Source organism: Corynebacterium hiratae (assembly GCF_009708045.1).
GTDB lineage: Bacteria > Actinomycetota > Actinomycetes > Mycobacteriales > Mycobacteriaceae > Corynebacterium > Corynebacterium hiratae.
This window is the reverse complement of record NZ_VIOG01000004.1, coordinates 167,651-224,550: the sequence shown is the minus strand read 5'-3', so window position 1 is coordinate 224,550 and position 56,900 is coordinate 167,651. Positions and strand designations below refer to the sequence as shown.

The following is a 56,900-nucleotide window of genomic DNA, read 5'->3' as shown; positions in this document are numbered from 1 at the left end:
GCGATCTACCTGAACGGCCATGTCGACGATCGAGTCGAGTTGGCGCTGGATCTGATCAGTCAGCTCGGAATAGGACTTTGGTGTGGTGGGCATGTGCAGGAGCCTGAATTCTTAGGACTCTGCAGTTAGACGCCGCACGGCCTCGCGGATGACCTCGGGGCGCTTGCAGAAGGCGAAGCGCACCTTGTGCTTCCATGGCTCGGGGTTGTCCGTGAAGGCGGCCAGCGGGATGGCGGCTACGCCCTTTGTTTCGGGCAGCTGCATGCAGAAATCGATGCCGTTTAAACCGGTAGAGGAGATATCGGCAACCACGTAGTAGGTGCCGCCGGTGTCATGCACGTGGAAGCCAAGCTGCTTGAGGCCTTCTACAAGGATGCTGCGGCACTCTGCAAGCTCAGACACCATGCCGTCCAGCCATTCCTGTTCATAGCGCAGTGCATGGGCCACGGCCGGCTGGAAGGGCGTGGTGGAGACGAAGGTGGTGAATTGCTTGGCTTTGATGACGCCGTCGAGAAGCTTTGGCTCCGCAATGGCCCAGCCGGTCTTCCACCCGGTGCAGTTGAAAGACTTGGCGGCAGATGACACCGTGACGGTGCGCTCAGCCATTCCCGGCAGGGAGGCGATGCTGACGTGGTCGGTGCCGAAGGTGAGGTTTTCGTAGACCTCGTCAGCTAATACGAGGAGGTCCTCCTCCACGCAGAGCTCGGCGAGCTCGGTGAGTGCTTCGCGGGAGAAGACCGAGCCGGTCGGGTTGTGCGGGGTGTTGATGATGACCATGGCGGTCTTATCCGTCACGGCCGCTCGAACCGCATCGACATTGATGTCCCAGCTGTTCCCGGATTCTTTCAATGGGACGGGGACGCGGGTGGCGTCGGCAAGCGCGATGGCGGCGATGTAGGCGTCGTAGTAAGGCTCGAGGACAATGACTTCGTGGCTGGGCTCCACTAGGCCAAGCACCGTGGCGGTGATGGCCTCGGTGGCACCGGCGGTGACTACGACGTGATCCTGCGGCACAGAGTAGGTCTCCGCGACGGCGCTGAGCAGCTCTGGGACCCGCGCAGGGGAGCGTACTGGTTGTTGCCGCCGGCGATGTTCTCCTGGGCAATTTCCAGCATGCGCTGCGGGCCATCGCTATCAGGAAAACCCTGTCCCAGATTTACCGCGTCATTCTCCGCGGCGAGCGCGGTCATGGTGGCGAAGATGGTTTCGCCAAATTCTTGTAGTCTCTCAACAGTCATTTAGAGCACCAGTAGATCGTATTTTGTAGCCTTCACATCGGTCAGACGCTTGCGTGCGCGCTCGAGGCGCTGCCACTGATCCTCCGGAATGGACTTGCGGGCAATCGTCACGGTTTCCGCATCCGGGGTGCCCCAGGCAATCGGCATGGGAGTGATCTGCTGCCAGTGGTCTTTATCGCTTGAGCTGCGCTGGCCGGAGACCGCGGCCACCGGGACCTTGGTGCCCACGGTGCGCTTGATACCCGGGATACTGGTGACCGTGCGCAAGCACGCGCCCCACCGCGGCGGTGCCTTCGGGTCAACATTGGTATTTACCAAAGCCATGAGGACCATGTCGCGCTCGTTGACCTCCGCGACGACCGCGGGGGCTAGCGGATAGGAGTCGTAGAGCTTCTGGGCAGAGCCAACCTTGCTCGAAGCCAAGACACCGATGACGGCGCAAAAGATGCCGAAGAGCGCCATACCGACCGCCAGCGTGATGCGCCAGACGGGGTCGATTCCAAAATAGATGGCAATCGCGCCGATAATAAGCACGAGGCCCATGACGAGGCCAGAGTTGCGCAGGCGCGAGGAATCGCGGAGGAGCTCGTTGTTCTTCTTGGCAAAGTCTTCGTTGACTTCAAACTTGAAAATCTTCATCAGCTCACAAGTCTACTTCGTCGACTAGGCGGTAGGCATAACCTTGCTCGGCCAAAAAGCGCTGGCGGTGCATGGCGTATTCCGCGTCGATCGATTCGCGCGCCACCAGAGTGTAGAAGGTGGCCTCCTGCCCGTCCTTCTTCGGGCGCAGCAGGCGGCCCAAGCGCTGCGCCTCTTCCTGGCGGGAACCAAAGGTGCCGGAGACCTGGATGGCCAGGGCAGCCTCGGGAAGGTCGATGGAAAAGTTCGCCACCTTGGACACCACGAGGGTGGGAAGCTCGCCCTCGCGGAATTGCTGGAAGAGCTTTTCGCGCTTGGCGGTGGAGGTCTTGCCGTCGATTACCGGTGCGTTGAGGTGCTCACCGAGCTCCTCCAGCTGGTCCACGTAGGCGCCGATGATCAGTGCCTGCTGGCCTGCATGTTTCTTCAGCAGCTTGTCGACGGCCCGCAGCTTCGCGCCTGCCGATGCCGCAATCCGATAGCGCTCCCGAGCTTGTGCGGTGGCATAGAGCAGGCGTTCCTCCTGCGTCATGTCCACGCGCACCTCGACGCAGTCCGCGGTGGCGATATATCCGGCGGATTCCAGTTCTTTCCACGGCGCGTCATAACGCTTGGGGCCGATGAGCGAAAAGACATCGCCCTCGCGGCCGTCCTCGCGGATGAGCGTGGCGGTCAGCCCCAAGCGGCGGCGCGATTGCAAGTCGGAGGTCATGCGGAATACGGGGGCGGGCAAGAGGTGGACTTCGTCGTAGATGATAAGGCCCCAGTCATGGGAATCGAAGAGCTCGAGTGCGCGGTATTCGCCCTTGGTCTTGCGCGTGACCACTTGGTAGGTGGCGATGGTGATGGGTTTGATCTCCTTCTTCTCACCCGAGTACTCGCCAATTTCCTCCGGCGTGAGGCTGGTGCGGCGCAGTAGTTCATCGCGCCATTGGCGCCCGGCCACGGTGTTGGTCACCAGGATGAGCGTGGTGGCCTGTGCTTTGGCCATGGCGGCAGCACCCACGATGGTTTTGCCCGCGCCACAGGGCAGGACCACGATGCCGGAGCCACCGGACCAGAAGGATTCGGCGGCATACTGCTGATAATCCCGAAGCTCCCAGTCCACCTCCTCCGTGCTCAGCGCGATGGGGTGGGATTCGCCGTCGACGTAGCCGGCGCGGTCATCGGCGGGCCAGCTGGCCTTGAGCAGCTCTTGTTTCAGCCGCCCGCGTGCGGATGGCGGTACGGCGATGGTGTTGTCGTCAATGCGCGGGCCCAGAAGCTCGCTGACTTTCTTGGTGCCCGTGAGCTCCTCCAGGATGACGGGCTCGTCCGATTCGAGGATGAGACCGTGGGCTGGGTGGGCCAGCAGGCGCACGCGGCCGTAGCGCGACATGGTCTCGGCGACGTCGATCAGCAGCGCCTGCGGCACCGGGAAGCGGGAGTAGTTCTCCAGAACGTCGACGACTTGCTCGGCATCGTGCCCGGCGGCGCGGGCATTCCACAGGGCTAGTGGGGTGATGCGGTAGGTGTGAATGTGCTCGGGCGCGCGCTCCAGCTCGGCAAAAGGCGCGAGGGCTGCGCGTGCCTCACTGGCCTGCGGGTGATCCACCTCGAGGAGGACGGTCTTGTCCGATTGGACGATGAGTGGTCCGGGCATGATGAGGCCTTTCTACTCTGGGCGTCAGGGAAAGATTTAATCCCTGTCGGCGAAGCGGACGGAGGAAATGCGGTGAACCGGGAAGCGCACGGGTTTGCCCGCTGAGCCTAGGGCATCAATGTAGCCGCCTTCCACCGACAATGGTTTCACGGTCACGGTGCGGAGATCGCCGCTTTTATCGGCATAGGAGATCACGATATCGGCGTGGAAGCGCGCGGCGGCGCGGGCGAGCGTGAGGGGATCCGGTTCTTCTTCCTTCTTTGCGCTTGGGTTCTGCGTTGATGTCCGCAGGGTCTGCACGGCGTCATCCACCGAGGCGGGCTCGCGCTTGCCGGGCTTCGTGCGGGGCGTGGGCAAAAGGTAAGGCTCGGGGGCGACGGTAAGTGAAGCGCCGGATTCATCCTCCGGGGTGGGGGATAGGCCCTTCGCTCGCAGCTTCTCCAGCAGCTCGCCCACGCGCAGCTGGGATACCGCCACGGTGGGCGCGAGCAGGCGCAGGCCGGGGACTGAGGCAACGGCGAGCTCCAAGAGTGCTGGGTCTTCGCTGCGCAGATAGGAGAGCGCAGGACCACTGCGGAGGGTGCCATGGCGCTTGGCGACGTCCCCGATGGCAAACTCCAACGCCTGCGGCACGCCCGTCGGGGAATGCTTTTCCAAGAAGTCGGTCATTTCCTGGGCGGTGAGGCCCTGGTCCATGCCGCGGCGGATGGTGGACTCACTGATGCGGTACACGCTGGCTAGGCCCGGGGATTCGAGGTCTGCTAAGGATGCGAGGGTGCGGTGTGTGTCTGGCTCAAGGGGGCCGGGCACGAGGACGGTGAGGTCCTGCTGGATAATGAACTCGCTGACCGTCTCAGGAACGAGGCTGGTGGCCGCAGCGGAATCTCCCAGCACGCGGGTGGCCTTGCCCAGTGCCACCGCGCCGATCCATTCGGCTTCGGCGCGCAGCTTCTCGATGGTCAGCGTGCGCGTGTGGCTGGCAAAAAGTGGGGAGCGAAAGCGCAGGTCTTCCCAGAACTCCTCGTCGTCCAGCGCGACTGCGGAGTGTGCATAGACGCCGAGGACGAAGACACGAAAGCGCGGCAGGCGGCGCACAATACTGTCGTCTGCGAGCACCCGGGTCTCAGCCCAACTGGCCCAAGGGGAGGTGCGCCAGGCGTCGAGAAGAATGCGCCACTTCTCCCCGAGATCGGCCTCGAGCCAGTCTTGGGACCCGGTGGTCGGGGCGAGGAAGTGTCCTTCCAGGCCATCCGGCTCGCCACGGTGGAGAAGCCTAGCGTGGTGGCCCAAACAGATGAGTCGCGCGACCTCCTCCTTCTCCAGAGCGAGATCCTTGGCCAGCTGGTTGAGGGGACGAACGCCGACCGAAGAATCCTTGAGCAGCGCTACCGGATGGCTTCCAAGCAACTCGATAAGCCGCTCCATGCCGCGCACGGCTTCCAGGCCAGCTGCGGCACCGGCGTCATCCGCCTTGGTATCCGGCTCCGGGGTTCCGGCGCGCCCCGAGGGGGTGGTGGGAATGGGCGGGGTGGTATCACCAGCCAGCAGGCGGGCAAGCGAGTGCGGCAGGCGCACCGAGTGAGCGTTGATACGCTCCAAGAAGCCCTTGGCCAGCAGGCGCTTGGCAGGATCCTCGGAGTTGATGTCTGGCTCGGTGTCGGTGGTATAGCCCATGCCGTCGCTAGTGCTTAAGGCATCGAGGACTCGGCGCTCTTCGGGAGCAAGCGTGGCTAGGTCCTTTTCATCGAACTCGACTTGGTTGCGCAGCGACCAGCCGGTGGGAAGCGAGCTCATGACGGCGGTGACGATGCGCACCTGCGGGGCATCGCCGAAGACGAGGCCGCGCTCCTTGAGCTGCCGTGTAATTTCAGGGTTGGTGTCCTCCACCATGTCGACCTCGCCGCCGCGGTGGGCGATGTCCTCCAAGGCAGCTAGCTGCTCGGCGTTACTTGCTGCCAAGGCATCCGCGACGTGCATCGGAAGTGTCAGGCGCGAGGCCAGCGCGTCGAAGTCCTTCGGTGCGGGGGAGAGAACATCGCTGCGGTTGCTCAGTAGGGCGCGCAAGTCCTCATCGGGTAAGCGGCTGAGCCAATCGCGGTAGCTCTCGGTGACGCGGGCGCGGTTGGAGGGGGTGGTCATAATGGCGATCAAGCTTAGTAGTTAGTAGGCGGGGGAGGCGTGGGGCCCTCGTTGGGTGAATAAGTTACTTTTTGCCGCGGGGTTTGGAATAATAAGGAGCATGTCGAACGAGAACAAAGGCTTCGTATCCCCGGCTTGGCCGAAGAACAGCCCCCGCGAGCACGCTATTACTGAACTTACTGCACCTTTTGCTGGTGCTTCCAGCCCGTACGGTGACGACCTGATTCTGCCGATGCCGGCAGAAAAGCTCAACTACGTTCACCCGTACACCCGCATCAACCGCTAAGTAGGCGCGCAGAAAACTGCGCTTCACTTAGCGGATGCGTTGAGCCCGACCGGCTTGCTTTCAGCCCCTCCGAGAATGTTCTCCTCGGTGGGGCTATACGTGTTTGTGCTGAATGCTTTTGTCCCGGCGTTAGTCGGCACGGGCTTGGGCTTTAAAGCCGTCGAGCAGGGTATCGATGAGTCGGGTTTGAATTTCTGAAAGACGCTCGATGTTTGCCAGTGCTCCGGGCGCCGGGCGGGTGATGAGACCGATATCGATGTGGAGTTCGAGCGGGGTGAGGGAATCGGGGCAGAGGCCCGCTTGTCGCGCGGGTTCGATAATCGGTTGGTAGATCGACTTCAGTTCAGCTGTGCGTTGAGCGGCGACCTTCTGCACGTCATTGTCTGAGAATGAGGCAGTATTCACCTCGGCTGCCGCTGCTTGAACAACCGCGGCGAAGTTAAGGCCGGCGATGCGATGAATGATATCGCGCCAGGTGCCTTCGGGATCCTCGTCGAAACCTTGTAGGTGGCTGTCCACCTCTTCTTTGATGTGTGCTACCTCCGCGCCGGTGACGGCATCGATGAGGGAGAGCCGTTCGGGGAAGTGGCGTGAGACCGTGGCAACGCCCACGCCGGCCTTCTTGGCGATGGAGCGCATGGACGCGCCCGGTCCCTCGCTGATGAGCAGCTGCCTGGCTGCTGCGACGATGGCCTGCTTGTTTTCTGCTGCATCTTGTCTCACAGCTTGCATCATATCAAACGGAACACTATGCTCCACTTTGTAAGTGAAACACCCTGTTCCGTTTGGAGGTTAGAAGTGTCAGCGGTGAAAAGTCAGGAAGGAAAGCAGCCATCGGTTGCTGTGAAATCGATAGTTGCCATTGTGGGGATCCCCGTCGTCATCGGCCTTATGCTGTGGGCGTTTTTGGCGCCCACCTTTGCGTCGGGTCCGGCTGGCGTTCCGGTTGCCATTTCGGCGCCGGAGCCCATGCTCGAAGGCATCTCGCAGAAGATTGAGAGTGCGGCGGGGGATGAGGCCCCGGAGATCGTCGTGAAGCACAGCGAGGCCGAGGTGCGCGACGCGGTGTTGCAGCGTGAAGCTGTTGGTGGACTGGTCATCTCCCCGCAGGGCGCGAGTGCGTTCACCGCTGCGGGAAATGGTGCTCCCTACGTGACGATGATTGATGGCCTCGCTGGCCAGCTTGAAGCACAAGGAATGTTCGTGGAGAAGCAGGAGCTTGCGCCGACGACGAAGGAGGACCCGCAGGCGAGCGGAATCACTCTACTTGGCCTGCCGCTGGCTTTTGGTGGCATTATTTCCGCTGTCATTGCCACCTTTGCATTCCGCGGAAAGAAGTGGGCCAAGCTAGGGGTGCTTGTCGGCATTGCGCTACTAGGCGCGCTCGTTGCCACGTGGATGCTGCACTCCGTCTATGGAACCCTCGGTGGCAGCTTCGCTGCCGAGTGGATGGCTATCGCGGCGGGCATTCTGGCAACGTCGGTGGTGACCGCTGGTCTCGCGGGTCTGATGGGTGCGGCTGGTATCGGAATCGGCGCTGTGCTGACTATCTTCTTGGCGAACCCGCTGTCGGGGCTGGCAACCGGACCGTGGCTGCTGCCTGCCGGGTGGTCGACGCTGGGGCAGTGGATGCCCATCGGTGCGACGGGGCATCTGGTCCGTTCGCTGTCCTTCTTCGACGGGCAGGGTGTAAGGAGTGCATGGTGGGCACTCGGTTTGTGGATCGTTGTCGGCCTAGCGTTGCTGGCCTGTGATCGGTCGGGCGCCAAGGAAGGCGTTGCCGTTGAGGAAAAGGCTTAGTCAAAACTAAAAGAGGCTGGATGGAGAAAACCATCCAGCCTTTTTCTATGTAGTTAAAGCTTTCCTCGATGTGCCGTGCTTGCACGGCACGGCGCGATTCTTAGCGTGCAGCCAGAACCTGTGCCACCGGGTCGATGACGTGGCGGTTAGCGGAGTAGAAGGCGTTGAAGTCGTGGCGGTTGGCCTTGTACTGCTCGGTGAAGGAAGCCGGGACGGTCAGGCCGTACTGGGTGGCGGTGTCCTCGATGAGGGTGTAGAGAGCGTCAACAGCCAGCTCGTCGGTGGGCTCCTCGGCAGCTTCCTGGACAGCCTTCGGTGCCTCAGCCGGTGCCTGCGGCGCGGTCTCTTCCTTTACCTGAGTAGCGGCCGGTGCCGGGGTAGCGTTCACGTTGCGCGGAGTCGGTGCGGAGTTCAGGCCCAGGCTAGCGGAGCAAGCCGGCCATGCGCCCCAGCCCTGCTGTGCCAGGGTGCGCTCAGCAACAGCGATCTGCTGCTCGCGGGTAGCCAGGTTAGCGGTCGGAGCGAACTCGCCGCCGCCGAAGGCCTGCCAGGTCTGAGCGCTGAACTGCAGGCCGCCGTGGTAGCCGTTGCCGGTGTTGATGGCCCAGTTGCCGCCGGACTCGCACTGTGCGAGGCGGTCCCAATCGGAATCCGGTGCAGCGGCAGCGTTCGGAGCCATGATGGCTGCGGCAGCGCCCACGGCAACGGTGGAAGCGGCAAACTTGGTGGCGATGGACTTGTTCTTAGCGGAGTGGCGTCCCATTAAAGTATTCCTTCTCTAGGTTGTTCTTGCTTTCTCGCGCCCAGATGATGCCCAGTCCGGCATGTAGTTTTGCAATTGATGTTCACGTTCATGCACATCATGTGTGGCCGCCGTGTGGAAGCCCGGACTGTGTCTGGGGCGAGACTTCCACGACCGGCGGCCGAAGTGCCTGTGGGAAAGAGTAGCGGTTTATAACGAATCAGTCACGTTAAATGGCTCAAAACGGTAACAGAAGCGGGAATTCCCCTACGTTTCCCCTGTTCGTGACGTGAATGTTAGCTATGTCACACTTGTAACGGGTGTGCTGGTTGAGGCGATACCTATTCTTGGTTTCTTTGGCGGGGTGCGTGGAGGTTAAGATGTATCTCTTTATAAGTTCCACGGATAGTTCCTCCGCGCGGCAGCTTAAGTCACAACCACGCTTCGCCGCGCTTCCTCACCCCGGATTGCCGGAGCCTATCGGCAAGCAGGTGATACGGCCTAAGCTTTGGTAGAGGAGAGACGGAAAGAAAGTGAGTGAAGAACCATGCCTATCGGCAAAGTGAAGTGGTATGACGCGGACAAGGGCTTCGGCTTTGTTAGCAACCCCGGCGATGAAGATGTCTATGTTGGCCGTAACGTGCTGCCCAAGGGCGTCGACGAATTGTTCCCCGGCCAGCGCATCGACTTCGACTTCGCAGCCGGCCGTCGCGGTCCGCAGGCTCTGCGCGTGAAGGTACTGGATGCCCCGCGCCGCCGCACCCCGGCCCGCAAGCCGGAGGAGCTATCGAGCATGCTTTCCGACGTCATGACGCTCCTCGAAACCCAAGTGCAGCCGGTGCTCAGCCAGGGTCGCTACCCGGAGCGCAAGACTGGTCGCCAGGTGGCGGAGATTCTGCGTGCTATTGCAAAGGATCTGGATAGCTAGGGGCCTACATTCTTAGGCCCATGACTGAAAAGTGCCCGACCTGCCAAACTTACGGCTGATCATTGAAGAATCAGCTGTACTTTTGGCAGGTCGGGCACTTTTTTGATTGTGGAGGCGCGCGCGCGGCGCGGCTACTTGTCCTCAGGAGCCTCTGCTGGAGCTTCGGCGTCACCGGTGGCCTTGGATTCCTTGAGCTCTTCGTCGGTCATGGTGGATAGTGACCACACCGTGTGCATCGGGGTCTCTTCACCATTGGCATCGTGGCCAATCATGAGGGTGGAGATTTCCACCACCATTAGCTGCGGACGCTCGCCGGTGGAAGCCTCAATCGGCGCGACGGAGCCGGGGATTTCCAGCGAGGTGGTTTCGTTGGCGCCGTGCGCAGTGCTGTCGTTGGCGGCCGGGTCATCGTAAATAGAGAGCACCGACCACTCGTGGTTATAGATGGCTTCGGGGATCTCCAGCTTCAGGGTGTCATCGGGCCCCACCGTGAGGTTGGGAACCTCGCCCTCCTCGCAGTCGGCGCCTGGCTCGCAGACGCTATAGGGCGCAACCTCCATCATTTCATCACCCACCGTGGCCGTGATGGTGACGTCCTGCGGGTCGGGGCCCGGGCGGTCATTCCACCACTTCTGAAACATCACCACCGCCACGACGATCACCGCCACGGCGATAATGAGCGCCAGAAACTGCAGCAGTGACTTCTTCCTTGCTTGCTTCACGGTAGCCATGGCTGAAAATCCTACTCGAAGCGCACCCTGTACAGCTCATCCCAGAGCTTGCCGGTGATCCAGAACTCGTCGGTGCCCGGGATATGGGCAATGCCGTTGAGGACCGCATTGGGATCTGCAGAGGGAACGTGGTTGAGGTTCGCGGTGTCGATCACCCCGGTGACCACGCCGGTTGCGGGGTCGATGTGCAGGATGTCCTCGCTCATCCACACGTTGGCATAGACTGCGCCATCGACGCACTCTAGTTCGTTGAGGTTATCCACCGGCGAACCGTTGAGAGTGACCTCGGTGCGCGGGCCGAGCTCCTCAAAAGTCTGTGGGTCCAGGTGGCGCAGTGTGGCGGAGCCATCGGACATGATGAGCTCAGAGCCAGCGTTGCACAGGCCCCAGCCCTCGCCGTCATAGGTTGCGCGGTCGAGTTCGTTGAAGGTCTCGGCATCTCGCAGGAAGGCCGTGCCGGACTTCCACGTCAGCTGCCAGATGCCGGCCTCGGTCTGGGTGATGCCCTCGCCGAAGAGCAAGTCTTCGAGCGCGACCTCTTTCAGCGGGGCTAGCTCGCCCGGCTGGACGCGCATAAGGCGCGATTCGCCCTTCAGCCCGGTGCCGATGAGCAGGTGTCCGTCAGCGTCGACCTCGAGGCCCTGGGTAAAGGTGTCCGGTGGCAGGGGTGCGGTGTCCAGGACGGTGACGCCGAGACGCTCTGGGGAGCGTGTGCTTGGCGACGTCCCATCGCTACCCGCCGCTGTCGCCGTCGATGAGGATGCGCGCTCGTCTACAGCTTGGGAGGAACAGGAGGACAGCGGTACGAGCAGTACAGCGGCAGATAAAGCCGTGGCGAGCGCGCGGGCGGCGCGGGGGAAGTGTGGGAAGGCCATGACAGTCATTGTGCACGATGCTCGTGCGTGTGATTAATAATGGGAGGGTGACTCGCAAGAAAAAGATGCATTCCCCGCTTCTCGATTCGACGGCTGTCGACTTGGCGCGCCGGGCCGTGGAGGAGGTAGGTGAGGGGGACGTCGGTAAGCACCGCGGCGTTGCCGGTGTGGGCCGCAACGTGGCCACCCACCGTTTTGAGGCCCACGTTCCGGGATACCCGGGGTGGGAGTGGCATGCCGTCGTCGCCTGTGCTGAAGGTTCGCGCACGCCGACCGTGAACGAGGTTGCGCTCGTCCCCGGCGGCCAGGCTCTCCAAGCCCCGGAGTGGGTGCCTTATTCCGAGCGCCTGCGCCCGGGTGACTTGGGGCCAGGTGACCTCATGCCGCCGGCGCCTGACGACGACAGACTGGACGGCGGGAAGCTCTCCGAGGCTGGTCTCAAGGAGGCCAAGGAGCGCTGGCGCAAGAAGTATGGGCCTAATACGGAGATGGCGGCGCAGGCCCAACTGCAGTGCAAAACCTGTGCTTTTTACCTCCAGCTGCTGCCCAATTTCGGCGTCTGTGCCAATGAATACTCGGCGGATGGAAAAGTGGTGCACGCCACCTACGGGTGCGGTGCACATTCCGGTACGACCGTCCGTGAAGAGGGATCGGAGCAGGAGAGGCCCTTCGATGACGAGAGACCGATCTATTAAAGAGTGTGGTTTTCTCCCCGCGCGCAGCAGCGATGTCGCGTGCGGGTTTTGCGTTTTAGTGCCCCGATGGAGCACCCTTAGCAGGTAAAACTTCATTTCTCTAGATAGAAGGGGCGCTCTCTCACGATGAACGCAGCTATCGATCGCTATTTCAAGATTTCCGAACGCGGATCCACCATTGGAACCGAAGTCCGCGCCGGCGTGGTCTCGTTCTTCGCGATGGCCTACATTATCCTCCTCAACCCTCTCATCCTGGGTACCTCCGCTGACTCGGCCGGAACCACCCTCGGAATCCCACAAGTCGCCGCCGCCACCGCACTGGTGGCCGGCGTCATGACCATCGCCTTCGGCATGATCGCCCGCTACCCATTCGCCATGGCTGCGGGCCTGGGTATGAACACCTTCGTCGCCGTGACGATGGTTTCCCTCAACGGCCTGGAATGGCGCGAGGCTATGGGCCTTGTTGTCATCGAAGGCTTCATCATTGTTCTGCTGGCCATCTCCGGTTTCCGCCAGGCCGTCTTCGATGCCATCCCCGCCTCCATGAAGGCCGCGATGGGCGTCGGTATCGGCATGTTCATCGCGCTCATCGGTTTCGTGGACGGGCACTTCGTCACCCGCGTGCCGGATGCCGCGATGACCACCGTCCCGGTGAGCCTGGGCGTGAACGGCTCGATTGCGACCTGGCCGGCCTTCGTCTTCGTCGTGGGCCTGATTCTGTGCAGCTTCTTCGTCATCCGCCAGGTGCGTGGCGGCCTGTTCATCGGCATCGTTATCACCACCATCATCGCCATGATCATTCAGGCCTTTACCGGTTCCGAGGACTGGGGCATGGCCACCCCGGAGGTACCCAGCTCCCTGGGCGGGCTGCCGGACCTGTCGATTGTGGGCCAGGTCGATCCGATTAGTGCCTTCACCAAGCTGGGCGTGGTCTCTACCGTGCTGCTCATCTTCACGCTGCTGCTCACCAACTTCTTCGATGCCATGGGCACCATGAACGGCCTGGGCAAGCAGGCCAACCTCGTGGATGAGAAGGGCAATCTGCCGGACATGAAGACCGCCCTAGTCGTCGAAGGCTTCGGTGCAGTTGCTGGTGGTGCGGGTTCGGTATCCTCCAACACCGTGTTCGCGGACTCGGCGGCTGGTATCGGCGACGGTGCCCGCACCGGCCTGGCCAACGTTGTGACCGGCGTGATCTTCTTGCTGGCCATGTTCCTCACCCCGCTCTACGAGATCGTGCCGATTGAGGCGGCAGCCCCCGTCCTCGTCATCGTGGGTGTGATGATGGCAGCCCAGCTCAAGGACATCGAGTGGAACCGCATGGAGGAGGCCATCCCGGCCTTCCTCACCATCGTGGTCATGCCTTTCACCTACTCCATCGCCAACGGTATTGGTGTGGGCTTCATCGCTTATGCACTGATGGCCACCTTCGCCGGCAAGGCCAAGAAGGTGCACTGGATCATGTGGCTCGTGGCCGCTCTCTTCGTGGTCTACTTTGCTATGGAGCCGATCAGCTCGCTGTTGGCATAGCCCGCCTAAGGGGAGCAGCTGGCCCTACGCCTAGACTAGGGCCCATGCGTTTTGTCATCGATGACCCCACAGACCCTCGCCTGGACGATATCCGCGATCTCAAGCACGCGGATAAGTCCGGCGAGGGTTTCGTCTTTGGTGAGGGCCCACTGTGCGTGGAGCGCCTGCTCGCCTCTCGCTTCCCGGTGCGCTGCATCATTGGTTTTGAGGGGAAGTTGGATACGTTCCTGGAACACCACGATGTTGGCGATATCCCCGTTTACCAAGTAACCCGCCAGACTCTGGGGGAAGTAACAGGCTTTGATATGCACCGTGGGCTGGTTGCCGCAGCCGACCGCGCGGAAGCCTGGACCGTGGACGAGGTCGTTGAGGGCGCGCGCACCCTGGCCATCATGGAAGGCGTAGGCGACCACGAAAATATCGGATCGCTCTTCCGCAATGCCGCTGGTATGGATGTCGACGGCATCTTGCTCGGCTCAGGTGCGGCGGATCCGCTCTACCGCCGCTCGGTGCGTGTGTCCATGGGGCACGTTCTGCGCTTGCCCTGGGCGCGCTTCGACGGTGGTTTTACCACCTGGCAGCGCGGGTTGGAGAAGCTGCGCGAGCAAGGCTTCCGGCTGGTGTCGCTGACCCCGCATCCGGATGCCGTGCACATTGCTGATGCGTTAGAGGGCGCGGACAAGGTAGCGCTGCTGGTCGGTGCGGAAGGGCCGGGCCTGACTGAGCACGCTATGCGGGCGACCGACGTGCGCGCCCGCATCCCCATGGCGGAGGGCACGGATTCCCTTAATGTGGCGACGTCGGCGGCCATCGCCTTCTACGAGCGCCAGCGCTCCCACAGGTTCCGCGAGGTCGATACTGCGTAGCGCCGCACCAAGCCGCCGAGGTGCTTGGCCGTGCGGATGATTTCTTCACCGGTGGATTCCGGCTCGAGGTCGTACTCTTCGTAGTCGTCATAGTCATTGAGCCCCAGCTTCGACACTGAGGTGGTGGCTACCTCGGCCACGCTGCGGCGCGGCGGGGGAGTGTCGACCTTGGGCTCGGGGCGCCCGTCGGTGGCATAGCCTACGACGTCCACGTCGGGGCCCTCCGCGCCGACCTCGATGCCCAACCAGAATTCCTGGGCAGCCTCGGTGATATTGAGCGGCTCAAAGGGAAGGGAAATCCCACCCACCGGCTCATCCATCTCCCCGGCCCAGAAAGGGGCCTCGAAGGTTTCGGGCAGACCATGGTCCTCGTAGAGGTTAAAACGCGTCCCGCACAGCGACCGGCGCAGGCGGCTGCCCGTCCAGTGGGCGAACCCGGCATAGCCGGTCTCCGGATTGGAGGCGAAGGCGTAGATTTCCGTGGCGGGCACGGCCTCGCGCAAGGTCCGGGACAGCTGAGAGAGAGTCAGCTGATCGTCGTGGATGATGGTTTGCACCACGGTCACACCGGGATAGCCGCCCACATAGAACTCGCTCGCGCCGGGCTCGGCGGAACGGTTGAGGGGGAATTGCCCAATGGGAGTCACCGGCAGTGCGGGATTGAGTTGAGCGAGGAACTTGCGGCCGAAGCCGCGGTCGGCCTTAGGCTCACCGCGGAGGACCTCGGCGGGGTCGGCGGCGGTGACGTACCAGAGAGTGAGAACGGCGCTTTGTGTATCCACGGCAGACTACTCGCGGGGGCGCTTAGTGGAGGAACGAACGCCGAGCAACACATCCTCCCAGTGCGGGGTGACGGCCTTGCGGCGGCGCTTGGTGGGCTTAGGTTCCGGATCCGGGTTCTGGAGGAAGTCCTCGTCAACCCCGGTGTCCTTCTCATCCGTCTGCTGTGTGGCCTCCTCGTTAGAAGAGGCAGTGTCCGCATCGGCTGCGCCCTCAGCGGGGTGCTCCCCACCGTGCGGGGAGGGAAGGACGGAAGGCTCGGCGTATGCACCGCCGTCTGCCTCGTTAGCGGCGTCATCGCCGCCGGTGTAGGAGGACAGCTCCGTCACGCCAGGGGTACCGGCGCGTGCGGCTTCGTTGACCTCGCGGCCCTCGGCATACTCCCGCCCGTCGATGGCTTCGTCGTAGCGCTCGCCGCGGCCCACGGAGGTCAGCGACCGCACCGGCTGCACGAAGTCTGGGTCGGTGAGGTCTGCGGCCACAGAGTTGCGTGCCTCCACCGTGGCCGGGGAGGACATCGTCTGCTTAAAGGTCCACTCCGCCTCGTTGGCGGACAGCCCAGTCTTCCACGTGATGCGCAGGATCCACGGCTCGCCTTGGTGACGGTAGGCATCCCACGTCGCCTCCGACAGGGAGTGTCCGCGCGCGGCAAAGGCGGTGGCCAGGATCTCCCACAGCGTGAGCTTGGCTGGGCCATCTTCGCGGATGGGGTGGGCCTGCTTGGCGACGTCCGCGATGCGCGCCCGCTCCAGCAGCACCGGGTGCGCGAAAGGTTCGATGCGGGATTCTGGAACCTCGAGCTCCTCGGCGATCTCCGCAGCGGAAGCACCGGCGCGGATGCGGGCCTGAATCTCGTTGGGGCGCAGGCGGATTTCTTGTGCCTGCGGTGCAGGCTGGCTCTGTGGGGAAGAAGGCGAGCCACCAGAGGCAGGCATAACGGTGCGCAGCCCGGTGGAATGGTCTTGCTGCGCGGAGGCGGGGGAGGAGTCGCTTGCCTCCTCGTCGGTGTTTTCTGCGTCCTGCTCCGCCCCCTCGTTCTCGGAAGCGGGTTCGGCGGAATCGGCGGGAGCGAGAAGCTCGCGAAGCTCGTCGGTGACCTCGAGGAAGAACTCCTCACCATCCTCGGCCCGGAGGACGAGCGAGGTGTCAGTTGAGTCGCTGGGTGCGAGGAAAATCTCGCGCATGGTGGGCGCTCCTTAGCCTGGTAGCGGACATGTGATGAAGTCCACTTTACCCAGAACATGCCCCGAACTCTGGCAAGAGCGCGGGGCATGTTGTATGCCGCAACAAATGGCTGCAATAAATGGTGTGGTGCGGCATGCCAAGTTAGGGGGCGCGGGTTAACGGTTATCCAGAACGTAATCGATAGCCTTGGTGAGCTTGGTGACATCCGCGGAGTCTATCGCCGGGAACAGGCCCACGCGCAGCTGGTTGCGGCCGAGCTTGCGGTAAGGCTCGACGTCGAGAATGCCGTTGGCGCGCAGCGTAGCGGCCACTGCGGCGGCGTCGACAGAGTCCTCGAAATCGATGGTGCCGACCACCAGGGAGCGTGCCGACGGTTCGGCCACGAAGGGGGTCGCCTCCGGGCGGGACTCGGCCCAGTTGTACAGAATGGAGGAGTTCTCCGTGGTGCGCTTGACCATGCCGTCGAGACCGCCGTTGGCGTTCATCCACTTCACCTGGTCCTCCAGCATGAGGAGCGTGGCGACGGCCGGAGTGTTGTAGGTCTGGTTCTTGCGGGAGTTGTCTACCGCAGTCTGCAGGTTGAGGAAAGCCGGGATGAAGCGATCGGAGGAGTTGATCTTCTCGATGCGTTCCAGGGCTGCCGGGGACATAGCAGCCAGCCACAGGCCGCCGTCGGAGGCAAAGCACTTCTGGGGTGAGAAGTAGTAGACGTCAGCATCGGACATGTTGACTGGCAGGCCGCCGGCGCCCGAGGTGGCGTCGATGACAACAAGCTGCTCTGCGTTATCGGGGTTGGGGCGGGCTACCGGAACCATAGCGCCGGTGGAGGTTTCGTTGTGGGCCCAGGCGATGATGTCGGCGCCCTCGGCGTCGGCAGCCTTCGGGTCTGGGGCGGTGCCAACCTCGGCTTCGGTGACGAGCGGGGCGTCGAGCCAGGGGGCTCCGGCAGCGGCTTTAGCAAATTTAGAGGAGAATTCGCCGAAGCTTAGGTGCGCTGATTTCTTCTCAATCAGGCCGAAGGTTGCGGCGTCCCAGAAGGCGGTAGCGCCGCCCAGGGAGAGGACAATTTCATAGCCCTCTGGCAGCGCGAACAACTCGGAGAGCCCCTCACGGATGGAGCCGACGAGATTCTTGACGGCTGGCTTGCGGTGCGAAGTTCCAATGATGGTGTCAGCACCGGCGGTGATTGCCTCAATTTGGGCGGGACGGACCTTGGACGGCCCGCAGCCGAAGCGGCCGTCGGTAGGGAGGAGATCTGCTGGCAGGACGAGTTCTGAGTTGCTCATGTGGGCAGTGTAGCCTAGTTTCGTTCGCGCACTAGATACTTTGCCAGGATTGCCAATGTTGGCAGAGTCACAAGTTTTGCTAAAGTGTGAAGAGGTTTAGTCTTGTTGCGCCGGCCTTGGCCGGCGTTGAACATTGAGGAAAGGAAAACACGTGGCATCTGAAAACAACAAGGTTGTACTGCAGTACCCCGGCGGCGAGTACGAGATGGACATTAAGCAGTCCACGGAGGGTGACTCCGGCTTCGATATCGGCAAGCTCCGTAACGAGACCGGCCTCGTTACCTTCGACCCGGGTTATGCGGCTACTGGTTCCACCGAGTCCAAGATCACCTTTATTAACGGTGAGGAAGGCATCCTCCGTCACCGTGGCTACGACATCGCGGATCTCGCTGAGAACGCCACCTTTAACGAGGTGTCCTACCTGTTGATTAAGGGACACCTGCCGACCGAGGACGAGCTGTCGAAGTTCAACACTGATATCCGTCACCACACCCTGCTGGATGAGGATTTTAAGGCCGCCTTCAATATCTTCCCGCGCGACGCGCACCCGATGGCCGTTCTTGCCTCTTCCGTTAACATTCTCTCCGCTTACTACCAGGATCAGCTCAACCCGCTGGATGAGAAGCAGCTGGATAAGGCAACCGTCCGCCTGCTGGCCAAGGTGCCGATGCTGGCCGCTTACGCTTACCGTGCATCCCAGGGCAAGCCCTACATGTACCCGGATAACAAGCTGAACGCTCGCGAGAACTTCCTGCGCATGATGTTCGGTTACCCGACTGAGGAGTATGAGGTCGACCCGATCGTGGCCAAGGCTCTGGATAAGCTCCTTATCCTGCACGCTGACCACGAGCAGAACTGCTCCACCTCCACCGTTCGCATGATTGGCTCCGCGCAGGCCAACCTGTTCGTCGCCATCGCCGGTGGTATCAACGCCCTGTCCGGCCCGCTGCACGGCGGCGCGAACCAGGCCGTTCTGGAGATGCTTGAGGATATCCAGAACAACCACGACGGCGACGCCACCGACTTCATGAACCGCGTGAAGAACAAGGAAAAGGGCGTTCGCCTCATGGGCTTCGGCCACCGCGTGTACAAGAACTACGACCCGCGCGCGGCAATCGTCAAGGACACCGCACACGAGATCATCGATCACCTGGGCGGCGACCCGATGCTGGACCTGGCCATGAAGCTCGAGGAGATTGCGCTGAACGACGACTACTTCGTCTCCCGCAAGCTCTACCCGAACGTGGACTTCTACACCGGCCTCATTTACCGCGCCATGGGCTTCCCGACGGACTTCTTCACCGTCCTCTTCGCCATCGGCCGCCTGCCGGGCTGGATTGCTCAGTACCGTGAGCAGCTTGAGCTCAACACCAAGATCAACCGCCCGCGCCAGATCTACACCGGCGAGACCCTGCGCAAGGTCACCCCGCGCAGCGAGCGCTAAACAATAGCCCATACGCTGCATTTCTAGGGCCGAGCCCCACATCTCCCCTTATACTGGGGAGTGTTGTGGCTCGGCCCACGTGTATGCGGCCAGCAAAGAAGAAAACAGTCCAAGGAGGATAATCCCCAATGGAAAAGCCCGTAATTGAGCCGGCAACGGAGCCTGCTCCCCAGGACCTTGTCATCGAAGACATCGTGGTGGGTGACGGCGCCGAAGCCCAGCCGGGCGGCTTCGTTGAGGTCCACTACGTAGGTGTCGACTATGAGACGAACCAGGAGTTCGACTCTTCGTGGGGTCGTGGTCAGTCGATCGAGTTCCCGCTGACCGGCCTCATCGCCGGCTGGCAAGAGGGCATCCCGGGCATGAAGGTGGGCGGTCGCCGCAAGCTGGTCATCCCGCCGGAGAAGGCCTATGGCCCCGCCGGTGGTGCACACCCGCTGTCCGGCCGCACGTTGACCTTCGTTATCGACCTCATTCGTGCCTAAATCCAAAGCCTAAAGGAATGAAGGGATTGCCTCTGTCCTTCGGGCTGTCGACGCCCTGACCGTCCTGAGCGCCGCGCCTTGTGCGCAGTCGGTCAGGGCTTTGGCGCGTTAAGGGCTGTCCGTGCGAGTAGCGATGCCAGAATCTTGCCCCACAGCGCGCGGGAGTGCGGCACAATGGAAGTCATGAGTGTCCCACAAACCACGTTCAATGATGACCGCGAGATGCCCCTGCTGGGGCTTGGAACCTACAAGCTGCGCGGGGAGGATCTCGTCCGCTCCGTGCGTGAAGCAATCGAGCTGGGCTACCGCCACTTCGACACCGCTACCCTCTACGAGAACGAAGAAGAGCTGGGCCAGGCGTTGCATGACGCCATGAAGGCTGGCGACGTCACCCGCGATGAGCTCTTTATTACCAGCAAGGTTTGGCACGATCACCACGGTAAAGACAAGGTAGGCCAGGCCTTCCGTACATCCCTGGACAAGCTGCAGCTGGATTACCTCGACCTCTACCTCATCCATTGGCCCTGGCCGCAGGGCGGGCTGTACGTGGAGACCTTCGAGGAGATTGCCCGCATGCAGGGCATGGGGCAGATCGCGTCGATTGGCGTGGCTAATTTCTACGAGGAGACCCTGCAGACTCTGATCGATGAGACGGGTATCGTTCCGGTCCTCAACCAGGTGGAGTTGCACCCGGGCTTTACTCAGCCGGAGCTGCGTCAGTTCCACGACAACCACGGAATCGTGACGGAGGCGTGGTCCCCGCTGGCGCGCGGTGTGATCCTCAATAATCCCGAGGTCATCGCCGTCGCTGAGAAGCACGACATCACCCCGGGCCAGGCTGTGCTGGCGTACCTGTTGAGCAAGGGCATTTCCGTCATCCCGAAGTCCAGCCGCCGAGAGCGCCTAGGGGAGAACTTCGCGGCCGCGGAGGTGGAGCTTGCGCCAGAGGATGTTGCCGCACTCGATGCGCTCGACGGTCAGGAAGGTTTTGGCCGCATGTTTAAGGATCCGCGTGAGTTCCCTGGCGCTTAAATAGCCGGGCACAGTCCCAGTGCGAGCGATAGAACCCGCCTTCCACGCTTTGTTTCTCCTTCACCATATTCTTCTTATTCCTTATAAATAGGGATAAATAGGGGAGGGGCGGAGCGGGGAAGGCGGGTTTTGTTGTGCCTTCTGGCAGTGGGCATGCAAGGGGTGTGAGGGTGCTCTGAGGGATGCCGCAGGGGGCGAAGATCTGCACAATGGCTGCGAAGTTTCGCTTTGCTAAATTAGATTCACTGTTTGGAGTTTCCTGTGGGGGTGTTGGCAACGCGATAGAAATCCCATGTCATCGCTGGGGGAGGGGGTAATAAAAGTGTGCGTTATTAACTTTTCTTGGCAGGATTTACAACCTTGCAAGAGAGGTTAGGTAACTTACTGGGCAAGGCAAAACGTGACTGAAGACACTGTAGTAAGTCTCTCACCGCGGTTTGTGGAGAAAAGATTCCCTTGTAAGGAGAGCGACATGACTGACGCACCTGCTTCGATTGACTCGCGCCGCGAACCGACGCCGCAAGAGTTCGTCGAGATGCGCGATAGCTCGCAGTTTGCGAAGCTGCGCGGCACATACCGCAAGTTCACCTTCCCCATGACAGTGGCGTTCTTTCTGTGGTACGTCCTCTACGTGCTGGCCGCAGTTTTTGCGCCCGACTTCATGGCCATCGAGCTTGGCGGCGGTTGGAACGTCGGCCTTATCTTCGGCTTGGCTCAGTTCCTGACCACCTTCATCATTACGTACATCTACGTCAATTACGCCAACAAGAACATCGAGCCGCAGGCGGCGGCTATTCGCCAGGAACTGGAGGGCTAAACCATGCAGACCATTATCTTGGCCCAAGCGGAATCCTCCGCTGGCAATCCGATTTTGAACATTGCGGTCTTCGCCGCCTTCCTTGTCGTCACCATGTACGTGGTGCTGCGTGCCGGTAAGTCCACCAAGGAAGCCTCTGACTTCTACACCGGTGGTGGTAGCTTCTCTGGCCGCCAGAACGGCCTAGCTATTTCCGGTGACTACCTCTCCGCCGCGTCCTTCTTGGGCATCGTCGGTGCTGTCGCCCTCAACGGCTACGATGGCTTCCTTTACTCGGTCGGCTTCTTCGTTGCCTGGCTCGTCGCCCTGATGCTCGTCGCGGAGCCGATGCGTAACGTCGGGCGCTTCACCATGGCCGACGTGCTGTCCTTCCGCCTCAAGCAGCGCCCGGTGCGCGTGGCGGCCGCGATTTCGACCCTGTTCGTGTCGCTGTTCTACCTCATTGCCCAGATGGCAGGCGCCGGCTCCCTGGTTGCCGTGCTGTTGGACATTCACGAGTTCAAGTGGCAGGCCGTTGTTGTCGGCATCGTGGGCATCCTCATGATCGTCTACGTCCTCGTTGGTGGCATGAAGGGTACGACCTACGTGCAGATGATCAAGGCCGTGCTTTTGGTCACCGGCGTGGTTATCATGTGCATCCTGACCTTCGTCATGCTGAAGGGTGGCTTCAGCACGCTCTTCACCCAGGCAATTGATATGCACGCCAACTCCGCTGCTATCCAGGAGAAGGGTTACGAGGCCTCCCAGATCATGGAGCCGGGCCTGAAGTACGGCAAGAACCTCACCACCAAGCTTGACTTCATCTCCCTGGGTATCGCCCTCGTGCTGGGTGTTGGTGGCCTGCCGCACGTGCTCATGCGCTTCTACACGGTGCCGACCGCGACCGAGGCTCGCCGCTCCGTTACCTGGGCCATCGTCATCATCGGTGCCTTCTACCTCATGACCCTGGTTCTGGGCTACGGCGCTGCCGCCCTCGTCGTCCGGACCGCATCCTCGCCGCACCGGGTGGTGCCAACGCAGCAGCACCGCTGCTCGCCCTCGAAATCGGTGGTTCCATCTTCATGGCGGTCATCTCCGCTGTGGCCTTCGCTACCGTGCTGGCCGTCGTTGCTGGCCTGGCCATCACCGCGTCGGCCTCCATCGCACACGACGTCTACCACTCCGTTATCCGCAACGGCGAGTCCACCGAGGCCGAGCAGGTTCGCGTCTCCCAGATCACCGTGGTTATCCTCGGCATCGTGTCCATCATCCTGGGCATCCTGGCCATGACCCAGAACGTCGCCTTCCTGGTCTCCCTGGCCTTTGCCGTGGCAGCATCCGCCAACCTGCCGACCATCCTGTACTCCCTGTACTGGCGCCGCTTCAACACCGCAGGTGCTGTGGCATCGATGTACACCGGTGTTATCTCCTGCCTGGTGCTCATCTTCCTGTCCCCGGCAGTTTCCGGTACTCCGACCTCGATGTTCCCGAACGCCGACTGGTCCATCTTCCCGCTGTCCTCTCCGGGCCTCGTGACCATCCCGCTGGCCTTCTTCGCCGGTTGGATCGTGTCCATCATGACCCCGCCGGACAACCTGGAAGAGCTGTCCGCCGAGATGGAGGTTCGCTCCCTGACCGGTGTGGGCGTGGAGGCTCCGGTGGACCACTAAGCGCCACCTCAAGCACTACATTCCAGACGGTAGCGGGTAGACTCTAACCTCGTGTTTTACCCGCAGCCTCGTTATAGGGCGGTACCAGCGCGTGCTGGTGCCGCCCTTCTGGCGTGCGTGCTCGGTGCCACGGCCCTTGTTGCGTGCTCGCCTGCGAATGAAGAAGACTCCACGGTGGGGCGCCCAACGCACACCAGCACGGCTACTCCCGGCCCCATCGCGCATAAGAAGGGCGATCCACAACTCGCGGCGGTAGAGGACACCGTGGGGCAATTCCTCAAGGGCGATGACGAGAAGTCAATCACGTACTACCGCATTGAGACAGGCATGCACATGGGCTCACCCACCGAGCACCAGCCGCGCTATGCGCTCAGCCTGATCAAGCTTTACATCGCCGCCTACGTGCTCGAGCACGGTTCCTTCGAGGACAAGTATCTAGCGCTGGACATGATTGCTGATTCTTCGGATGAGAGCGCCGGGAAGCTCTTTGAGAAGTACCCGCGGTCCATCGATGCAATCGCCAAGGAGTATGGGCTGGACTCTACGTCAGCGGGGGAGGATTGGGGTCACTCGATGACCTCAACCTATGACGTGGTGCGCTTCATCGTTCAGCTCTTGGAAGATGATCCGACGCACCCAGTTTTGGTGGCGATGTCTCACGCCGATGCCGTCTCAGCCGATGGCTACCAGCAAAACTATGGCACCGCGAAGCTCAGTGACGTCGTGGGATCAAAATGGGGCTGGTCGGACAGTAAGGACCGACACTCTTCGGTGTCTTTTGGGGAGAACTTTGTTGTGGCTGCCTCCATCGAGGGCTCTGCCGAGGAGCTTACGTCCTACGTGCGCAAGGAAATCACGGGTAAGAACCTCGTGAAGGGAAACAACTTGAACAAAGAGGCGCTGGCCCATCCTGGCGCTAGCACCACGCGCTTGACGACGTCTACCGCTGCCTCCTCCAGCACCTCAAAGCCAGCGTCCTCGACAGAATCGCCGGAACCGGCGTCCTCGACCACGTCGTCGTCCTCCAAGCCGTCTTCTTCGGCAACGAAGACAACGGCGGCGCGGTAGAAACCAGCGCCGCCGCGTGTTGATTAGCCCATGGATTTGCGCACGGTGTTGAGGATATCCACCGCGCCGCGCACCTGGTCATTGCTGATTGACGAGCCAGCGATGTTGATGCCATCGCCGCTGACGCTGGAGCCGCGCCCGGTGGGATCCGGCAGGGAAACATTGGGCAGCGGGATGTCGTCAGGCACTGCCGGGATGTCCTTGACCTTTGGCGGCTCCACAGCACCATCGCCCGGGGTCCACTGGCCCCAGTCGTTGGCATAAACGGTGTTGATATCGCACGTTATGCCGTCGATAGTGGCTTGATTCTTGGCCTTCTGGTGGATGGTGGTGCGCGGGTGGAGCTTTCCGCCAGAGCCCCAGTCGTGCATCCAGTAGAACTGGCCGATGCGGTCGGCAACACACCAGTCGATGACGTTGTAGTTGCCATACACGCCAGTCTGGTAGCCCGCGGCGCTCAGCGCTGCGGAGAAGGCCTTGAGGTAGGGGCGGATCTGGTTCTCGTACTGGGCGCGGGTGGGATTGTCATCGATGGCAATGTAGATGGGGCGCCCGGTCGGCCCGCCCGCAGCCTTGTGGATGGCGATGGCCTGCGGCGCATGGACTGCGGCGCCCGCAGCGCCGTTGAGCCAGTCCGCAGTTTCCGCGCGGCCAAACTGGTAGATGGAAGCGGTCTTGAGGCCTGCCGCTGCGTTGGCCTTGGTCTCCGCCAGGGTGACAGGCTTGCCCTTCATCCATTCGGCGCCGGGGCGGCGTTGGGATACGTAGCGGATGGCGCCGAGGTGGCCGGCTGCCTTGATGGCGCGGGCGGAAGGAACACCGGCAGAGAAGTCGATGATGGTGCCCAAAGCTGGGCCCACGGCGAGAGCAGCGGGCGCCTGGCTACCGATGGCACCGGCGGCCAGCGTGAGAGCACCGGCCTTGAACAGGGAACGACGGGACAAGGACATGGTGTGAATTCTCCTTGGGAGGCGGTGAAGAAGAAAGTTTCCGCAATCACTTTAGTCACAATGGTTAAAAATTGCACCAGGGGTAGCATTTGCTGGGCGCGACGGCAATCCCTTTGTTTAAAGGTGCTTAAGGCTTTGTCGTGCGGAACGTGACGTTAGTGGGATTTTCCACCGTGCGGGAGACGGTGCAGTCCTTTTCTTGGGAGATGCGCACGAGGCGCTCCACCATGGACTGGGCCTGGCGTCCGGCGTCGGTAGCGGGAAAGCGGAGGGAGAATTCCACGTCGACGTCGCTCAGTCGCGAGGCCCCGTCTTCGTCGACGCGGGTGCCTTCAACGTGGACGTCGAAAATCTCCGGCTCTGTGCGGCGCGAGGTGACCACGTCGATGTCCACGGCCGAGCAGCCCGCCACGGCGGCGAGCAGCAACTCAACTGGGCTGAGTAGTCCCTCAGCGCGGCCGAACTCGAGGCTGATTCCTTCGGCATTCGTGGCGCGGTAGTGGCCTGTATCGATGCGGGTGACGTCGACGGAGTATTTCTTGGTGATGTTGCTCATAGCGTCATCCTAGTGATGGTGGGGGAGCCGGGTAGCGGGGGAGGGAGCCGAGATTTGCAAGCCTTAACCGCGTCGTGGTGAGCGGCGGAAAGGTCAGGTAGGTCAATTTGCAAAGTTATCTGATGGGGGCGGGGCTGTGACTCACGTCTCTTTAGATCGGTAATAGTGGTGCAAACAATTTTTCGACCCAAAGGAGTAGTGGCTATGGAAACCGTGGATGCTCGTGACTGGCTAGACAAGCTCGTCGCCCTCACGCACCAAGAGAAGCCTGGCGTGGAAGACGTGGAGAAGGTTTTCGAGCCCGGGGGCTTCTGGCGGGATCTTGCCGCGGTGACGTGGAACCTGCACACCGCCGAAGGTTCGGAAGCCATCGCCGCGATGATCGCTGGCACTGACGCTGCGCTCGACAACCCGGAGATAACAGAGGTGGAGGACGAAGGCAATGGCGTAACGCGGGTCCACTTCACGTGTGAGTCTGCGAACTTCTATGTCACCGCCGTCGCGCGCCTGCGCGACGCTAAGGCCTGGACCTTCCTCACCTCCGCGCGCGAGCTCAAGGATTTCCCGGAGCCTAAGGGGCGCCGCCGCCCGCTGGGCACGGAGCACAAGGTGGTCAAGGGCGCTAAGAACTGGGCGGACCTGCGGGAGGAGCGCCGTGCGGCACTGGGGCATACGGAACAGCCCTACGTCCTCATTATCGGTGGTGGCCAGGGCGGTATCGCGCTCGGGGCGCGCCTGAAGCGCCAAGGTGTTCCCACGCTTATCGTCGATAAGGCGGGCCGCCCCGGCGACCAGTGGCGCGGCCGCTACCACTCGCTGTGCCTGCACGATCCCGTGTGGTACGACCACCTGCCGTACCTCCCCTTCCCAGATGACTGGCCGGTGTTCACCCCGAAAGACAAGATGGGGGACTGGCTGGAGCACTACGTGGGCATCATGGACTTGGATTACTGGACCAATAGCGAGTGCATGAAGGCCTCCTTCGATGAGTCCAGCGGCACGTGGAAGGTCACCGTTCGCAAGGACGGGGAAGAGATTCTTCTGGAACCCACACAGCTGGTTCTGGCCACGGGCATGTCCGGTGTGCCGAATCGTCCCCACCTGGAGGGGCAGGAGAACTTCGCCGGGGAAATCCGGCACTCCTCGGAACACCCGGGTGGCGCAGGCGATGAGGGCAAGGACGTCATTGTGCTGGGCGCGAACAACTCCGCCCACGACATCGCCGCGGACCTCTACGCGCATGGTGCGCGGCCGGTCATGATTCAGCGTTCCTCCACGCACATCGTGCAATCGGACACCCTCATGAAGGATGTCTTTGGCCCGCTCTACTCGGAAGAAGCCGTGGAGGCCGGTGTGGATACGGACAAGGCGGACCTCCTCTTTGCTTCCTGGCCCTACGCTGTGCTTCCCGACGTCCACCGTGAAGTCTTCGATGGCATCCGTGAGGCCGATAAAGACTTTTATGACGGTTTGGAGAAGGCCGGCTTCCAGAACGACTTTGGCGATGACGGCTCGGGTCTTTATCTGAAATACCTGCGCCGTGGTTCGGGCTACTACATCAACGTCGGTGCCAGCGAGCTGGTCATCGACGGCTCGATCCCGGTGAAGTCTGGCGTGTCCATCGCGGAGGTGAAGGAAAAGTCCGTGGTGCTCACCGACGGTACCGAATTGCCCGCCGATGTCATCGTGCTGGCCACCGGTTACGGCTCTATGAATGGCTGGGCCGAGCAGTTGATTTCTAAGGAAGTTGCTGACACCGTGGGCAAGTGCTGGGGCTTGGGCTCGGATACCACCAAGGATCCCGGCCCGTGGGAGGGCGAGCTGCGCAACATGTGGAAGCCCACTCAGGTGCCGCAGCTGTGGTTCCACGGCGGCAACCTGCACCAATCGCGCCACTATTCGCGCTACCTAGCGCTTCAGCTCAAGGCGCGCTATGAGGGGATGGATACTCCGGTCTATGAACTGGCGCCGGTGTACCACACCTCTTAAGGCAGAAGAGCGCAGGCAGGAGCCTGCGGAAGTAGACGGCATTCTCATGAGGGGGCTAAAAGGCGGGTAGTCATTTAAAAGGAAATTCACATTGTGGTCACGCGGTCGCAAACTCCGGGCCATAATCTTTCCTTGTCTCTGTCGGTTGCTCCATGGCTTAAACCATGAAGCAACCTCACTACTTCGTTTTGATAGGAAGATCTATGACTGCTCGCCGCCTGCTCGGCACCGTGGTCACCGTCTCGGTGGCCGGTACGTTCCTCGTCGTCCCTGCCTCTGCTGCCGAACCTGCAGAAGGCCTGGGCTCGCGATTTAGCATCGGCGTGCTGCCGGATACCCAGTTCTATTCCCGTTACTCCACTCCGGAAACGGGCAACCTGGCCCAGGCGCGCTACGGCAGCGAGCCTTTTAAGGCGCAGGTCGAGTGGCTGGTGAAGAACCAGGAAGCGCTCAACATGGACTTCGCTACGCACCTTGGTGACGTGGTGGACCAAGCGGATGTGGAAGGGGAGTGGAAGGTCGCCAATGAGGCCATGAAGGTCCTCGATGATTCCAAGCTGAACTACTCCATCCTGCCGGGCAACCACGACATGATTGAGGACAAGTCGGCGCACCCGTACAACGAATACTTCAGCGCTGAGCGCGCCAAGGACGCTAACCCGGATACCTTCCAGGAGCGCCACACCGCGGTCAACAATGACTCCGAGTACCACATTTTTGAGGCCGAGGGGCAGAAGTACCTGGTCCTGGCGCTGGGCTGGCGCGCGGATGATGCGGCGTTGGACTGGGCGCAGGGCGTTCTCGATGCCCACCCGGATCTGCCGGTCATCCTTACCAGCCACGAGGTGCTCAACATCGATGGCGCCGGCGAGGTCTTCTACTCCGAGGACTACGGTAAGGGCCTGTGGGACAAGTTCATCAAGAAGAACGACCAGATTTTCCTCACCATGGGCGGCCACCACCACGGCGCGGGCTACCGCGTGGATAAGAACGATGCTGGCCACGATGTCATTGGTATCCTGCAGGACTACCAGATGGCATACCAGGGCGGTAACGGCCTGCTCGGCGTGCTTGAGTTCGACCTGTCCGGCAACGAGCTGGAGATGACCGCCCTGTCCCCGTGGGTCGCGCAGAAGCCGGCAAAGGAGCTCACGCAGTTCGACAAGCTCATCCTCGATGGCAAGGGCGATAGCTACCACGTGCCGCTCAACTTCAAGGAGCGCTTCGCTGACTTCGCCCCAGACTGGTCCATCGGCGATGAGAATGACCCGGACCTTGGCCAGAAGGCCCGCGACATCGCTGAGGAAGGCTACACCCCGTACACCATCCCGAAGGATCAGCTTCCGGAGGGGCCGAACGACTTCGTGAAATCCGACAACACCGTCTTCCACTGGCGTCCGGGTCAGACTAAGAACAAGGATGGCAAGCAGCTTAGCGACGGCGACGTGGCCACCGAAGGCGCCATCATTCCGGATGCCTTCGGTGCTGATGGTGCCGGCGACCTCGTTCGCGGGGGTGGTCCTTCCAACACGGGCGAGCGCATCACCTACACCAAGGACCACCACCCGCTGTCCTCTGATTCTGGATCCCTCTACTGGTCCGACCCGGCTGGTCAGGCCGCAATGGCGGAGTTCCGTTCCAAGGAAGGCGCTGAGATCAACAAGGTCGATACTTCCGCGGGCTACACCTTCGAGTCCTTTGTGAAGATTCCGAAGGATTTCAACGGCTCTGAGCACGGCTGGGGCAGTGCGCTCTCCCGCGACTCCAGCATTGCTGAGCTTGTCGACGGCTCCGAGGACACCGACCCCACCGTCATGTTCGGCATCTCCAACCTGCGTGAGCTGCGCTGGTGGGCGGAGCCCAAGGAAGGCGAAGGCTCGACCGTGTGGTCCCACGAGGTGCCCACCGATGAGTGGATGCACATCGCCGTGGTGAACAAGCCGGATTCCGACACCGTTGAGATGTTCATCAACGGCGCACCGATCCTGCGCAACGCCAAGGGCGCTGAAGGTCTCCTCCCGCGCGACCTGCAGTGGGTCATGGGCGCTGGCTTTGATAACCGCAAGCCGCAGGACCCGTGGTACGGCTGGATTGGTGAGACCCGCCTGACCCAGGGCGTTCTGGACTCCGATGAGTGGCTCACCGCCCGCCCTGCCGCAAAGGAGGAAGGGCCGACCACCTCCACCACGACGCCTAGCGAGCCAACCAAGCCCACTGAACCGACTCACACCAACGAACCTTCCGCCGACGACATGGCTGCGGCCTTCTTCGCCGGCTCGAGCCGCGGCGCGAAGATTATTGCTCCAATCCTGGCAGTCATCGCAGTCCTTGGCGGTGCTGCCTACGGCCTCATTCCCACCATCAACCGCATCTTCGGTCTGAACATCCCACAGCCACAGCTGCCGAAGATTCCGGGCCTGAACTAGAGAGCTCAGCCCACTAACCTCCATCCCCCGTCTCACAGTGAGACGGGGGATTTTCTGTTGTGTTGCTACATTTCGCGGCGGTCACTATTTGTTAGAAACGTTGCTTCGATGAAGCGGCTTCGCTGCGTGGCCAACGGCAATCTAGTTATGGACAAACCATTCTGGAATGAGTAGTGTGAAACTTATGGGACGGCCTCGTAAATTCAATGAAAAAGAAGTTCTTGCCGGCGCGATCGCGTTATTTGGCACGAACGGATTCACTGCAGTCTCAGTGGATGATGTGGTGAATCAACTGGGACTTAACCGGTCCAGCTTCTACAACCTTTATGGCTCGAAGCATGGACTGTTTCGTGCAGCAGCTGAAACGGTGTGCGCTGAAGCTGAAGGCGGCCGAGTATCGGATGCGACAAAGGACTTCGTGGTGGTGGCACTGGTTGAGGTGGCGCCAGTCAGTAAGGATTTACGCGAGCTTATCCAGCGGGCTTATGAACTGTGCTTCACGGGCCCGGAATCGTTAGGGCAGCATGCGCTCGCCCGTGCACAAGGACGCAAACACTAAGGGGAGGCATCATGAACAACAAACTCACTCTGACAGAAACAGAACTCATCGTCGAACCACTCGGGCTAGATAAGCTCTGGTCGTTGACCGGCAGTATCAAGGTTCCGTGGGAGCATGTGCGAGGCGCTACCCATGACCCTGGCATGAAGCATGAGCCAAAAGGTTTTCGTGCGCCGGGGCTGCGCAGTGGACAGAAGCTAGCGGGCACCTTCCACGCGGATGGCGGCCGACATTTCTGGAACATTAGCGGCTATGAGAATGCCGTTGTCATCGAGCTTAAAGACGAGCATTTCGATCGGTTCATCGTTTCCTTGGAGAACCCGACTGAATGTGTAGCGCGCATCAACGAAAAGGCTCAGGCCGTCTGAGCCTGACGTGTCCCAGCGTCAGTGCTTGATGTCATTCACGGTAAATGGCAGGCGAAAACTGTGAATTCTCGTCCACTATTCACGGAGAATGACACGTTTAGGCTGAACGGCTCTCGGTTCTGGAGTTAAAGTGCCCCAGGTTTTGTCCTATCTACTCAGTCGGGACAAAACAGGGACACTTCAATCATCACTGACCTGCAGCTCAACCTGACGCAGGCGCAGTGGGTCAACAGCCTCTATGCGGTGCTACTGGCGGAGCTGCTCTGCGACGGGGCAAGATTGCGGATACCTGGGGACGCAAGCGCGCCTTCCTCACCGGCCTGACAATATTCGTGGCAGGCAGCGTATTGGCGGGATTTCCTACCTCGACCGCCACGTGGATCTCCGCGCGCGCAGTACAGGCAATCGGTGCTGCGTTCATCATGCCTTCCACGCTTTCCACGGGTAAACCGTATTCCGCGGCAAATACCGCGCAACAGCCTTTGGTGTGTGGGGCGCGGTAATTTCCGGTGCGGCAGCGGTCGGACCCTTGCCGGTGGTGCACTGACGGAATGGGTGTCCTGGTATTCGCGATTATCGAGGGCCCGACCTAGGCTGGTGGGAGCCCCAATCCTCATTCAGCTTCTTTGGCTGGACCTGGTTCGAAAACGCGGCTATTTCACCGGTTCCGCTAGGGCTCACGGTTTCGGCCGTGGGCTTCGCGCTGTTAATCAGGTCGGAAAAGCACCGCGAGCGGGGTCACCGCTCGGTGCTGTTGTATCTTGAATTGTTTTCTTATTCCACGTTCTCGTGGGACAATATCACCGCTGGTGCGGTAGCAATCGGCGAGTTTGCCATCATCTTCGTGTTGCTGCTGTACCTGATTAATACGTTGGACCTCTGCACGGTGTTGTCTGGCCTGGTGCTGGCAGCCACGGCAATCGGTGCATTCTTCTCCGTTGCAGCAGCCCCCACGTCGCGGCACGGTACGGGGCGCCTGGCACCGTGCTCATTGGGCTCGGCTTGGAAGCCGTCGGCGTCCTTATCCTCGTCCTGCTTATGGGGCCGGATACGAATGGTTGGATCATCGCCGCGCCGCTGACCCTGTACGGCTTGGGCCTAGGGTTCGCCTCCGCGCAGCTGACCGGCACGATGCTGCGGGATATTCCCGTCGATGACTCCGGGCAAGCCTCCGCAACGCAAACCACCGTGCGCCTGGGGCAGTGGTGTGGGCCTTAAGCGAAGGCATGGCCAACGCCGCGCAGTGGTCGCTCGTAGCCGCTACTGCATTCTTCGCTTCGAGCTTTGTCGGTGCACTTAGGGTGCTCCGTGCTGCGGCGGAGAAGGGTGCCCCCGCAAACAACGCCGATCTCGGTGCCCGCGTTAATCGCGTCCCGAACTGATTCTCCACCCGCGTGCTGCTTTGCGTTGCTGCCAGAAGTGACGGTAGATACCGGGGACATCGGAAAGCTCAGAATGCGTGCCTAGCTGGCTGACTTGCCCGTGTTCATCCAAGACTACGATTAGATCAGCAGATTTGATTGTATCCAGCTTATGGGCGATGACAATAAAAGTAGATTGCTCCCGTAGCTCGTCCATCGCAGCAAGAATGTTTGCCTCATTTTCTGCATCGAGCGCGGAGGTCGCCTCATCAAAGAGTACAATCGGCGCTTGCTTGAGAAGCGCGCGAGCTACAGATACACGCTGGCGTTCACCACCGGATAGAAGCCGCCCGCCTTCACCAACAGGAGTATGCCACCCTAGGCGGTTGGCAATAGAAGTCACGCCTGAAAGATCAGCTGCGCGGAAGACTTCCTCATCGGAGGCGTCGGGACGACCAACGCGGATATTAGCGATTAACGAGTCGTCGAAGAGGTAGACATCCTGAAAAACCATGGACAGTCTGGACATTAACTGTTCGGTTCCAAGCTCGCGGATATCTACGCCGTCAACCATCACCGCCCCGGAATCTACATCCCAGAATCGCGAAATAAGGCGCGCAATTGTGGTCTTTCCGGAGCCAGAAGGACCGACAATGGCGGTAACGGTGCCTGGTCGAGCATGGAAAGCGATATCTACCAATACTGGTTTATCGCCGTATCCAAACGTGACATTACGCAGCTCTACACTTCCCGAACCATCGCCTGGGCGCGGAGTAGTGGGTTCCGGTAGGGAGGGGGCATCGGTGATGAGCTCAGTTTCTGTGAGCGCGATACGGCCGGCATCTAAACCGACGAAAGAAGAACCCAGCTGCTCAAGCGTGCGGGTAAACCTCAAGCTGATTCCGATGATCGCAATTGTTTCTAGTGGCGATAGGGCGCCTTCAACGGCAAGATCCGCGGAGACCATAATGAGAGCCACAATGAAGATCTGCACTACTATGCCGTTGAGTAGCAAAGCTAATGTGGATACCCATAGCTCGCGTATTCGTGCTTTATGGTCGATTTCTAGCGCTTGCTCTAGTGGCGCAAAAACTTGTGATTGTCCTGCCGCGCGCAGGGCTGGTTGACGGTTAGCAAATTCTACGATGCGCTGGGAGAGCTCTTTACTCGGCCCCAGTGCGCGGTTCGATGCTTTCTCACGAATCCATGCAGCCAACTGCATCACCACGAGCGCCAATGGTGCGATGATAAGAAGGACCAAGCCCAGCTTCGGGTTCCAGAAACACGCTCCTACTAACAAGGTGACAAGTGCCGCGCTATCGCGGTATATCGTTCCTTGAATATGCGCAATGGTCTCGGCCGCCACCATAAAGCGATCTGAAACGAGGCGAGATAGGCCGCCGGTATTAGCCGGTACGAACCAGCCGAGCGGTAGCGTTGCTAATTTATCGCCCACAGTCGTGTGCGCGGCTCGGATGAAATCCAAGGCCGTGTGGTAAGAGGCCATGGTTGCGAAAAATCGTAGCGCAAAAGCTACGAGCGCAATTGCCAAAAGCGTCCACATCCATGGTGCGATCGTCGTATCCCCATCGAGTGCCTTTGTAAGTGGCACGAGCGTGAGAACGGCGAGGCCATCAAGCACGCCAACGATAAGCGATAGACAAGCATACCTTTTATTGAGCTTATGGCCTACAGGACTTTGCAGCTTTTTGACACTGCGAGTGAGTAGCGGATCACGAAGACGCGAACTAACAGGCGTAGTGGCATTAGACATGAGAATTATCCTTCATAGGCTTGAGGCAGATTATTTGGTCTGCTCCTTGGATGGACTCCGGCTTGTGGGCGATGACTAAGACGGTCTTGCCTCTGACGAGTGTGGCTAGAGCTGCTTGAATTTCTGCTTCGCAGTCAGGATCAGTTGCCGCAGTAGCTTCATCTAGGATCAAGATTGGGGCATTGGTAATGATTGCCCGGGCAATAGAAATGCGTTGCTGTTGTCCACCGGATAAAGAGGTGTCCTCACCAACAACGGTGTCGAGCCCAGCCGGTAAAGCGCGAATATCAGCAGCTATGTGCGCAGCCTCTGCGGCTTGCCAGATCTCTTCATCGCGGGCTTCTGGGCGTGCAAGGCGAATGTTTTCCCGAATACTCATACGCAGTAAGTGAGGATCTTGTAAGACGAAAGCCACAGTGCGGTACAAACTGTCGAAAGTGAGATCACGGATATCCACGTTGTTGATAGTGATTGTGCCCGAATCTGGATCCTGGAAACGCGCCAACATCGTTGCTGCTGTGGATTTGCCAGACCCGGAGGGGCCAATCAATGCCGTGACAGTGCCTGCATTTAGTTGCGCAGAAAAGTCTTGGAGGACTGGTGTGTCTGGGGCGTAGCTAAAGCTGACCTTATGGAACTCCACCTCCATGTCTTGACTATTGGCGTCGAGGCTCTTTTGGCCTTCTTTCACATGGGAAATTGTCATGACTTCATCAAGGCGCAACGCCGCATTGCCAGCGAGCTGGTAAGACCACATCATTTGGCCGACGGTTTGAATCGTGCCCGGGAGCACCAGCGCAATTAACGTTGTTGCGATGACTTCAGCGACCGTGACATAGCCACCAGCTATCAGCAGGGAACCCACTCCTAGATTGATAAGGATGAGGACAGGAACCGCCACCACAGACTCTGAGATTGCGGAAACACGCAGAAGCGGACGTACCCACTCGTAATAGAATTCCGCGAATTTTTGGGCAGCTTCGCGATATCGAGCGTGGGCTTTGCCAACGGTGCCGAAAGCCTTGACGACGGAAATACCTTCGGAGAACTCCACCGCAGTCGCAGAGACCTCACCCAGATAATTATCCATTTCCGCAGTTTTTGTGCCCATATCTTTCATTGAATATGCTTGGATTGCTAGGAAAATGGGCACAGTGGCAATAGAAAGTAGACCAAGGCGCCAATCCAAGATAAAGGCATAAACCAGAAGCGCGAGGGGCGTAAAGATCGCGGCGACCTTCTCTACAGGAGCATGGGCTGTCAGGGTGTGCAGAGTTAACGTATCGTCCTCGACGGCTTTGCGGACTTTGCCGGAATTAGTCTGGCTAAACCACGAGAGTGGTGCTTTCGCAATAGCGGTAATAATTCGGCGCCGGTTAATCCCCACCAGCTTTGCATCAGCGAAGTGGGTGATTGCAAGGGCAAGGAAATAGAAGAATAGCTGGCCCAAAAATGCAGCAAGTAGCCATTTCACAATGGACGCGACGTCATCAGTATTGCCGTCGATTAGAGCATTTCCCAGTGCCACCAACGCGACGTAGGGTGCTACGGCGAGTACCGAGGATATAAGCGCGAGAAACTGTGCGAAGTAGATGGTTGTTTGCACTGGGGCCAGTAGTTTTTTTAGAGCGACCTGGCCGGCTTTTAGTTTTGCGCGAGCCTCTTCTTCCGGTGACGCACCGTGTGATTCTGGTGCGTGGGTTCCGCTTGATTCTGTGGAACTTTGTTTTAGTTCAGACATTTCTTTCTCAATTCTTGTTGATGTCAGTCATATCGATGATTCTGGTGACTGATTCTTGGATGAATTCGTGGTCATGGGTGATGACGATGACCACTGCTCCGCTTGCTGCAAGAGATCGAAGTAGCGCAGAGATGGATTGCAGTTGGCGCCAGCCCACGCCAGAGGTAGGTTCATCGAAGATGTAGATCGCTGCTTGCTCGGCTTGGGCTGAAGCTATGGCTAAGCGTTGCCGTTGCCCACCGGACAGAGACTGCGGATGCCGTTGGGCCATTCCTGCCAGATCGAGGCGATGGAGAATCTCATTGACATCGATGTGGTCCCGCTTCTTCTTTGCCAGTCCGAGCGTGACTTCTTCTTCGGTGGTGGCTGCGAATAATTGGCGGCCAACATCTTGCATCACCATGTACGCGGCACGTCTGCGGGCAGCCGCTCCGACTCGTTTGCTGTTCAAACGGAGACTACCGCCGCGTTTGGGAGAAGCAAGACCACAAATGATCCTGGCGAGGGTGGTTTTTCCAGCGCCGTTGGGCCCGATTAAGGCGGTGACTTCGCCGCTGGGGAAAAATGCGTGGTCAATGTTTAATACCTCATGTGCGCCATAAGAAAAACAGATGTTGCTTAGCTCGAGTCCGCTCCGCTGGGGATCGGCGTTTTCGAGCGTGGGTGGTACCGGCACGCTCGCGGGCAGGGGAACATGGTGTAAGCTGCGTAGCCCCAATTGTTTGCGTTCGGGTTCGTCTAAGGCATAAAACTCCTGAGCGCGGAAACTCCGCGTTATTTTTCCCTGAGTCAAGTAAATAACTTGGTCAGCGATATCTTTTAAGAAAAAGAGACGGTGATCAGCGATAATGATCGTTGTGCCTAATTCCTTCAAGCGGTGTAGCACGCGTGCAAGAATATCGATGCTTTCCATAGAGAGATTGGACGTGGGTTCATCGAGAAGCACGAGACTGCCCGGGGACACAAGCGCGCATGCGCATGCCATGGTTTGTAACTGCCCACCGGATAATTCTTTGAATCGCCGGCCCCGAAGATCGTTAATGCCTAGTAGCTCGACCGCTGATTGAATCCTCGACTCAATTTCTTTGGGATCTACACCAAGGTTTTCTAGCCCGAAGGCCAATTCTGCATTGACGCTTTCAGTGAAAAATTGTGTCCTTGGATTCTGGAATACTGAGGCGCTGAACTCGATGGCTCGGGACAGCGGTTCTTCCGCAGGGGTAAAAGCCTGGTCATCCTTTATAATAGTGATGGTGCCTAGTAGCTCTCCTGGATTGAAATGGGGGATGAGTCCGTTGATCAACTTGAGTACCGTGGACTTTCCCGATCCGGAATCACCGGTAATCAGTAGACACTGTCCTGGAGAGACAGAAAAAGACACATCAGATACACCTTGAATGCCTGGCCGAGCTCCCAATGGATATGTAAAAGAAACGTTGTGGGCGTCTACACTGGTTGCGATACTGCGTTCGTTCATAAGTGGACCTCCGTGGGAAGCCAGACAGAGGCAACAACGAGGCCCAACCCAGCTAGTGCAGTTGCATCGACAAGCTTGAAGGAAAGATCGGCGGTGGTGGTTGGGCGTGCGGGTCCTCCCAATCCCCGGACAAGAGCAGAGGCAGCGAGCTCATCACCAGCGCGGACGACGGCACCTAATAAGGGGATGATCAACATCGCGGACGATTGTGTGGGCTGTGTGATCCAGCTTTTTACTCCAGGCTGGAGACCCCGAAGGACCATGGCATCGCGGATGGCTTTGGCTTCTGCCACGATGATCGGCAAAACGCGCAGGAATACCGCCGGTGGAATGGTGGCCCAGCCTGGTAAACGCAGGTCCCGCAGTGCTGAGGTCAACGTGGATGGTGTGAGAGTGAGCAAGCCGAATGTGCCGATGGACATGCTGATGACAAAACGGCTTAGCCACGAAAAAATTGCCGCTGAAAAAGCGAAAAATGTGGAGCCAGGAAGCTGTAATAGGCCCCAGTACCCTAGATAGGATAATGCAAAAGCGAACAGGCAAATAAGACCATAGTGTGGTTTTACTGTAGCTAGTGCGATGGAGCTGAAAGCGATAGAAATCAGCAGTGTCGGTAGGTGGCCGTGGCTGAGAGCTACCGCATTGATTACTAGAACAGAAAGCAGCACGGTCCGTGGATCGATCGAAGATCGATGAAGCACGCCCTGTTTTTGCAGGCTCACAGGAGACCAGCGCTTTCAAAGTGTTTGCGGCTGACGCGAACTCCGACCTTTCCTCCGATAAAGCCGACGATGAGCGCACAAATGGCCAGTACTCCAATGGTCCATGGCTGGAAGATATCCGACATGGCATCGGCATATTCTTGACCCATTTGGTCTGCGATATCGACGTAGTAGGAGTCCGTATCCAGAATTAGCGGGATAAAAGGCATAGAAATCCAGACACAGAAGACGCTGTAGGAAATAGGGAAGGATTTGGCAATACTGAGGTGGCTTTTTGTAATAATCAAATCCGCGATAAACCCTAGAATTATGCTTCCCAGCAGGGTCCAGAAGTAGTGTCCGGTGAGCATGAATGCTAGTCCGTTAATACCACCGACGAGGGTGAAAGCACCCATTTTGGGCGTGCGGGCGGCATAAAGCGCTAGCACGATTCCGTTTGCGATTGCCGCGATGAACCATCCAATAAACATGAATTGTGGTCCTGCGAATCCAATCATTCCGCTTACAAAGGTGATTACAAAGTAAAGTGCAGCAAAGATGCCAGCGTTGATGAGATCTCTGGTGTTTAAACGTGCCGTCGACCCACTGGATGAGCTTGCACTCCGTGCGGGCGTAGAGGACTGTTGGGTCATAGTAAACCTCGATTTATGAACAGCAGGAAAGGTAAGGCTTACCTAAGTTAGGTAATACTGTTTATAAAACATTTCAAGTTTTGATCTGAAGATTCACCCTTAATGGGGGTGAATGCAGATAAGTAGACATCAAACCAGACCACGACTACCGACTAAGTACCGACAAAATCGGCACCAACGGCAAGACAACCCTGCGATGGGGAGGCAAACTACGCCGCCTCTACATCGGACGCAGATGGGGCGGGGAACCAATCACCATGGTCTGCATCGACAACCACGTCGACGTCAAAATAGCCATCACTGGGGCACAAATCGCCGCCTACACACTCACCGAAGAAAAGATCTACTACAACTAGAAAGACAACGAACTCAACCCCAGTCGGGGCAACTAAAAATCTCGAGACACCGACCGGAACGATGTCTCGAGACTTCACAGCGTGCCCCAGAGAAGATTCGAACTTCCGACACCGGCTTTAGGAGAGCCGTGCTCTATCCCCTGAGCTACTGGGGCGGGGGTGCGTTGCGCACCTAAGTAAGATTAGCAGCCCTGCTTTAGGCGGCGGTAAATGCGTCGCCTTGGGTCTACTCGCCGGCCAGCTCCGCGTACTTGGCGCGAACCTCGCTGGCGGAAGGGTTGGTGGCGTGAGTGCCGTCGGAGTAGAGGACGGTTGGAACGATGCGATTGCCGTCGTTGACGGATTCAATCCAGGCGTTGATGTCGTCGGTGTTCTCACCTTCGACATCGACGAGCTCATATGGGGTTTCGGTGCGGTCCAGGTTTTTGATCAGCTTTACACAGAACGGGCACCAGTCAGCGAAGAAGATGGTGACGTGCTCAGTGGTTTCGGGGGTAGTTGCCATTATGCAGCAGCCTTTCTGTCGTAGGTGAGGAATCGGTATTTCATGGGCAGCTCGCTCGGGGGCTGGCCGGGAATGGTGAGGTGGCCTGATTCGGAGGTCAGCCAGTCACTATCGGCAGATAGGCTGAATTCTTCCGGAACGCTCGGGGCGAGTACGGCATCTGCGCCGTAGGCATCGCCGACTTGTACACCCATGAGGGTGAGCTCGATTGTATCCACGCGGTCGAGGGCGGAGCTATAAAGTTGGCCACCGCCGATGATCCAGGCGTCGCCGGGCGCGGTTTCGAGTGCGGCGTCGATGCTATCCACCACGGTGGCGCCCGCAGACCACTCGTCGGGCTCGCGGCTGGACAGCACGATGTTCTCCCGGCCCGGCAGCGGGCGGAACTTGGGGTTGAGGGATTCCCATGTCTTGCGGCCCATGATGACGGGCGCGCCCATGGTCACTTCCTTGAAGTGCTTGAGATCCTCCGGCACGTGCCAGGGCATGACCACGCCGTCACCAATGATGCCGTCAAGGGACTGGGCCCAGATTGCGCCCAGCATTAAACGGACACCTGCGCCTTGATGGTGGGGTGAGGGTCGTAGCCGATGACCTCAAAATCATCGAAGTCATAGGAGAACATGTCCTGCACCTTGTGGAGCTTGAGCTGCGGGTATGCACGGGGCTCGCGAGAAAGCTGCTCCTTGACCTGTTCGATGTGGTCGTTGTAGATGTGGCAATCGCCGCCGGTCCAGATGAGCTCGCCCACCTTCAGGCCTGCTTGCTGTGCAAACATGTGGGTCAGCGCGGCATAGGAGGCCAAGTTGAAAGGAACGCCCAAGAACATGTCCGCGGAGCGTTGGTAGACCTGCATGGAGAGTGCACCGTCAGCGACGTAGAGCTGGAACAGCAGGTGGCAGGGCATGAGCGCCATCTTGTCCAGCTCAGAGACATTCCACGCGGAGACCAGGTTGCGGCGGGAATCCGGGTTGTTCTTGAGCGTGTCCAGGGCGGCCTGAATTTGGTCGATGTGCTGGCCATCCGGCGTGGGCCAGGAGCGCCATTGCACGCCGTAGACAGGGCCCAACTCACCGTCCTCATCGGCCCACTCGTTCCAGATGCGGACCTTGTTCTCCTGCAGCCACGTCACGTTGGATTCGCCGCGCAAGAACCACAGCAGCTCACCAATCACGCCGTGGAAGTAGACCTTCTTGGTGGTCAGCAGGGGAAAAGACTCCGCCAAGTTATAACGAAGTTGGGCACCGAACAGGGAGAGGGTACCGGTACCAGTGCGGTCGCCTTTGGGAGCGCCTTCTTCCAGGACGCGGCGCAGGAGGTCCTCATATGGTGTTGTGAGGGCTGAAGAAGCGGTGGGAGTGTCACTCATGATGTCCAAGTGTAGAACGTTGGAGAAATCTTAGGTAGAGCGGTAGGGGTACTGGTGATGAGATTTGTTATTTCGACAGCTGGGCTTGATAAATAACCTCTAGAGCCTCGTCGGTTGGGGTCGCCTGCCATGAGGACGTGGCGCCGGTAAGAATTGAGGGACGGTCCCACAGGTATCTCATTTCTTTCAGTCCTCGGAGGCCCGTGCTGGCAACGCCAGCTACTTTCAGCATCCATGGGTGAATAGTGATGGGGGAGTGTTGGCATCCGGCACGTCGAGCAAACTCAGCTTGAGTCAGAGCGGGAGCGCAAGGTGTGGAAATTATTGGGGGTGTCGAATCATCTAAAAGTGCGTCTGCCAACGCTCGTGCAAAGTCTGGAAGATACGTGACCGAGTGTTTAGCGTGTGCGTTAAAAAGAGCAAGGGGACGCTTCTTCCCAATGATGAGCTGATGGTAGACGCATCCGGGGCCGGCATCTGGTCCGTACAGATCGGCCGCGATTACCGAGGTAGTGCGCGAGGGGGAGGCTAAGCGGTTCTCGATTAGGGTCGCTCGAACACCGGGTTTTCCATTGCGAGATCGGGTGAGGGGAGTATCAGGCGAAATCACCTCGTAAGTCTGGTCGAACCCATACATCGATTCGGGGAAGACGACGGGGATGCCTAGTTGGGTGGCTACCTTCAGCACGGTTTCTTCAGCTGGAATGAGTAGGTCGCGCCACTTTTGTGCGTCATATGGGGCGTGGATGCAGTGGGCAATGCCGTCGATCTGGTCTGGGTAGGCGTCACTGTATGTTGCGTCGCCCTTCTTGAAATCAACGTTTTCACTGGTGGCGAATTGGGGCTGTCGCCGCGTCATGATTGTGCATGTGTGCCCTCTTTTTGCGAGTTCACGTGATAGTGCACGGCCAACGGGGCCCGCGCCGGTGATGAGAAAGTGCATTGAGTGTCCTCCACTCTTATTAGTGACTGGTGCTCTCTAAGGCTATAGGTGCACTCGGCTACCGTCAAGAGCAGTGCTCTCTTTTGTGTTGATATAGTTTTCATATGTCGATGACACCAAGAGCGCGTGCTCGCGAAGAGACGATGTCGCGCATTGTTGAGCTCGGACGAAAGCAGCTTGATGCAGGTGGCCCAGAAGCCTTGAATCTGCGTGCAATTGCTCGTGATTTGGGGATAGTTTCTTCGGGTATCTACCGCTATGTGCCCGACAGGGCCCACCTATTAACGATGCTGATTATCGATGCGTTTGAAGCGCTCGATGGCGCCGTTGCCCAAGGAGTGGGTGCGGCCACTGGGACGCGAGCTAAATTCGTGAGCCTTGTGGCCGCTATGAGGATGTGGGCTTTGAAATTTCCTCAAAGGTGGGCGCTTATTTACGGCACGCCCATCATTGGATACGAAGCGCCCGCCTCAGAAACAACGGGTGCGGGTACAAAAGTTAGTCGGCGACTAGCCGTTTTGTTAACTGAGACCTCGGTTAAAGAGTTAGAACCGCGTTCCTCTCAGCTCTCGCAAGACCTTGCGGCGGCATCTGATGAGCTTGATGTGGAACTTCCCGCTGACGTCATGGAAAAGGCGCTTGAGGCGTGGATACAGATAATTGGCGTGATTAATGCCGAGGTTTTCGGTTACCTCGGCAAAGACACACTAAATGACTACCACGAGTTTCATGCTCGAATGGTTGCTCGTCTTGCAGACGAGTTGGGACTTTGACTTAGCGGCGCTGCGTAGGAGGGGAACACCACACAAGAAACCTAGTACCCGCCGTTGGCCTCCGCGTAGGCGGCGGCGTGCTCCAGAATCTCGTCTGCCAGCTCGGGGCGGCAGATCAAAAGATCCGGAATGAAGGTGTCTTCGTTGTTGAATTTAATGGGGGAGCCGTCCAGACGCGAGCAGTGCAGGCCCGCAGCCAGAGCCACGCCCACCGGGGCGGCCTGGTCCCATTCGTACTGGCCACCGGCGTGGATGTAGCCGTCATAGTCACCGAGCAGCACGTGGATGGCCTTCGCGCCTGCGGAGCCCGCGCCGACGGTCTCAAATCCCATCTTCTCCGCGACGTAATCCGCCACCTTCGGCGGGCGGTTGCGGGAAACCACGAATTTCTTGGACAGCGGGCCGGTCACCGCGCGTACGTCGGAGGACTTAAAGGTCACGCCCATGTCCGGCATGCCAACTGCCGCGTGGGTAGGGGTGCCGTTTTCGACCAGCGCGATGTGAACGGCCCAGTCCTGGCGGCCGGTGGCGAACTCCTTGGTGCCGTCGAGCGGGTCAATGATCCACACGCGTTCCTTCTTCAAGCGGCTCAAGTCATCGGCAGCTTCCTCCGACAGGACGCCATCCTGCGGACGGTGCTGCTCAAGGACGCGGGCGATCCATTCCTGAGCGGCTTCATCGCCGGCATCACCCAGCGCCAAGCCGCGCAGCAGGCCACCGTTGCGCACGCCTTTGAGGATCTCGCCACAGCCATCGGCGAGGGAGTTGGTCAGACGGGAATCAGAAATCTCAACGGTCATAGTGACCAGATTAGCGCGCGCGATACAGTAGGGCATGTCCAAAAACGTTCTGGCGAAGTTCCGCCCGCAGGTTGCTGGCTGGTTCGCCGACGTATTTGCTGCCCCCACCCCGGTCCAAGAGCAGGCGTGGGAGGCGATTTCCGGCGGCGCGAACGCACTGGTTGTAGCACCAACCGGTTCCGGTAAGACGCTCGCGGCATTTCTATGGGCGCTGGATTCCCTGGTGGAGCGCGAAGGCCAGATCGCCCTGCCGCTGAGCAATGAGCCCTCCCGCGAGGGCGCGCATGATGGCGTGAGAGTGCTGTATATCTCACCACTCAAGGCCCTGGGCGTGGACGTGAAGAACAATTTGCGCGCCCCGCTCAACGGCATTGCCCGCACCGCCGAACGGCTGGGCCTGGAGGTGCCGGATATTACCGTCGGCGTGCGCTCGGGGGATACCCCGCAGGCAGAGCGCGCCCGCCAGGTACGCAAGCCACCGGACATCCTCATTACCACGCCGGAATCGGCTTACTTGATGCTCACCTCCAAGGCGGCGGGCATTTTGAAGACCGTGGATACCGTCATCATCGATGAGATCCACGCCCTGGCCGGCACTAAGCGCGGCGTGCACCTAGCGTTGACTTTGGAGCGCCTCGGGCTCATCGCCGGGGAGTTTCAGCGCATTGGACTGTCGGCGACGGTACGGCCGCTGAGTGCTGTCGCGAACTTCTTGGGCGGCGACCGTCCCGTGGACATCATTGCTCCACCCGCGAAGAAGCGCTGGCAGCTCGACGTCCACGTGCCGGTCGAGGACATGTCGGACCTGCCCACCCCGGAGCAAGGCTCGCCCATCGGGGAGGCGACTGTCGACGACCCCCTGGGCATCACCGAAGGCCCCCAAGACGCGGTACGCGTGCACGCGCAACGCAAGGAAGAAGGCGGGGTGGGAGACTCCGCCCTGCCCACAGCGAAGTCCATCTGGCCCTTCATCGAGGAAGAGCTCTATGCCGAAGTCATGGAGCACCGCTCCACCCTCGTCTTCGTTAACTCGCGCCGCACCGCCGAGCGGCTCACCAGCCGGCTCAACGAGCTTTATGCCCAGGAGCACGCTCCGGAGTCCTTGAGCCCAGCGACCCGGCGCGACCCAGCCCAGCTGATGAAGCAGGTCGACGTCGCCGGCAAGGCCCCTGCCGTCATCGCCCGCGCGCATCACGGTTCGGTGTCCAAGGACGAGCGCGCATTGACGGAAACCATGCTCAAGGAAGGCACGCTCAAGGCCGTGGTGGCCACGAGCTCCCTCGAGCTGGGCATCGACATGGGTGCGGTGGAGTTGGTGGTGCAGGTGGAATCCCCGCCCTCGGTGGCCTCTGGTCTACAGCGCGTGGGCCGCGCCGGGCACTCGGTCGGCGCGGTGTCGCACGGCTCCTTCTACCCCAAACATCGCGCGGACCTCGTGCAATCAGCACTCACCGTCGCCCGCATGGAGGAGGGCCTCATCGAGGAGATGCACGCCCCGCGCAACCCGTTGGATGTCTTGGCACAGCAGACGGTGGCGGCGGTGGTGGCGTCGGCAAGCGCGGGCACGAGCGAGGGACTCGAGGCCGACGCATGGTATGACACGGTGCGCCGCGCCTGGCCCTATAAGGACTTGGCGCGCGAGGTCTTCGACTCCGTGCTGGACCTGGTCAGTGGTGTGTACCCCTCGACGGATTTTGCGGAGCTTAAACCCCGGGTGGTCTATGACCGCGTGACGGGCGTGCTCACCCCGCGCCCCGGCGCGCAGCGCGTGGCGGTGACCAACGGCGGCACCATCCCGGACCGCGGCATGTTCGGGGTCTTCCTCGTGGGCGGCGAGGAGAAATCGCCGCGCCGAGTGGGCGAGCTCGATGAGGAAATGGTCTATGAAACCCGGGTGGGGGATATCTTCACTCTGGGCGCGACGAGCTGGCGCGTGGAGGAGATTACGCGCGACCAGGTGCTCGTAACTCCCGCGCCGGGGCACACGGGGCGTTTGCCTTTCTGGAACGGTGACTCTGCGGGGCGGCCGTATGAGCTGGGCAAGGCGTTGGGCGCATTCCGGAGGGAGGCGCACGCGGATCCGTCCGTGGTGCGCGACGCCGATGAGAACGCGCGCCGGAACATCGCCGCCTACTTGCAGGAACAGCACGAGGCCACCGGGCTCATCCCGGATGAGAAGACGCTTCTGCTGGAGCGCTTCACGGATGAGTTGGGGGATTGGCGCGTGCTGTTGCATACCCCGTTTGGCCGGCCGGTGAATGCGGCGTGGGCGCTGGCGGTGGGGCAGCGCGTGGCGGAGCGCACCGGGATGGATGCGCAGGCCGTGGCGGGCGATGACGGCATTGTGCTGCGTCTGCCGCAGGGTGAGGCGGACCCGGATGCTTCGCTGTTTCTTTTCGACGCCGATGAGATCGCCGACATCGTCACCGAGCAGGTGGGCAACTCCGCGCTCTTTGCTTCCCGTTTCCGGGAGTGCGCGGCGCGAGCCCTGCTTCTACCGCGGCGCAATCCGGGCAAGCGCGCGCCTTTGTGGCAGCAGCGCCAGCGCGCGGAGCAGCTTCTCGACGTCGCCCGCAACTACCCCTCTTTCCCCATCATCCTGGAGACCGTGCGCGAGTGCGTGCAGGATGTCTATGACCTGCCGGCGCTCACGGAGGTCATGCGGGAGCTGGCGCACCGCCGCATCCGCATCGCGGAGGTCACCACGGAGCAGCCTTCGCCTTTTGCATCTTCGCTGCTGTTCAATTACACCGGCGCGTTCATGTACGAGGGGGACTCGCCCCTGGCGGAAAAGCGCGCGGCGGCCCTGGCACTGGATCCGGCGCTGTTGGCGAAGCTGTTGGGGACGGTGGAGCTGCGCGAGCTTCTCGACGGCTCCATCATCGCCGAGGTTCACGCCCAGCTGCAGCGCACCACTCCAGAACGTCAGACACGCACGACGGAGGAGGTCGCGGACCTGCTGCGCGTGCTGGGCCCCATCCCGGTCGAGGAGTTTGCTGCGCATGCCACGGTGCCATTGAGCGCGCTCGATGCGCTTGGTGCGCGCATTATGCGGGTGCGCATCAACGGCCGCGAGCACGTGGCGCAAGCACTCGATGCGCCGCTGCTTCGCGACGGCCTGGGCATCCCCGTCCCGCCCGGTATCCCCGCCCAGCAGGCCACGATTACCGATGCCGTGGCTCAGCTGGTCAGCCGTTGGGCTCGCACGCGCGGGCCGTTTGTGGCGCGCGATGTGCAGGAGGCCTTTGGCCTCTCGGCTGCGGTGGCGCACTCGACGCTCAACGGTCTGGACTCCATCCTGGCGGGGCACTACCGGCAAGGCGTGGAGGAGCAGGAATACTGCGCGGCTGAAGTTCTCAAGGTCATCCGCTCGCGCTCGCTGGCGGCAGCCCGGGCGGCCACGCAGCCGGTCTCGCCTGCGGCCTTCGCGCGCTTCCTCCCGGACTGGCAGCAGGTGGCCCCCGTGGGCCGGCGCCCTGTGCTGCGCGGGGTGGACGGCGTCTTTGCCGTCATTGAGCAGCTGGCCGGCGTGCGCCTGCCGGCCTCTGCCTGGGAGAGCCTTATCTTGCCTGCGCGAGTGGGGGATTATTCGCCGACGATGCTGGATGAGCTCACCGCCAGCGGCGAGGTTCTCATCGTGGGCGCGGGCAAGGCTGGCTCCAATGACCCCTGGATCATGCTGTTGCCGGCGGACTATGCCGCACAGCTCGCCCTGCAGGTCTCCGCCGAGGAGGCTGGTGTTTCCATGTTGCAAACTCAGCTGCTGGAGGCTTTGCAGGGCGGCGGCAGTTACCTCATCTCCGATATTCAACCGCAGCTGAGCGGCACCGCTGAGGAGGTTCGCGAGGCCCTCTGGGGACTGTTGGAGGCAGGTCTGGTCAGCCCCGATTCCTTCGCTCCTATCCGGGCCCACCTGGCAGCAGGTGGGCGCGCCGGGCGTACGGCGCATCGCGCGCGGCGTCGGCCATCGCGCTCGCGCCTGCGCATGGGGCGCACGTCCTTTGCGCAGGCACACAATGTTTCCAGTGCGCCGACCGCGCCCGACGTGGTGGGGCGGTGGTCGTTGGCCGTGCCCGCCGCGACGGATGCTACGTCGCGTTCCATCGCGCACGGCGAGGCTTGGCTGGACCGCTATGGCGTGCTCACCCGCGGCTCTGTGGTGGCCGAGGACGTCCTGGGTGGTTTCGCCCTGGCTTATAAGGTGCTCTCCGGTTTTGAGGAATCCGGCAAGGCCATGCGCGGCTATGTCATCGAGGGCTTGGGGGCGGCGCAGTTCTCCACGCCCGCGGTTATCGACCGCTTGCGCGGCGTGGATGATTCCCCGGACGTCACCGGCTGGCCCTCCGGAACCCGCGAGCCGCAGACGTATGTTCTGGCCGCGACCGACCCTGCCAACCCCTACGGTGCGGCGCTGCCCTGGCCCACTACCGACGCCGGCGAATCTGCGGCCCGCCCCACCCGCGCCGCGGGTGCCTTGGTGGTGCTCATGGATGGCCTGCCCGTAGCCCACCTGACCCGGGGCGGGAAGACGTTGACTACGTTCTTCAACGCTTTGCCCGAGGGCATCGAGCGCACCGAGGTACTAGCCGCAGTGCTTGCAGGTCTCAACGAGCTGGTGGCCGCCGGGCGCTTGAGCAAGCTGGTTATTGAGAAGGCGAACGGGCGACCCATCTTCGAGTCGAAGCTGGGCAGCGAGCTGCGTGCACTGGGCGCGGCACTGACCCCGAAGGGCGTACGCATTACTGGCTCTGCCCACACCGCCTCTTCCGGCCGTGCAGGACAGCACGGCAAATCTGGAGAAGCCGCGCGCTCCGCTGAACCTTACCGTCCCGCACGTCGCGGTGGGCGCCGCGCCGTTGAGGCGATGGAGGAGCTCTCCTTCGATGACCCGGAGGATTCCACTGAGTCTGGTGGCCCATCGACTACGCCGGGAAGCCCAGGCGACTTCCGCCCGCGCCGGCGACGCCGCTGAATGTTAAACCTCAGCGTTTGGGTGCGGGCATTTCAGAGGTCTAACCTCAGAAGTTGATAGCCCAATAGAAAAGGAGTCCTGTCGCCATGCGGCTGAAGCGCCAACTGCCCAACGTGTCCGAGTTGAAGAACCTCATGCGTTTCGAAGCACCCAACCTCGACCGCCGGGCTGCACGCCTGGCAGAGGCCGCTGACGTGTGGGATCTGCGCAAGATTGCCAAGCGCCGCACCCCGAAGGCGGCCTTCGACTACGTCGATGGTGCAGCCCGCGATGAGGTGAGTTACCAGGAATCCCGCGATTTCTTCCGCGACGTGCGCCTTATGCCCAATGTGCTCAACGGCGCGAACGACATCTCCTTGAGCACCGAGATCGCCGGCGAGCCCGCGGCCCTGCCTTTCGGCATCGCGCCGACCGGCTTTACCCGCTTCATGCATGCCGAAGGCGAGGACGCCGGTTCCCAAGCCGCCCGCGATGCCGGCATCCCGTTTACGCTCTCCACGATGGGCACGCGCTCGGTGGAGGAGGTCGCAGCGTCGCAAGGCAATAGCGGGCGCCGCTGGTTCCAGCTCTACCTGTGGAAGGATCACTCCGCCTGCCAGGAACTCATCGAACGCGCTGCCGCCAACGGCTATGACACCCTCGTGGTTACCGTCGATACGCCCGTGGCGGGCCAGCGCCTGCGCGATACCCGCAACGGCATGCGCATCCCGCCGCGTCTGACCGCCGGCACGGTCTTCGATGCCGCGTGGCGCCCCGAGTGGTGGTTCAACTTCCTCACCACAGACCCGGTCACCTTTGCCTCCCTGACCTCGACCACCGGCACACTAGGCGAGCTTGTCAACACCATGTTTGACCCGGGCCTCAACTTCGAGGACCTCGCGTGGATTCGCAAGCAGTGGACGGGCAAGCTCTTCGTCAAGGGAATCGTCAACCCCGAGGATGCACGCAAGGTCATCGACCTCGGCGCCGACGGCATCGTGGTGTCCTCCCACGGCGGGCGTCAGCTCGACCGCGTGGTCAACACTCTCCAAGCACTGGAGGCCGTGCGCGCGGAGGTAGGCCCAGACGTGGAGATCATCTACGACTCTGGTGTGATGTCCGGCGTCGACATCGCCATTGCGCTGGCACTCGGTGCGGACTTTGTCCTCATCGGCCGCGCCTACCTCTACGGGTTGATGGCCGGCGGTAAGGAAGGCGTCGACCGCGTCATTGAGCTGCTGGCAGAGGAATTCAAGAACACCCTTCAGCTGCTCGGCGTGAAGAAGATCGAAGACCTTTCCCGCCAGCACGTGGTCACCCCGTGGGAGCCGGGTGCGCTGGCATTCGGTGAAGGAAGGAACACGCCGGTAGAGTAGACACCCGTTTGGTGAGGAGGTTCTGCTGTGCCCGAGGGTGATTCCGTACTGCAGCTGTCGAATCGGCTGCAGTTCATGGAAGGCCGGCGCGTAACCTCCTCCTCCCTGCGCGTGCCGCGCTATGCCACCGTGCGTTTCGACGGGCTGGTGTGCGAGGAAGTCTGGCCCTATGGCAAGCACCTCTTCATGGACTTCGGGGGTGAGCTCATCCTGCATACCCACCTCAAGATGGAGGGCACGTGGGCCATCCACTATGCCGGGGACCGCTGGCGCAAGCCCGGTCACAGCGCACGCGTGGTGCTGCAGATGGAGAACACCCCGCGCGATATTGAGCTGGTGGGGCACTGGCTAGGGCTGGTCGAGGTCTTTCCCGCCCGCGAGTTTGAGCAGCGCATGGCGCACCTAGGCCCCGACATCCTCGCGCATGAGTGGTTGGAAGGCGGCTTTGAGGAGGCCGTACACCGCATCGAGTTGCGCCCCGAGCGCAGCATCGGCGCGGCCCTCCTGGACCAGCGCAACGTGGCAGGCTTGGGCAACGAATACCGCGCCGAGATTTGCTTCCTAGCTGGTGTTCATCCAGCAACACCTGTAGCGCTTGTCGACGTCCCCCAGATCCTCACCATCTCCCGCCGCCTCATCTGGGCCAATCGAGACTCGCCGGTACGTGTGACCACCGGCGTGAAAAGGGCAGGGGAGACCACCTATGTCTTCGGGCGCAACCGTCAGCGCTGCCGTCGCTGCGGCACGCTCATTGAGAAATCCACGCTGGGTGGTGTGGACGCCGGCGGCGATGAAGGGGAGTTAGAGCGCGTGATCTGGTGGTGCCCGCATTGCCAGCCACGTCGCTAGGCTGGGATGCATGAAGATCATTTTGAACATCATCTGGTTGGCAACTGGTGGCCTTGTCCTCGCACTGGGCTACTTCCTCCTCGGCATCCTGGCCTGCATCCCCGTCGTGACGATTCCTGCGGGCGTGGCCTCGATGCGTATGGCGAATTTCGCGCTGTGGCCCTTTGGGCGCTCCGTCATTCAACCGGTCAAAGGTACCGGTGGCATGTCTCGGTTCTCCAACGTTGTTTGGTTCCTTGTCGCTGGCCTGTGGTTGGCTATCGGCCACGTCACCACTGCAGCGGCGCAGGCAGTGACCATCGTGGGCATCCCGGTGGCTCTGGCCAACCTGAAGATGATCCCGGTGACGTGCTTCCCGTTCGGCCGCAAGATTGTGGACTCTGACCACATCCCCTTTGGCTGGGAGTCGATGATCAAGCTCTAAAATCTCTGTCTCCGGTTGCGGGGTTGCTCAGGGTGTTTTAGTGTTCTGGGTCATGGGGGATTTAGAGACCTATTTCTCCTACCGCAACTCGGGGATTAAGTTGGTGGAGCAGGCGGTAGGAGGCGAGAAACGTTTACGCGCACTCGGCGCTTCACCAGCCGATGCCGCCGAATTGGCTGGCTTGAACCACATTTACTTCGGCGCCACCAAGTTCACGGGCAAGCAACGCACCGCCCGCAGCCGAGCTTTAGAACAAGGCCATGATCTGGCCACGCTGAGCCTCATTGAGTCCTACACGAAGAAGCTGAAGAATCAGCTGCATGCCTGGAACCTGCGGGTCAAGCTCGCCGGTACACCAGCATTGAACATCCCAGCCGTGGCGGTCAAGCGCTTAAAAGAGCTCAAGCCCAAACGCGTGCCCTCACCTGGTGTGCGCATGACCTATCGCGCTGATGGTCCGCACTCGCTGACCATTACCGATGACCCCATGACCGTGACCGAGATGCGCGGTGTGCTGGAATCCATCAACCAGAACAACCTGCTGGAAGCAGCCAACCACGTCTTCTTCAATAAATCCCATGGCGGAACCAAACCAGCCGTGCTCACCAGCGTGGTTGTCACCTTGGACAAGCTCGACAAGATTGTTAGCGGCGACGGCGATGACATCGTCCTTGAGCTGACCAATGGCGGCCGCATGACCGGCACGGAGTTTCTGAACTACAAGTTCGCCGAGATTGGCTACGTCACCCTCATCCACCCCACGATCGGGCCGGTGTGGCTGCACCGCATGAAGCGCTTAGCCGGGTTTGAGCAGCGCATGATGGCTAGTGCTGAGCATCCCACCTGTGCCAGGAAGGGATGCAATAAGCCCGCTGATTATGCTCAGGTGCATCACCTTGTGCCGTGGAAGGCAGGAGGGACTACCAACCCGCCGAACCTGACCATGTTGTGCGCCTATCACAACGGCATTAATGACGATGACCCGGAGAAACCAACAGGTGCTGGCTACGTATTTAGGATTCGCGGCGATGTGGACTACATCCCTCCCTGGGGAGAACCGATAACCGCCCAGGCTGCGTATCAAGCCGCGCAACGCGGACTTGGACCGCCCGGCGGGTAAACCGCCACGCGGGCGAGCCCACAGGGGCCGCCCGATAGGTAAATCCTCACGCGGACGCCCACAGGGCCTCCGCGGCGTTGGCGATCCCGCACGTTGATTGCGCGTCAAAAACGGGTGAACCCCCGGCCGTTTGGCCGGGGGACGTCGCCAAGCAGTGCTTAGCGGTGGTTGCGGTACCAACCGATCAGAGCATCGGTGGAGCCGTCGCCGGATGCGGCCTCCTCCTTGCCGGAGACTGCCGGTGCCAGGTCGTTGGCCTGCTGCTTGCCCAGCTCCACACCCCACTGGTCGAAGGAATTGACATCCCAGATGATGCCCTGGGTGAACACGATGTGCTCGTAGAGCGCGATCAGCGCGCCGAGGGTCTGCGGGGTGAGCTCCTCCGCCAGAATCGTGGTGGTGGGGCGGTTGCCCGGCATCACCTTGTGCGGAACGAGGGCTTCGTCCACGCCCTCAGCGGCAATCTCTTCTGCCGTCTTACCAAAGGCCAAGACCTTGGTCTGCGCGAAGAAGTTGCCCATGAGCAGGTCATGCATCGAACCGGTGCCGTCCGCGGTGGGGAAGTCCTCCTTCGGGCGGGCAAAGCCGATGAAGTCCGCCGGGATGAGCTTGGTGCCCTGGTGCATGAGCTGGAAGAAAGCGTGCTGGCCATTGGTGCCCGGCTCGCCCCAGTAAATCTCACCGGTGCCGGCGCTCACGGCGGTGCCGTCGCGGCGCACGGATTTGCCGTTCGACTCCATGGTCAGCTGCTGCAGGTAGGCGGGGAAGCGTCCGAGGTCCTCGGAGTAGGGCAGCACCGCGTGGGTCTGCGCGCCGAAGAAGTTGGAGTACCACACACCGAGCAGACCCATCAGCGCCGGAACGTTTTGCTCCAGAGGCGCGGTGCGGAAGTGCTCATCCATGGCGTGGAAGCCCTCGAGGAAGCGCATGAAGTCTAGTGGGCCGATGGTGCACATCAGGGACAGGCCAATAGCGGAATCAACGGAGTAGCGGCCGCCCACCCAGTTCCAGAAGCCAAACATGTTCTGGGGGTCGATGCCGAACTCCGCGACCTTCTCCGCGTTGGTGGAGACCGCAACGAAGTGCTTGGCGACAGCCGACTCATCCCCGTCAAACTGCTCAATCAGCCAGCGGCGTGCAGCGTGAGCGTTGGCCAGGGTCTCCTGGGTGGTGAAGGTCTTGGACGCGACGATGAAGAGGGTGGAGCCGGCGTCGAGGCCGTCGAGAGTCGCGGCGAGATCCGCCGGGTCGACGTTGGAGACGAATTCCGCGCTGATACCCGCTACCTCGTAGGAGCGCAGCGCCTTGGCTGCCATGGCCGGGCCCAAGTCGGAGCCGCCGATGCCGATGTTGACCACCTTCTTGATGGTGTGTCCGGTGTGGCCAAGCCACTTGCCGGAGCGCAGCGCAGTGGCGAAGTCACGCATCCGGCCTAGTACCTCGTGGACGTCGGCAGCGACGTCCTGGCCGTCGACGCTCAAGTCCTTTTCCACCGGCAGGCGCAGCGCGGTGTGCAGTACGGCGCGGTCCTCGGTGTTGTTGAGGTGCTCGCCGGCGAACATGGCGTCGCGGCGCCCCTCGACGTCGGCAGCCCGGGCGAGGTCCACCAGTGCGGTGACTACTTCCTCATCGATGAGGTTCTTCGACAGATCCACGTGCAGGCCCGCGGCGTCGAAAGAATAGTCTGCGGCGCGGGAAGCGGAGTTAGCAAAAAGCTCACGCAGGTTGAGGTCCTTCTTGCTTTCAAAAAGCGAGGTGAGCGCGGCCCACTGCGGCTGAGCGGTGATGTCCATTGCAAAAGCCTTTCTGGCAGGTAGCAGACATGAAACTTACTGTGTCCACCGTAGTCCAGAAATCCCTTCGCTGCCGAGGCAGAAGACCGTACTGCGTTGAGCTAGGAGTAGAGCTTCAGGTTGAATTGCTCCATCGTGTTTCCGATCTCCATGGCACCAGTTTCGGGGCCGGTGTAATCATCGTAGTTGCCAAAGGACAAGACACCGACCGCGTACAGTTTGCCGTCGATGGAAGCGTAGACAGGACCGCCGCTATCACCGGGGACGCTCTCGCTGCCGAAGGTGAAGAGCCCTTGGTCTTCGAAGCGGTCAATGAAATCGTCGCAGGCAGCGCCTCCCGCGGAACCGGCAAAACACATCGTGGGCTTCTTGTGCGTGACATCCTCGAGGCTCATCCAACCGGCCAAAGGCGCATTGAAGGCCGGTGCGGTAGATACTTCGGCGGCAGGGTTGGACACTTCGATCAGTGCAATGTCGGCCGAGTTGATGCTATCGGTGTTGGTGTTGCGGGCCTTCTTTACCATCTGGCCTATCTCTACCGTACTGCCGGATTGATCCTCATAATAGAAGGTGTCACCCGTGTCCCCGCAGTGCCCGGCGGTGAGGATAAAGAGGCGCTGCCCATCGCCGGCGAAATGACCGGTGGAGCACCGGCCACCGTTTGTGCCGTTGTAGATGGGCGCACCCGGCGTCAACACCCCCAGGCTCATGAAGTAATCGGCAGCGTCAGGAGCTATCAGGTTACGTCGGGGCTCCGGTCGCTCCGCTTGAGGGATTTCGGTGGTGTTATCCCAGAGCGCATCGCCGTCGAGGGGCTCCTCGAAGCCTTGCGTTGTTCCGGATGCTGCGGAACCCTGCCTGCGGTCGGAGTCGCTGACGGCGGGAAGATCGAGCGTCGTGGTGGAAATGGTGGTCTCAGCGGAAGAAGAGGTGCTGCAGGCGGATAACACGGACGCAGCGGTGGCCGCGGCGAGAATCGCAGCCAGGCGAGAGGAAAAGCGCATGGCGCGAGCCTAACCCACCGCATGTTTAAGGGCGCGAGTGCTGGGGACTGGTCCGTGCGGCGTTTGATCAGCCGAGCTTGCCGCGCCCTAAGCGCAGGAGGGCGGAGGCGATGGCGGGGCCTTCCTCCCCGAGCTCGTCGCGGAATTCGTTGAGGATCGCGATTTCGCGGGTATGCACCAAACGGGTGCCGCCTGAGCTCATTCGCGTCTTACCAATGGTGCGCGAAATGTCGGTGCGGCGCTTGATGGCGTCGAGAATAACGCGGTCGAGGCGGTTGATCTCTTCGCGGTAGCGCTGAATCTCGGCATCACTCAGCGGGTCATCGGTGCCCGACGGCATGCGAATGTCGAGCCCATTGTCCACGACGTTGGGGTCTTGGTGCTCGGGGCTCAAGCCAGAGTCTGCGTTGCCAGGATGTGAAGAGCTCATGACATCAGATTGTGCCACCATGCCGGGCGAAAAGGGGAATTACCAGCTTTCACGTCGACCAGAAGTGCGGTGAGGGGCAATGTCCGGTGGTGCTAGTAGGTTGGAGAGCATTATGAATAGCAAATCTCCTTTCGTCCCCCGTTCGTCTTCCGATTCTTCCGCCGGCGGCCTGTTTCCTGCGCCCGGGAGCAACGTCGACGCCCCTTCCGGTCAGGGCTCTGATCCGTTGCTCGAGGGCTTAAATCCGCAGCAGGAAGAGGCCGTGACGCATTCGGGCTCGCCGCTGCTTATTGTGGCCGGCGCGGGCTCGGGCAAGACTGCCGTGTTGACCCGCCGCATTGCGTACCTCATGCGGGAGCGCGGGGTGGCACCCTGGCAGATCCTCGCCATTACCTTTACTAACAAGGCAGCCGCGGAGATGAAGGAGCGCGTCGGCCAGCTTGTCGGCCCCGTGGCGGAGCGGATGTGGGTGTCCACCTTCCACTCCATTTGTGTTCGCATCTTGCGCAATAACGCCCAGCTGGTGCCTGGCTTGAACACGAATTTCACTATTTATGACGGCGATGATGCCCGCCGGCTGCTCACCATGATTGCGAAGGACATGCAGCTGGATCTGAAGAAGTATTCGGCGCGTGTTCTGGCTAATCAGATTTCCAACCGCAAGAACGAGCTCATTTCCCCGGAGCAGGCGCGCGCGGAGGCAGAGAGGACGAAGAATCCTTTCGAGCTCACCGTGGCGAGCGTGTACGAGGAATATCAGCGTCGCCTGCGCGCGGCGAACGCGGTGGACTTCGATGACCTCATCGGGGAAGTAGTGCGCATCTTTAATCAACACCCGCAGGTGGTTGAGTTTTATCGTCGCCGCTTTAAGCACGTGCTTATCGACGAATACCAGGACACCAACCACGCGCAGTATGCATTGGTCTCGGCTTTGGTGGGCAGGGGCGAGCTGCCGCCGGATGCTCCGGAACTGTGCGTGGTGGGTGATTCGGATCAGTCGATTTATGCCTTCCGCGGAGCCACCATCAGGAATATCCAAGAGTTCGAGAGGGATTACCCGCAGGCACACACGATTCTGCTGGAGCAAAACTACCGTTCGACGCAGACCATTCTGAACGCGGCGAACGCGGTCATCGCGAAGAATGAGGGCCGCCGCGAGAAGAACCTGTGGACCGCCCACGGCCAGGGCGAGCAGATTATCGGTTACGTGGCTGATAACGAGCACGACGAGGCGCGGTATATCGCCTCGGAAATTGATTCCTTGGCGGATAAGGGCACGGCTTATTCGGATATTGCAGTGATGTATCGCACCAATAACGCCTCCCGCGCGCTGGAGGATATTTTCGTGCGCTCGGGCATCCCGTACAAGGTGGTCGGTGGCACGCGCTTCTATGAGCGCCGCGAGATCCGGGACATGGTGGCCTACCTGCGCATCATGGATAATCCGGATGACACGGTGAGCTTGCGCCGCATTATCAACGTGCCGAAGCGCGCTATTGGTGACAAAGCGCAAGCGCAGATCGCCCTGCACGCGGAGAACCTCGGCGTGAGCTTTGGTGCTGCCCTACGGGATGCGGCAGAAGGCAAAGTAGCGGGACTCGGCACACGGGCGGTGAATGCCGTCACCAAATTCAACGACATGATGGAGGGCGTACGAGCGCAGATTCCGGGCATGGTCAATGAGGTGACGGGCCAGCCGGATTTGGGGGAGTTGCTCAACGCGCTTCTTGACGCCACCGGCTACCGCGCGGAGCTCGAGAACTCCAACGATCCGCAGGATGGTGCGCGCCTGGAT

General features: G+C 60.7%; 50 protein-coding genes, 1 tRNA gene and 3 pseudogenes (2 of these 54 running past the window's edge). 26 read left to right on the top strand and 28 right to left on the bottom strand.

Going from position 1 to position 56,900, the window contains the following annotated elements; genetic code table 11:
• The 5 genes and pseudogenes from FME68_RS05230 to FME68_RS05210 form a co-directional block, all read right to left on the bottom strand.
• Positions 1–93 carry the start of a mycothiol transferase gene (locus FME68_RS05230; RefSeq protein ID WP_070701502.1) on the bottom strand. 390 nt of this gene lie to the left of the window's left edge, so 93 of the gene's 483 nt are visible here — the first part of the coding sequence; the start codon lies at positions 91–93; its stop codon lies off the left edge, out of view.
• Positions 94–111: 18 nt separating this feature from the next.
• Positions 112–1,238 (bottom strand): annotated as a pseudogene (locus FME68_RS05225) (aminotransferase class I/II-fold pyridoxal phosphate-dependent enzyme).
• The gene (locus FME68_RS05220; RefSeq protein WP_071406777.1) at positions 1,239–1,877 is read right to left on the bottom strand and encodes a DUF3239 domain-containing protein; all 639 of its coding nucleotides are present in this window, start codon (positions 1,875–1,877) and stop codon (positions 1,239–1,241) included. It lies immediately after the preceding pseudogene.
• 4 nt (positions 1,878–1,881) lie between these two features.
• Positions 1,882–3,519, bottom strand: coding sequence for a DNA repair helicase XPB (locus FME68_RS05215; RefSeq protein ID WP_158396449.1), 1,638 nt, complete (start codon positions 3,517–3,519; stop codon positions 1,882–1,884).
• Positions 3,520–3,555: 36 nt separating this feature from the next.
• Positions 3,556–5,658, bottom strand: a complete 2,103-nt coding sequence (locus FME68_RS05210) for a helicase-associated domain-containing protein (protein ID WP_158396447.1) — start codon at positions 5,656–5,658, stop codon at positions 3,556–3,558.
• Positions 5,659–5,758: 100 nt separating this feature from the next.
• On the opposite strand from FME68_RS05210, the gene FME68_RS05205 reads away from it, so the two are divergent.
• Positions 5,759–5,944 carry a hypothetical protein gene (locus FME68_RS05205; RefSeq protein WP_010187772.1) on the top strand — a complete coding sequence of 62 codons (186 nt, stop codon included), beginning with the start codon at positions 5,759–5,761 and terminating at the stop codon, positions 5,942–5,944.
• 129 nt (positions 5,945–6,073) lie between these two features.
• Here the strand turns inward: FME68_RS05205 and FME68_RS05200 are convergent, their stop codons facing one another.
• A complete protein-coding gene (locus FME68_RS05200; protein WP_230308906.1) occupies positions 6,074–6,676 on the bottom strand; it encodes a TetR/AcrR family transcriptional regulator in 603 nt (200 codons plus the stop codon).
• 111 nt (positions 6,677–6,787) lie between these two features.
• Between FME68_RS05200 and FME68_RS05195 the strand changes: the two genes are divergently transcribed.
• Entirely contained in the window at positions 6,788–7,744 is a 957-nt protein-coding gene (locus FME68_RS05195) for an ABC transporter permease (RefSeq protein WP_328287723.1), read from the top strand.
• Between the two features lie 100 nt (positions 7,745–7,844).
• On the opposite strand, the gene FME68_RS05190 is transcribed toward FME68_RS05195, so the two are convergent.
• Positions 7,845–8,507, bottom strand: coding sequence for a resuscitation-promoting factor Rpf1 domain-containing protein (locus tag FME68_RS05190; RefSeq protein ID WP_158396440.1), 663 nt, complete (start codon positions 8,505–8,507; stop codon positions 7,845–7,847).
• Between the two features lie 526 nt (positions 8,508–9,033).
• Between FME68_RS05190 and FME68_RS05185 the strand changes: the two genes are divergently transcribed.
• Positions 9,034–9,414: a cold-shock protein gene (locus FME68_RS05185; protein ID WP_158396438.1), complete on the top strand. Its 381-nt coding sequence runs from the start codon at positions 9,034–9,036 to the stop codon at positions 9,412–9,414.
• Between the two features lie 131 nt (positions 9,415–9,545).
• On the opposite strand, the gene FME68_RS05180 is transcribed toward FME68_RS05185, so the two are convergent.
• Both FME68_RS05180 and FME68_RS05175 read right to left on the bottom strand, forming a co-directional pair.
• The gene (locus FME68_RS05180; protein ID WP_158396436.1) at positions 9,546–10,145 is read right to left on the bottom strand and encodes a DUF2771 domain-containing protein; all 600 of its coding nucleotides are present in this window, start codon (positions 10,143–10,145) and stop codon (positions 9,546–9,548) included.
• A gap of 11 nt (positions 10,146–10,156) precedes the next feature.
• Positions 10,157–11,029: a glutaminyl-peptide cyclotransferase gene (locus tag FME68_RS05175; RefSeq protein WP_158396434.1), complete on the bottom strand. Its 873-nt coding sequence runs from the start codon at positions 11,027–11,029 to the stop codon at positions 10,157–10,159.
• A 56-nt stretch (positions 11,030–11,085) separates the two neighbouring features.
• Here FME68_RS05175 and FME68_RS05170 point away from each other — a divergent pair, with 56 nt between their 5' ends.
• The 3 genes from FME68_RS05170 (at position 11,086) to FME68_RS05160 (ending at position 14,111) form a co-directional block, all read left to right on the top strand.
• Positions 11,086–11,715: a DUF3027 domain-containing protein gene (locus FME68_RS05170; RefSeq protein WP_374703994.1), complete on the top strand. Its 630-nt coding sequence runs from the start codon at positions 11,086–11,088 to the stop codon at positions 11,713–11,715.
• 126 nt (positions 11,716–11,841) lie between these two features.
• On the top strand, positions 11,842–13,245 hold the full coding sequence (locus tag FME68_RS05165) for an NCS2 family permease (protein WP_158396430.1): 1,404 nt from the start codon (positions 11,842–11,844) through the stop codon (positions 13,243–13,245).
• A 44-nt stretch (positions 13,246–13,289) separates the two neighbouring features.
• Entirely contained in the window at positions 13,290–14,111 is an 822-nt protein-coding gene (locus FME68_RS05160; RefSeq protein WP_158396428.1) for a TrmH family RNA methyltransferase, read from the top strand.
• Here the strand turns inward: FME68_RS05160 and FME68_RS05155 are convergent.
• The 3 genes from FME68_RS05155 to serC all read right to left on the bottom strand — a co-directional run bounded on the left by FME68_RS05155 (position 14,063) and on the right by serC (position 17,362).
• The gene (locus FME68_RS05155) at positions 14,063–14,893 is read right to left on the bottom strand and encodes a DUF6928 family protein (RefSeq protein ID WP_328287722.1); all 831 of its coding nucleotides are present in this window, start codon (positions 14,891–14,893) and stop codon (positions 14,063–14,065) included. The two genes, FME68_RS05160 and FME68_RS05155, sit on opposite strands and share 49 nt — an antisense overlap.
• Before the next feature lie 6 nt (positions 14,894–14,899).
• On the bottom strand, positions 14,900–16,075 hold the full coding sequence (gene sepH / locus FME68_RS05150) for a septation protein SepH (RefSeq protein ID WP_049154153.1): 1,176 nt from the start codon (positions 16,073–16,075) through the stop codon (positions 14,900–14,902).
• 156 nt (positions 16,076–16,231) lie between these two features.
• Positions 16,232–17,362 (bottom strand): phosphoserine transaminase, encoded by a 1,131-nt coding sequence (gene serC, locus FME68_RS05145; RefSeq protein ID WP_070545057.1) that lies wholly within the window; start codon positions 17,360–17,362, stop codon positions 16,232–16,234.
• A gap of 151 nt (positions 17,363–17,513) precedes the next feature.
• Between serC and FME68_RS05140 the strand changes: the two genes are divergently transcribed.
• The 6 genes and pseudogenes from FME68_RS05140 (at position 17,514) to FME68_RS05115 (ending at position 23,857) form a co-directional block, all read left to right on the top strand.
• The gene (locus tag FME68_RS05140; RefSeq protein ID WP_083306669.1) at positions 17,514–18,806 is read left to right on the top strand and encodes a citrate synthase; all 1,293 of its coding nucleotides are present in this window, start codon (positions 17,514–17,516) and stop codon (positions 18,804–18,806) included.
• Positions 18,807–18,934: 128 nt separating this feature from the next.
• Positions 18,935–19,291, top strand: coding sequence for an FKBP-type peptidyl-prolyl cis-trans isomerase (locus FME68_RS05135; RefSeq protein ID WP_010187736.1), 357 nt, complete (start codon positions 18,935–18,937; stop codon positions 19,289–19,291).
• A 174-nt stretch (positions 19,292–19,465) separates the two neighbouring features.
• A complete protein-coding gene (locus FME68_RS05130) occupies positions 19,466–20,323 on the top strand; it encodes an aldo/keto reductase (protein WP_158396424.1) in 858 nt (285 codons plus the stop codon).
• A 472-nt stretch (positions 20,324–20,795) separates the two neighbouring features.
• Positions 20,796–21,140: a DUF485 domain-containing protein gene (locus tag FME68_RS05125; protein ID WP_046647301.1), complete on the top strand. Its 345-nt coding sequence runs from the start codon at positions 20,796–20,798 to the stop codon at positions 21,138–21,140.
• Between the two features lie 3 nt (positions 21,141–21,143).
• A pseudogene (locus FME68_RS05120) lies at positions 21,144–22,789 on the top strand (monocarboxylic acid transporter).
• 51 nt (positions 22,790–22,840) lie between these two features.
• Complete coding sequence (locus FME68_RS05115; protein WP_046647302.1) at positions 22,841–23,857, top strand: hypothetical protein; 1,017 nt, start codon at positions 22,841–22,843, stop codon at positions 23,855–23,857.
• A gap of 23 nt (positions 23,858–23,880) precedes the next feature.
• On the opposite strand, the gene FME68_RS05110 is transcribed toward FME68_RS05115, so the two are convergent.
• Entirely contained in the window at positions 23,881–24,807 is a 927-nt protein-coding gene (locus tag FME68_RS05110; RefSeq protein ID WP_046647303.1) for a DUF1906 domain-containing protein, read from the bottom strand.
• Between the two features lie 127 nt (positions 24,808–24,934).
• Positions 24,935–25,363 carry an OsmC family protein gene (locus tag FME68_RS05105; protein ID WP_046647305.1) on the bottom strand — a complete coding sequence of 143 codons (429 nt, stop codon included), beginning with the start codon at positions 25,361–25,363 and terminating at the stop codon, positions 24,935–24,937.
• A 204-nt stretch (positions 25,364–25,567) separates the two neighbouring features.
• Here FME68_RS05105 and FME68_RS05100 point away from each other — a divergent pair, with 204 nt between their 5' ends.
• The 6 genes from FME68_RS05100 to FME68_RS05075 all read left to right on the top strand — a co-directional run bounded on the left by FME68_RS05100 (position 25,568) and on the right by FME68_RS05075 (position 31,923).
• Positions 25,568–27,352, top strand: coding sequence for a flavin-containing monooxygenase (locus tag FME68_RS05100; protein ID WP_070718667.1), 1,785 nt, complete (start codon positions 25,568–25,570; stop codon positions 27,350–27,352).
• A 203-nt stretch (positions 27,353–27,555) separates the two neighbouring features.
• A complete protein-coding gene (locus tag FME68_RS05095) occupies positions 27,556–29,778 on the top strand; it encodes a LamG-like jellyroll fold domain-containing protein (protein ID WP_158396422.1) in 2,223 nt (740 codons plus the stop codon).
• 184 nt (positions 29,779–29,962) lie between these two features.
• Positions 29,963–30,337 (top strand): TetR/AcrR family transcriptional regulator, encoded by a 375-nt coding sequence (locus FME68_RS05090; RefSeq protein WP_230308896.1) that lies wholly within the window; start codon positions 29,963–29,965, stop codon positions 30,335–30,337.
• An 11-nt stretch (positions 30,338–30,348) separates the two neighbouring features.
• A complete protein-coding gene (locus tag FME68_RS05085; protein WP_070517041.1) occupies positions 30,349–30,705 on the top strand; it encodes a hypothetical protein in 357 nt (118 codons plus the stop codon).
• 221 nt (positions 30,706–30,926) lie between these two features.
• Positions 30,927–31,208, top strand: a complete 282-nt coding sequence (locus FME68_RS13395) for an MFS transporter (RefSeq protein ID WP_118779515.1) — start codon at positions 30,927–30,929, stop codon at positions 31,206–31,208.
• A 481-nt stretch (positions 31,209–31,689) separates the two neighbouring features.
• Positions 31,690–31,923, top strand: coding sequence for a hypothetical protein (locus FME68_RS05075; RefSeq protein WP_070517043.1), 234 nt, complete (start codon positions 31,690–31,692; stop codon positions 31,921–31,923).
• A 144-nt stretch (positions 31,924–32,067) separates the two neighbouring features.
• On the opposite strand, the gene FME68_RS05070 is transcribed toward FME68_RS05075, so the two are convergent.
• From FME68_RS05070 to FME68_RS05050, 5 genes are read right to left on the bottom strand one after another with little or no spacing between them, the layout of a single operon-like run.
• Positions 32,068–33,840: an ABC transporter ATP-binding protein gene (locus FME68_RS05070; RefSeq protein ID WP_158396420.1), complete on the bottom strand. Its 1,773-nt coding sequence runs from the start codon at positions 33,838–33,840 to the stop codon at positions 32,068–32,070.
• On the bottom strand, positions 33,833–35,581 hold the full coding sequence (locus FME68_RS05065; protein ID WP_012714929.1) for an ABC transporter ATP-binding protein: 1,749 nt from the start codon (positions 35,579–35,581) through the stop codon (positions 33,833–33,835). Before FME68_RS05065 ends, FME68_RS05070 begins: the two co-directional genes overlap by 8 nt.
• A gap of 7 nt (positions 35,582–35,588) precedes the next feature.
• The gene (locus FME68_RS05060; RefSeq protein WP_070517049.1) at positions 35,589–37,058 is read right to left on the bottom strand and encodes an ABC transporter ATP-binding protein; all 1,470 of its coding nucleotides are present in this window, start codon (positions 37,056–37,058) and stop codon (positions 35,589–35,591) included.
• Positions 37,055–37,780 carry an energy-coupling factor transporter transmembrane component T family protein gene (locus FME68_RS05055; RefSeq protein ID WP_010187692.1) on the bottom strand — a complete coding sequence of 242 codons (726 nt, stop codon included), beginning with the start codon at positions 37,778–37,780 and terminating at the stop codon, positions 37,055–37,057. The genes FME68_RS05060 and FME68_RS05055 overlap by 4 nt, the downstream gene beginning before the upstream one ends.
• Positions 37,777–38,412, bottom strand: coding sequence for an MptD family putative ECF transporter S component (locus tag FME68_RS05050; RefSeq protein WP_049155193.1), 636 nt, complete (start codon positions 38,410–38,412; stop codon positions 37,777–37,779). The genes FME68_RS05055 and FME68_RS05050 overlap by 4 nt, the downstream gene beginning before the upstream one ends.
• A 140-nt stretch (positions 38,413–38,552) precedes the next feature.
• On the opposite strand from FME68_RS05050, the pseudogene FME68_RS05045 reads away from it, so the two are divergent.
• Positions 38,553–38,829: pseudogene (locus tag FME68_RS05045) on the top strand (IS481 family transposase); the annotation flags it as partial.
• 21 nt (positions 38,830–38,850) lie between these two features.
• On the opposite strand, the gene FME68_RS05040 reads toward FME68_RS05045, so the two are convergent.
• From FME68_RS05040 to FME68_RS05020, 5 genes are all read right to left on the bottom strand, one after another.
• Positions 38,851–38,923: transfer RNA gene (locus FME68_RS05040), tRNA-Arg, on the bottom strand.
• 71 nt (positions 38,924–38,994) lie between these two features.
• Positions 38,995–39,273 carry a glutaredoxin domain-containing protein gene (locus FME68_RS05035; RefSeq protein ID WP_049155191.1) on the bottom strand — a complete coding sequence of 93 codons (279 nt, stop codon included), beginning with the start codon at positions 39,271–39,273 and terminating at the stop codon, positions 38,995–38,997.
• The gene (locus tag FME68_RS05030; protein WP_049155189.1) at positions 39,273–39,818 is read right to left on the bottom strand and encodes a dihydrofolate reductase; all 546 of its coding nucleotides are present in this window, start codon (positions 39,816–39,818) and stop codon (positions 39,273–39,275) included. The genes FME68_RS05035 and FME68_RS05030 overlap by 1 nt, the downstream gene beginning before the upstream one ends.
• Entirely contained in the window at positions 39,818–40,642 is an 825-nt protein-coding gene (locus tag FME68_RS05025; protein ID WP_102233738.1) for a thymidylate synthase, read from the bottom strand. Before FME68_RS05025 ends, FME68_RS05030 begins: the two co-directional genes overlap by 1 nt.
• A gap of 67 nt (positions 40,643–40,709) precedes the next feature.
• A complete protein-coding gene (locus FME68_RS05020; protein ID WP_049155185.1) occupies positions 40,710–41,585 on the bottom strand; it encodes an NAD-dependent epimerase/dehydratase family protein in 876 nt (291 codons plus the stop codon).
• A 104-nt stretch (positions 41,586–41,689) separates the two neighbouring features.
• Here FME68_RS05020 and FME68_RS05015 point away from each other — a divergent pair, with 104 nt between their 5' ends.
• Positions 41,690–42,358: a TetR/AcrR family transcriptional regulator gene (locus FME68_RS05015; RefSeq protein WP_049155183.1), complete on the top strand. Its 669-nt coding sequence runs from the start codon at positions 41,690–41,692 to the stop codon at positions 42,356–42,358.
• 41 nt (positions 42,359–42,399) lie between these two features.
• Here FME68_RS05015 and FME68_RS05010 read toward each other — a convergent pair whose 3' ends face one another.
• Complete coding sequence (locus FME68_RS05010) at positions 42,400–43,158, bottom strand: 3'(2'),5'-bisphosphate nucleotidase CysQ (protein ID WP_180963859.1); 759 nt, start codon at positions 43,156–43,158, stop codon at positions 42,400–42,402.
• Between the two features lie 34 nt (positions 43,159–43,192).
• Between FME68_RS05010 and FME68_RS05005 the strand changes: the two genes are divergently transcribed.
• From FME68_RS05005 to FME68_RS04985, 5 genes are all read left to right on the top strand, one after another.
• Entirely contained in the window at positions 43,193–48,130 is a 4,938-nt protein-coding gene (locus FME68_RS05005; RefSeq protein WP_158396418.1) for an Lhr family ATP-dependent helicase, read from the top strand.
• A gap of 86 nt (positions 48,131–48,216) precedes the next feature.
• Positions 48,217–49,485 (top strand): alpha-hydroxy acid oxidase, encoded by a 1,269-nt coding sequence (locus tag FME68_RS05000; protein ID WP_158396416.1) that lies wholly within the window; start codon positions 48,217–48,219, stop codon positions 49,483–49,485.
• 27 nt (positions 49,486–49,512) lie between these two features.
• The gene (locus FME68_RS04995; RefSeq protein WP_328287721.1) at positions 49,513–50,334 is read left to right on the top strand and encodes a DNA-formamidopyrimidine glycosylase family protein; all 822 of its coding nucleotides are present in this window, start codon (positions 49,513–49,515) and stop codon (positions 50,332–50,334) included.
• Between the two features lie 10 nt (positions 50,335–50,344).
• Positions 50,345–50,758 carry a YccF domain-containing protein gene (locus tag FME68_RS04990; RefSeq protein WP_049155174.1) on the top strand — a complete coding sequence of 138 codons (414 nt, stop codon included), beginning with the start codon at positions 50,345–50,347 and terminating at the stop codon, positions 50,756–50,758.
• Positions 50,759–50,810: 52 nt separating this feature from the next.
• A complete protein-coding gene (locus FME68_RS04985) occupies positions 50,811–51,878 on the top strand; it encodes an HNH endonuclease signature motif containing protein (RefSeq protein WP_158396414.1) in 1,068 nt (355 codons plus the stop codon).
• A 158-nt stretch (positions 51,879–52,036) separates the two neighbouring features.
• Here the strand turns inward: FME68_RS04985 and pgi are convergent, their stop codons facing one another.
• The 3 genes from pgi to FME68_RS04970 all read right to left on the bottom strand — a co-directional run bounded on the left by pgi (position 52,037) and on the right by FME68_RS04970 (position 55,105).
• The gene (gene pgi / locus FME68_RS04980; protein WP_158396412.1) at positions 52,037–53,671 is read right to left on the bottom strand and encodes a glucose-6-phosphate isomerase; all 1,635 of its coding nucleotides are present in this window, start codon (positions 53,669–53,671) and stop codon (positions 52,037–52,039) included.
• A gap of 101 nt (positions 53,672–53,772) precedes the next feature.
• Positions 53,773–54,675 (bottom strand): chymotrypsin family serine protease, encoded by a 903-nt coding sequence (locus FME68_RS04975; protein ID WP_071407484.1) that lies wholly within the window; start codon positions 54,673–54,675, stop codon positions 53,773–53,775.
• A 67-nt stretch (positions 54,676–54,742) separates the two neighbouring features.
• Positions 54,743–55,105: a chorismate mutase gene (locus FME68_RS04970; protein WP_070510536.1), complete on the bottom strand. Its 363-nt coding sequence runs from the start codon at positions 55,103–55,105 to the stop codon at positions 54,743–54,745.
• A gap of 112 nt (positions 55,106–55,217) precedes the next feature.
• Between FME68_RS04970 and pcrA the strand changes: the two genes are divergently transcribed.
• Positions 55,218–56,900: the 5' portion of a DNA helicase PcrA gene (gene pcrA / locus FME68_RS04965; RefSeq protein WP_158396410.1), read on the top strand. It continues 825 nt past the right edge of the window; 1,683 of the gene's 2,508 nt are visible here — the first part of the coding sequence; it begins with the start codon at positions 55,218–55,220; its stop codon lies beyond the right edge, outside the window.

Bases quoted from the DNA above. Each gene is read 5' to 3' on its own strand.
- FME68_RS05220 (WP_071406777.1), bottom strand. From the start codon at position 1,877: ATGAAGATTTTCAAGTTTGAAGTCAACGAAGACTTTGCCAAGAAGAAC.
- FME68_RS05215 (WP_158396449.1), bottom strand. From the start codon at position 3,519: ATGCCCGGACCACTCATCGTCCAATCGGACAAGACCGTCCTCCTCGAG.
- FME68_RS05210 (WP_158396447.1), bottom strand. From the start codon at position 5,658: ATGACCACCCCCTCCAACCGCGCCCGCGTCACCGAGAGCTACCGCGAT.
- FME68_RS05205 (WP_010187772.1), top strand. From the start codon at position 5,759: ATGTCGAACGAGAACAAAGGCTTCGTATCCCCGGCTTGGCCGAAGAAC.
- FME68_RS05200 (WP_230308906.1), bottom strand. From the start codon at position 6,676: ATGCAAGCTGTGAGACAAGATGCAGCAGAAAACAAGCAGGCCATCGTC.
- FME68_RS05190 (WP_158396440.1), bottom strand. From the start codon at position 8,507: ATGGGACGCCACTCCGCTAAGAACAAGTCCATCGCCACCAAGTTTGCC.
- FME68_RS05185 (WP_158396438.1), top strand. From the start codon at position 9,034: ATGCCTATCGGCAAAGTGAAGTGGTATGACGCGGACAAGGGCTTCGGC.
- FME68_RS05180 (WP_158396436.1), bottom strand. From the start codon at position 10,145: ATGGCTACCGTGAAGCAAGCAAGGAAGAAGTCACTGCTGCAGTTTCTG.
- FME68_RS05175 (WP_158396434.1), bottom strand. From the start codon at position 11,029: ATGACTGTCATGGCCTTCCCACACTTCCCCCGCGCCGCCCGCGCGCTC.
- FME68_RS05170 (WP_374703994.1), top strand. From the start codon at position 11,086: ATGCATTCCCCGCTTCTCGATTCGACGGCTGTCGACTTGGCGCGCCGG.
- FME68_RS05165 (WP_158396430.1), top strand. From the start codon at position 11,842: ATGAACGCAGCTATCGATCGCTATTTCAAGATTTCCGAACGCGGATCC.
- FME68_RS05160 (WP_158396428.1), top strand. From the start codon at position 13,290: ATGCGTTTTGTCATCGATGACCCCACAGACCCTCGCCTGGACGATATC.
- sepH (WP_049154153.1), bottom strand. From the start codon at position 16,075: ATGCGCGAGATTTTCCTCGCACCCAGCGACTCAACTGACACCTCGCTC.
- serC (WP_070545057.1), bottom strand. From the start codon at position 17,362: ATGAGCAACTCAGAACTCGTCCTGCCAGCAGATCTCCTCCCTACCGAC.
- FME68_RS05135 (WP_010187736.1), top strand. From the start codon at position 18,935: ATGGAAAAGCCCGTAATTGAGCCGGCAACGGAGCCTGCTCCCCAGGAC.
- FME68_RS05130 (WP_158396424.1), top strand. From the start codon at position 19,466: ATGGAAGTCATGAGTGTCCCACAAACCACGTTCAATGATGACCGCGAG.
- FME68_RS05125 (WP_046647301.1), top strand. From the start codon at position 20,796: ATGACTGACGCACCTGCTTCGATTGACTCGCGCCGCGAACCGACGCCG.
- FME68_RS05110 (WP_046647303.1), bottom strand. From the start codon at position 24,807: ATGTCCTTGTCCCGTCGTTCCCTGTTCAAGGCCGGTGCTCTCACGCTG.
- FME68_RS05105 (WP_046647305.1), bottom strand. From the start codon at position 25,363: ATGAGCAACATCACCAAGAAATACTCCGTCGACGTCACCCGCATCGAT.
- FME68_RS05100 (WP_070718667.1), top strand. From the start codon at position 25,568: ATGGAAACCGTGGATGCTCGTGACTGGCTAGACAAGCTCGTCGCCCTC.
- FME68_RS05095 (WP_158396422.1), top strand. From the start codon at position 27,556: ATGACTGCTCGCCGCCTGCTCGGCACCGTGGTCACCGTCTCGGTGGCC.
- FME68_RS05090 (WP_230308896.1), top strand. From the start codon at position 29,963: ATGGGACGGCCTCGTAAATTCAATGAAAAAGAAGTTCTTGCCGGCGCG.
- FME68_RS05085 (WP_070517041.1), top strand. From the start codon at position 30,349: ATGAACAACAAACTCACTCTGACAGAAACAGAACTCATCGTCGAACCA.
- FME68_RS05070 (WP_158396420.1), bottom strand. From the start codon at position 33,840: ATGTCTAATGCCACTACGCCTGTTAGTTCGCGTCTTCGTGATCCGCTA.
- FME68_RS05065 (WP_012714929.1), bottom strand. From the start codon at position 35,581: ATGTCTGAACTAAAACAAAGTTCCACAGAATCAAGCGGAACCCACGCA.
- FME68_RS05060 (WP_070517049.1), bottom strand. From the start codon at position 37,058: ATGAACGAACGCAGTATCGCAACCAGTGTAGACGCCCACAACGTTTCT.
- FME68_RS05050 (WP_049155193.1), bottom strand. From the start codon at position 38,412: ATGACCCAACAGTCCTCTACGCCCGCACGGAGTGCAAGCTCATCCAGT.
- FME68_RS05035 (WP_049155191.1), bottom strand. From the start codon at position 39,273: ATGGCAACTACCCCCGAAACCACTGAGCACGTCACCATCTTCTTCGCT.
- FME68_RS05030 (WP_049155189.1), bottom strand. From the start codon at position 39,818: ATGCTGGGCGCAATCTGGGCCCAGTCCCTTGACGGCATCATTGGTGAC.
- FME68_RS05025 (WP_102233738.1), bottom strand. From the start codon at position 40,642: ATGAGTGACACTCCCACCGCTTCTTCAGCCCTCACAACACCATATGAG.
- FME68_RS05020 (WP_049155185.1), bottom strand. From the start codon at position 41,585: ATGCACTTTCTCATCACCGGCGCGGGCCCCGTTGGCCGTGCACTATCA.
- FME68_RS05015 (WP_049155183.1), top strand. From the start codon at position 41,690: ATGTCGATGACACCAAGAGCGCGTGCTCGCGAAGAGACGATGTCGCGC.
- FME68_RS05010 (WP_180963859.1), bottom strand. From the start codon at position 43,158: ATGACCGTTGAGATTTCTGATTCCCGTCTGACCAACTCCCTCGCCGAT.
- FME68_RS05005 (WP_158396418.1), top strand. From the start codon at position 43,193: ATGTCCAAAAACGTTCTGGCGAAGTTCCGCCCGCAGGTTGCTGGCTGG.
- FME68_RS05000 (WP_158396416.1), top strand. From the start codon at position 48,217: ATGCGGCTGAAGCGCCAACTGCCCAACGTGTCCGAGTTGAAGAACCTC.
- FME68_RS04990 (WP_049155174.1), top strand. From the start codon at position 50,345: ATGAAGATCATTTTGAACATCATCTGGTTGGCAACTGGTGGCCTTGTC.
- FME68_RS04985 (WP_158396414.1), top strand. From the start codon at position 50,811: ATGGGGGATTTAGAGACCTATTTCTCCTACCGCAACTCGGGGATTAAG.
- pgi (WP_158396412.1), bottom strand. From the start codon at position 53,671: ATGGACATCACCGCTCAGCCGCAGTGGGCCGCGCTCACCTCGCTTTTT.
- FME68_RS04975 (WP_071407484.1), bottom strand. From the start codon at position 54,675: ATGCGCTTTTCCTCTCGCCTGGCTGCGATTCTCGCCGCGGCCACCGCT.
- FME68_RS04970 (WP_070510536.1), bottom strand. From the start codon at position 55,105: ATGAGCTCTTCACATCCTGGCAACGCAGACTCTGGCTTGAGCCCCGAG.